The organism is Acetobacterium fimetarium, assembly GCF_014284475.1.
Classification (GTDB): Bacteria; Bacillota; Clostridia; order Eubacteriales; family Eubacteriaceae; genus Acetobacterium; species Acetobacterium fimetarium.
The window spans coordinates 57672-115342 of the sequence record NZ_WJBC01000001.1 but is presented as its reverse complement, the minus strand read 5'-3'; the positions used below and the strand labels follow the sequence as shown (position 1 = coordinate 115342).

At 46.1% G+C, this 57671-nt stretch carries 42 protein-coding genes and 3 pseudogenes (2 of these 45 cut by a window edge); 33 read left to right on the top strand and 12 right to left on the bottom strand.

The window, feature by feature from the left end:
* From GH808_RS00480 to GH808_RS15705, 3 genes and pseudogenes are all read right to left on the bottom strand, one after another.
* Positions 1–2706, bottom strand: partial view of a methyl-accepting chemotaxis protein gene (locus GH808_RS00480; protein ID WP_186840840.1) — the 5' portion only. Its footprint begins 45 nt before the window's first position; only the first 2706 of its 2751 coding nucleotides appear in the window; it begins with the start codon at positions 2704–2706; its stop codon lies off the left edge, out of view.
* Between the two features lie 276 nt (positions 2707–2982).
* Positions 2983–3915: pseudogene (locus GH808_RS15710) on the bottom strand (methyl-accepting chemotaxis protein); the annotation flags it as partial.
* A 243-nt stretch (positions 3916–4158) separates the two neighbouring features.
* Positions 4159–4584 (bottom strand): annotated as a pseudogene (locus GH808_RS15705) (hypothetical protein); the annotation flags it as partial.
* Positions 4585–4971: 387 nt separating this feature from the next.
* Here GH808_RS15705 and buk point away from each other — a divergent pair.
* Positions 4972–6042 (top strand): butyrate kinase, encoded by a 1071-nt coding sequence (buk, locus tag GH808_RS00470; RefSeq protein WP_186840838.1) that lies wholly within the window; start codon positions 4972–4974, stop codon positions 6040–6042.
* 162 nt (positions 6043–6204) lie between these two features.
* On the opposite strand, the gene GH808_RS00465 is transcribed toward buk, so the two are convergent.
* The gene (locus tag GH808_RS00465) at positions 6205–8088 is read right to left on the bottom strand and encodes a heavy metal translocating P-type ATPase (RefSeq protein WP_186840837.1); all 1884 of its coding nucleotides are present in this window, start codon (positions 8086–8088) and stop codon (positions 6205–6207) included.
* A gap of 186 nt (positions 8089–8274) precedes the next feature.
* Here GH808_RS00465 and GH808_RS00460 point away from each other — a divergent pair, with 186 nt between their 5' ends.
* The 8 genes from GH808_RS00460 (at position 8275) to GH808_RS00425 (ending at position 18379) form a co-directional block, all read left to right on the top strand.
* A complete protein-coding gene (locus GH808_RS00460) occupies positions 8275–9462 on the top strand; it encodes a DUF6710 family protein (RefSeq protein ID WP_186840836.1) in 1188 nt (395 codons plus the stop codon).
* Between the two features lie 46 nt (positions 9463–9508).
* Complete coding sequence (locus GH808_RS00455; protein ID WP_186840835.1) at positions 9509–11515, top strand: GAF domain-containing protein; 2007 nt, start codon at positions 9509–9511, stop codon at positions 11513–11515.
* A 187-nt stretch (positions 11516–11702) separates the two neighbouring features.
* A complete protein-coding gene (locus GH808_RS00450) occupies positions 11703–12674 on the top strand; it encodes a PAS domain S-box protein (RefSeq protein ID WP_186840834.1) in 972 nt (323 codons plus the stop codon).
* A gap of 116 nt (positions 12675–12790) precedes the next feature.
* A complete protein-coding gene (locus GH808_RS00445; RefSeq protein WP_186840833.1) occupies positions 12791–13837 on the top strand; it encodes an HD-GYP domain-containing protein in 1047 nt (348 codons plus the stop codon).
* Between the two features lie 203 nt (positions 13838–14040).
* Complete coding sequence (locus GH808_RS00440) at positions 14041–15090, top strand: ADP-ribosylglycohydrolase family protein (RefSeq protein ID WP_186840832.1); 1050 nt, start codon at positions 14041–14043, stop codon at positions 15088–15090.
* 73 nt (positions 15091–15163) lie between these two features.
* The gene (locus GH808_RS00435; RefSeq protein ID WP_186840831.1) at positions 15164–15556 is read left to right on the top strand and encodes a pyridoxamine 5'-phosphate oxidase family protein; all 393 of its coding nucleotides are present in this window, start codon (positions 15164–15166) and stop codon (positions 15554–15556) included.
* Between the two features lie 97 nt (positions 15557–15653).
* On the top strand, positions 15654–15878 hold the full coding sequence (locus GH808_RS00430) for a hypothetical protein (RefSeq protein WP_186840830.1): 225 nt from the start codon (positions 15654–15656) through the stop codon (positions 15876–15878).
* A gap of 1184 nt (positions 15879–17062) precedes the next feature.
* The gene (locus GH808_RS00425) at positions 17063–18379 is read left to right on the top strand and encodes an LPXTG cell wall anchor domain-containing protein (protein ID WP_186840829.1); all 1317 of its coding nucleotides are present in this window, start codon (positions 17063–17065) and stop codon (positions 18377–18379) included.
* A gap of 173 nt (positions 18380–18552) precedes the next feature.
* Here the strand turns inward: GH808_RS00425 and GH808_RS00420 are convergent, their stop codons facing one another.
* Entirely contained in the window at positions 18553–20310 is a 1758-nt protein-coding gene (locus tag GH808_RS00420; RefSeq protein WP_186840828.1) for a GGDEF domain-containing protein, read from the bottom strand.
* Positions 20311–20611: 301 nt separating this feature from the next.
* Between GH808_RS00420 and GH808_RS00415 the strand changes: the two genes are divergently transcribed.
* The 3 genes from GH808_RS00415 (at position 20612) to GH808_RS00405 (ending at position 23667) form a co-directional block, all read left to right on the top strand.
* Positions 20612–21061: an aminoacyl-tRNA deacylase gene (locus tag GH808_RS00415; protein ID WP_186840827.1), complete on the top strand. Its 450-nt coding sequence runs from the start codon at positions 20612–20614 to the stop codon at positions 21059–21061.
* 198 nt (positions 21062–21259) lie between these two features.
* The gene (locus GH808_RS00410; RefSeq protein ID WP_186840826.1) at positions 21260–23260 is read left to right on the top strand and encodes a diguanylate cyclase; all 2001 of its coding nucleotides are present in this window, start codon (positions 21260–21262) and stop codon (positions 23258–23260) included.
* Between the two features lie 209 nt (positions 23261–23469).
* Positions 23470–23667, top strand: a complete 198-nt coding sequence (locus GH808_RS00405; protein WP_186840825.1) for a cold-shock protein — start codon at positions 23470–23472, stop codon at positions 23665–23667.
* Between the two features lie 169 nt (positions 23668–23836).
* Here the strand turns inward: GH808_RS00405 and GH808_RS00400 are convergent, their stop codons facing one another.
* Positions 23837–24475: an oxygen-binding di-iron domain-containing protein gene (locus tag GH808_RS00400; protein WP_186840824.1), complete on the bottom strand. Its 639-nt coding sequence runs from the start codon at positions 24473–24475 to the stop codon at positions 23837–23839.
* A gap of 330 nt (positions 24476–24805) precedes the next feature.
* On the opposite strand from GH808_RS00400, the gene GH808_RS00395 reads away from it, so the two are divergent.
* A complete protein-coding gene (locus GH808_RS00395; protein ID WP_186840823.1) occupies positions 24806–25213 on the top strand; it encodes a GlcG/HbpS family heme-binding protein in 408 nt (135 codons plus the stop codon).
* Between the two features lie 77 nt (positions 25214–25290).
* On the opposite strand, the gene GH808_RS00390 is transcribed toward GH808_RS00395, so the two are convergent.
* Positions 25291–26580: an MFS transporter gene (locus GH808_RS00390; RefSeq protein ID WP_186840822.1), complete on the bottom strand. Its 1290-nt coding sequence runs from the start codon at positions 26578–26580 to the stop codon at positions 25291–25293.
* Positions 26581–26966: 386 nt separating this feature from the next.
* Between GH808_RS00390 and GH808_RS00385 the strand changes: the two genes are divergently transcribed.
* The 5 genes from GH808_RS00385 to GH808_RS00365 are packed head-to-tail and all read left to right on the top strand — an operon-like array spanning position 26967 to position 32023.
* Positions 26967–28814, top strand: a complete 1848-nt coding sequence (locus tag GH808_RS00385; protein WP_186840821.1) for an MATE family efflux transporter — start codon at positions 26967–26969, stop codon at positions 28812–28814.
* Between the two features lie 15 nt (positions 28815–28829).
* Positions 28830–30452: a SpoIIE family protein phosphatase gene (locus GH808_RS00380; protein ID WP_186840820.1), complete on the top strand. Its 1623-nt coding sequence runs from the start codon at positions 28830–28832 to the stop codon at positions 30450–30452.
* Positions 30453–30456: 4 nt separating this feature from the next.
* Positions 30457–31011 carry a hypothetical protein gene (locus GH808_RS00375; RefSeq protein WP_186840819.1) on the top strand — a complete coding sequence of 185 codons (555 nt, stop codon included), beginning with the start codon at positions 30457–30459 and terminating at the stop codon, positions 31009–31011.
* Positions 31008–31610 carry an N-acetyltransferase gene (locus GH808_RS00370; RefSeq protein ID WP_186840818.1) on the top strand — a complete coding sequence of 201 codons (603 nt, stop codon included), beginning with the start codon at positions 31008–31010 and terminating at the stop codon, positions 31608–31610. Before GH808_RS00375 ends, GH808_RS00370 begins: the two co-directional genes overlap by 4 nt.
* Positions 31607–32023 carry an ATP-binding protein gene (locus tag GH808_RS00365; RefSeq protein WP_186840817.1) on the top strand — a complete coding sequence of 139 codons (417 nt, stop codon included), beginning with the start codon at positions 31607–31609 and terminating at the stop codon, positions 32021–32023. Before GH808_RS00370 ends, GH808_RS00365 begins: the two co-directional genes overlap by 4 nt.
* A 51-nt stretch (positions 32024–32074) precedes the next feature.
* Here GH808_RS00365 and GH808_RS00360 read toward each other — a convergent pair whose 3' ends face one another.
* Together GH808_RS00360 and GH808_RS00355 are read right to left on the bottom strand one after the other, a co-directional pair.
* Positions 32075–32404 carry a CGGC domain-containing protein gene (locus GH808_RS00360; protein WP_186840816.1) on the bottom strand — a complete coding sequence of 110 codons (330 nt, stop codon included), beginning with the start codon at positions 32402–32404 and terminating at the stop codon, positions 32075–32077.
* A gap of 98 nt (positions 32405–32502) precedes the next feature.
* A pseudogene (locus GH808_RS00355) lies at positions 32503–32826 on the bottom strand (bacteriohemerythrin); the annotation flags it as partial.
* A 444-nt stretch (positions 32827–33270) separates the two neighbouring features.
* Between GH808_RS00355 and GH808_RS00350 the strand changes: the two are divergent.
* Positions 33271–34899, top strand: coding sequence for an MBL fold metallo-hydrolase RNA specificity domain-containing protein (locus GH808_RS00350; protein ID WP_186840815.1), 1629 nt, complete (start codon positions 33271–33273; stop codon positions 34897–34899).
* 116 nt (positions 34900–35015) lie between these two features.
* Here GH808_RS00350 and GH808_RS00345 read toward each other — a convergent pair whose 3' ends face one another.
* Entirely contained in the window at positions 35016–35966 is a 951-nt protein-coding gene (locus tag GH808_RS00345; RefSeq protein ID WP_186840814.1) for a DMT family transporter, read from the bottom strand.
* Positions 35967–36349: 383 nt separating this feature from the next.
* Between GH808_RS00345 and GH808_RS00340 the strand changes: the two genes are divergently transcribed.
* From GH808_RS00340 to GH808_RS00275, 14 genes are all read left to right on the top strand, one after another.
* On the top strand, positions 36350–37816 hold the full coding sequence (locus GH808_RS00340) for an ABC transporter substrate-binding protein (RefSeq protein ID WP_186840813.1): 1467 nt from the start codon (positions 36350–36352) through the stop codon (positions 37814–37816).
* A complete protein-coding gene (locus tag GH808_RS00335; RefSeq protein WP_186840812.1) occupies positions 37813–39315 on the top strand; it encodes a putative bifunctional diguanylate cyclase/phosphodiesterase in 1503 nt (500 codons plus the stop codon). Before GH808_RS00340 ends, GH808_RS00335 begins: the two co-directional genes overlap by 4 nt.
* 85 nt (positions 39316–39400) lie before the next feature.
* Positions 39401–40003: a hypothetical protein gene (locus GH808_RS00330; RefSeq protein WP_186840811.1), complete on the top strand. Its 603-nt coding sequence runs from the start codon at positions 39401–39403 to the stop codon at positions 40001–40003.
* Between the two features lie 117 nt (positions 40004–40120).
* A complete protein-coding gene (locus GH808_RS00325) occupies positions 40121–40660 on the top strand; it encodes a hypothetical protein (RefSeq protein WP_186840810.1) in 540 nt (179 codons plus the stop codon).
* 132 nt (positions 40661–40792) lie between these two features.
* Positions 40793–41584, top strand: a complete 792-nt coding sequence (gene budA / locus GH808_RS00320; RefSeq protein WP_186840809.1) for an acetolactate decarboxylase — start codon at positions 40793–40795, stop codon at positions 41582–41584.
* A gap of 98 nt (positions 41585–41682) precedes the next feature.
* Positions 41683–42246: a hypothetical protein gene (locus GH808_RS00315; protein ID WP_186840808.1), complete on the top strand. Its 564-nt coding sequence runs from the start codon at positions 41683–41685 to the stop codon at positions 42244–42246.
* Between the two features lie 41 nt (positions 42247–42287).
* Positions 42288–43316: a glycoside hydrolase family 16 protein gene (locus GH808_RS00310; protein ID WP_186840807.1), complete on the top strand. Its 1029-nt coding sequence runs from the start codon at positions 42288–42290 to the stop codon at positions 43314–43316.
* 114 nt (positions 43317–43430) lie between these two features.
* The gene (locus GH808_RS00305; RefSeq protein WP_186840806.1) at positions 43431–44330 is read left to right on the top strand and encodes a DMT family transporter; all 900 of its coding nucleotides are present in this window, start codon (positions 43431–43433) and stop codon (positions 44328–44330) included.
* Between the two features lie 596 nt (positions 44331–44926).
* Positions 44927–46954, top strand: coding sequence for an oxygen-binding di-iron domain-containing protein (locus GH808_RS00300; protein WP_186840805.1), 2028 nt, complete (start codon positions 44927–44929; stop codon positions 46952–46954).
* The gene (locus tag GH808_RS00295; protein ID WP_186840804.1) at positions 46944–49976 is read left to right on the top strand and encodes a glycosyltransferase; all 3033 of its coding nucleotides are present in this window, start codon (positions 46944–46946) and stop codon (positions 49974–49976) included. The genes GH808_RS00300 and GH808_RS00295 overlap by 11 nt, the downstream gene beginning before the upstream one ends.
* Positions 49973–53065: a hypothetical protein gene (locus GH808_RS00290; protein WP_186840803.1), complete on the top strand. Its 3093-nt coding sequence runs from the start codon at positions 49973–49975 to the stop codon at positions 53063–53065. The genes GH808_RS00295 and GH808_RS00290 overlap by 4 nt, the downstream gene beginning before the upstream one ends.
* A gap of 145 nt (positions 53066–53210) precedes the next feature.
* A complete protein-coding gene (locus GH808_RS00285; RefSeq protein ID WP_186840802.1) occupies positions 53211–53771 on the top strand; it encodes an RNA polymerase sigma factor in 561 nt (186 codons plus the stop codon).
* Positions 53772–53774: 3 nt separating this feature from the next.
* The gene (locus tag GH808_RS00280) at positions 53775–54161 is read left to right on the top strand and encodes a hypothetical protein (protein WP_186840801.1); all 387 of its coding nucleotides are present in this window, start codon (positions 53775–53777) and stop codon (positions 54159–54161) included.
* Between the two features lie 93 nt (positions 54162–54254).
* A complete protein-coding gene (locus GH808_RS00275; protein ID WP_186840800.1) occupies positions 54255–55562 on the top strand; it encodes a bactofilin family protein in 1308 nt (435 codons plus the stop codon).
* A gap of 117 nt (positions 55563–55679) precedes the next feature.
* Here the strand turns inward: GH808_RS00275 and GH808_RS00270 are convergent, their stop codons facing one another.
* Both GH808_RS00270 and GH808_RS00265 read right to left on the bottom strand, forming a co-directional pair.
* On the bottom strand, positions 55680–56798 hold the full coding sequence (locus tag GH808_RS00270) for a hypothetical protein (protein WP_186840799.1): 1119 nt from the start codon (positions 56796–56798) through the stop codon (positions 55680–55682).
* Positions 56799–56997: 199 nt separating this feature from the next.
* Positions 56998–57671, bottom strand: partial view of a methyl-accepting chemotaxis protein gene (locus GH808_RS00265; protein WP_186840798.1) — the final stretch only. The gene runs 1642 nt beyond the window's last position; 674 of the gene's 2316 nt are visible here — the last part of the coding sequence; the start codon falls outside the window, past its right edge — the gene reads right to left on this strand; its stop codon occupies positions 56998–57000.

The window sequence follows — 57671 nt, the reverse complement described above, 5'->3', positions numbered from 1 at the left end:
GATGACCGGCTCAGCTGGCCGTTTCGTCTGCGGTTTCGGCGGGGCAGCAGTTGGGCTCAGGACAGCTGCTCTGGTCTGTCCCTTGAGTCGGAAGGCACCGACCATCTGCTTGAGCATTTCGGCCTGCCCGGACAGTTCTTCGCTGGCGGCGGCGCTTTCTTCGGCAGTGGCGGAGTTGGTCTGGACGACCAGGGAAACCTGTTCAATCCCGGTTGTGATCTGGGCGATTTCCGAGGCCTGGTCGTTGGACGCCTGGGCGATTTTTCCGACCAGATCCGCAACCTTCTCGATTTCATTGAGAATTTCCTTCAGGCTGACCGCGGTTTCATCGGCGATCTTCGTGCCGGCTTCCACCTTGTCGATGGAGCCCTCGATCAGAACGGTTGTTTCCTTGGCAGCTTCGGCACTGCGGGCAGCCAGGGTTCTGACTTCCTCGGCGACTACGGCAAAGCCCTTGCCGTGCTGCCCGGCCCGGGCAGCTTCCACGGCGGCGTTCAGGGCCAGGATATTGGTCTGGAAGGCAATGTCGTCGATGACCTTGATGATCTTGGAGATGTTGTTGGACGAGTCGTTGATATCCGCCATCGAGGAGACCATTTTTTCCATCTGATCATTGCCTGTCAGGGCGTTGGTGCGGACTTCGATCGCCCGCGCATTGGCTTCATTGGCATTGGTGGCATTGCGCTTGGTTTCGGCGGCAACTTCCTCAATCGAGGCGGTGAGTTCCTGAATGGAGCTGGCCTGTTCGGTGGTTCCCTGGGACAGGGCCTGTCCGCCGTCGGATATCTGTCGGGAGCCGGCTTCCACCTGGACGGCAGCCTCATTGATTTCGGACATGGTTTCGCTTAAGCTGGTCGTGATCTCGTTGATGGCGAGCTTGATGTCGGTAAAATCGCCGAGGTAATGGGTGGTGATTTCCTGCGTCATATCGCCGTCGCCGATGTTTTTCAGGGTGGCGGTGATTTCGTCCACATAGCGTTTCAGGAAGGCGATCGTGCGGTTCATGTCTTCCTTGATTCTGCCGTTGTCGCCGCTGAAGTTGCCTTCCATGACGATGTTCAGGTTGCCCTGGGAAAGCTCGTTGAGGGTCTTTGAGGCGGCCTTGATGGGATCGATGACGGCATCGAGGGTCTGATTGAAACCTTCAATGACCAGGGCGTATTCACCCGGGAATTTTGCGGCATCACCGCGGTAGCTGAGGTCGCCTTCGACGGCGGTCTGGGCCATGGCTTTGGTTTCCGCAACCAGCTTGTCGATATTTTCAATCATGCTGATGAGGCTTGGTATCAGCTGGTCGTTGTCGCTGCGCTGGCCAATGCTTTTCAGAGCGGCCAGATCACCCATATCGCCGTTGGCCAGATTATTGCAGACATCCACAACATGAATCAGCCGTTTTTGGACGTCGTTGACCGAATTGGCAATTTCGGCGTAAATACCCCGGTAATTGCCGTCGACCGTCTGGGTGTAGTCGTTCAGGCTCATCGCTGCCAGCACCCGGCTGCCTTCTTTGAGGCCGCCCAGTCCGTCGATGCAGGAATTGATGTTGTTCTTGATCTCGTTGAAGTCCCCCTGATAGGTGGCGGTGATCTGCGGCGGGATTTCGCCGTTGCCGATGCGTTTGATATAATCCGCCGCCACATTGAGCGGATCAATCACGGCGTCCAGCGTATCGTTGACACCTTGAACCACATCCCGGAAGCCGCCTTCAAAGGCATCCGCATTACCGCGGGTGGACAGTCGGCCTTCCACCGCGGCGGCCGAAAGCAGATTGACCTCGTCGATCAGGCTGCGGATGGTTTCGATGGTGCGTTTCAGGGCCGGCGCGATTTCATCTTTGTCGTCCCGCAGCACGATTTGGGCGGATACGTCGCCCTGGGCGATCTGGTTGAGGGTACCGATACAGACCGTCTGGAGGCCGTCGGCAAAGCTGTCGAGCGCCAGCGCCATCGCGCCGATTTCGTTGTCGGTTTGGATGTTGAGCCGTTCGCTCAGGTGACCCTGATTCATCTCCTGAATCATATGGTTGACTTTGCCGATGGGTCCGGTAATGGTCTTCGAAATTTGATAGAGGACAAAAGCCAGCATCAGAAAAATCAGCAGCCCAATGCCGGCGATCAGCATGACGTTGTAGGTAATGGCATCGGCAACAGTATCCATAGAGTAGCCGATATCGATGGCCCCAATGCGCTCCCCGTTGATCGTGATCGGATAAAGCACATCGTAGACGATCTGATCTTTGGTTTCATAGTAGTATTCCGAGGCTGAAGAACTGCCATTCCGGATCGCTGCCATCGTGTCGGGATCGTCGGAATAGGATTTGCCAATATCTTCTTTGACTGTGTCGGCGATATCGAGGCCGGTTTTATCGATGACTGCGACATAGACAACGGTTTTGTCATCGGCCAGATTGTCAACCATGGCCTGATAACCAAATTTTTCTGAAAAACCCTGAAGCAACTCGGCTGGTACGCCGCTATTGCCGCTTTTTAAGGCATTGATCGCATTGGTGTTGTTCTCGAGCTGGGTCACAAAACGTTGGGATGTAACAAAGCCGTTGTTTTTCATATCAGTCAGCAGGCTTTCCCGGATCAGGTACGAGGACGTGATGCTGATGGCGACGATGCCGACGAAAACACAGAATAACGGGATAATCAGAAGTTTGTAACGAATACTGGACAGGTTAAAGAAGCGTTTGTTCTTTTTCATAAAAATCACCCTTTTTTCAAAATATTGTGTCTGGAACAAAATGGTATAAACATTGTTACGTTTAAAACGATGTCATCCTTTGAATTATACTATGCTGACCATGACGAGTCAAAAGAAATTTGACGGATTAGCGTAAAAATACAACACAAATACAACTTAGAGATAGCACAAATATAGTAAATTCTGAAAAACAGTAGAAATGTGTATGAAAAACGAACACAATTGACAGAAAAATAGAAAAAACTGGGTTTGAAATGAATCAAAATTTGTAAAATGCTAATATTTGTCAAATTCATCAAGTGCGATGCAGGGCTCAGCCTCAGCCTGGCTGATGGTGTGCTGACTTTCAAAAAGGGTTTCCATCGCCGATGGTACAGTTCGGGGTTCAACAGTGGCAATTGTGGCCGCTTTCGGGAGCGCGCTGAGATGGGGAGCATTTTTGAAGCCGGTGTTATCGCGGCTGAAGGCAAAGACATCCACCATCTGTTTGAGCATCTCTGCCTGACTGGTGAGTTCTTCACTGGCGGCGGCGCTTTCCTCAGCCGTGGCGGAGTTGGTCTGGACCACCTGGGCAACCTGTTCGATGCCGATGGTGATCTGGTCGATCTCCGTAGCCTGATTGTTGGAGGCCTGGTCGATGTGGCTGACCAGATCGGAGACCTGATCAATCTGGCTAAGAATCTCCCGCAGGCTTTGAGCCGTTTCATCGGCAATTTTCGTTCCGGCTTTGACTTTGCCGATACAGACTTCAATGAGTTCGGTGGTTTCCTTGACGGCTTCCGCACTCCGGCCAGCCAGGGTTCTGACTTCCTGGGCAACAACCGCAAAGCCCTTGCCGTACTGACCGGCCTGAGCAGCTTCCACCGCGGCATTCAGAGCCAGAATATTGGTCTGGAAGGCGATATCATCGATGACCTTGATGATTTTGGAAATATTGCTGGACGCTTCATTGATGGCCTCCATCGCAACCAGCATCTGTGACATCTGGTCGTTGCCGGCCTCGGCATGGCTGCGAACTTCCGTGGCCAGTGCATTGGCTTCATCGACATTTTCAGCATTGCGCCTGGTTTCTTCATCGACCTGTTCAATGGAAGCGGTGAGCTCCTGAATGGAGCCGGCCTGCTCAGTCGTTCCCTGGGCCAAAGCCTGACTGGCGATTGATATCTGGCTGGCTCCGGTTTCAACCTGTCCGGCAGCATTGTCAATCTCATTCATGACCCTTTGCAGATTATCCGCAAAGCTGTCCAGGGCGACCGCCATTTCGCCGATTTCGTTTTTGGGCTCCATCATCAGTCGCTCACTCAAATCCATCTGGTTCATTTCCTGAATCATATGGTTGACCCCGATGATGGGTCTGGTAATGGATTTTGAAATCCGGTAGAGCAGCATCGCCAGCAGCAGAAAGATCAGCAGACCGATGCCGGAAATCAGAAGAATATTATGGGTGATGGCAGCATTGACACTATCCATGGAATAGCCGATATCGATGGCGCCGATCAGCTCGCCGTTTATTTTAGCCGGATAGATGACATCGTATACGGTTGTTTTTTGAGGTTCGTAATAGTATTCTGAAGCCGAGGAAATGCCTTTGGTCACCGCGTCTTTCGTCGCCGGATCGTCAGAATAGTCTTTGCCGATGTCCGATTGGACGCTGTCCGCGATATCGACAGCTTTTTTATCCATCATGGCCACATAGACGACGCTTTGATCGTCAGACAAACCATCAACAGCCGTCTGATAACTGAATTTTTCTGTCAGCGTCTGGATTTGGTCGGAAGACATACCGGCATTGGCATCGGTCAGGGATTTGATCGTGTTGTTGTTTTTTTCCAGCTGCGTGACAAAACGCTGGGATGTGGTAAATCCGTTGTTCTTCATATCTGACAGCAGGCTTTCCCGGATTAAATAGGATGAAGTAAAACCGATGATGACAATCCCAAGAAAAACAAAGACCAGCGGAATAATCAGGATTTTGAATTGCGTCGACGACGTAGCGTTGCCATGTTTTCTGTTTTTCATAATTTTCTCCTTATCTTTTTGATATTATGCTATGATTTGAAATAATGAGTGGAAATGTTTCGGCTAAAGAATATGTCCGACAAAAAAAAGCACGGTGGCAGATTAACCACTGAATTGTATCTACCCCAATTGATTGAAAAGAAATTGACGAAAATGGGTAATATTTTGTTGTGATTGCGAAACCGACATCAAAGCAACTTCAGTTTGTCCTTTAAATCGTAATTTCTCAAAAGGAGGAGTGAAATAATGAATTATGCTATTTTGACCATCAACCCCGGATCGACATCCACCAAGATTGGCGTTTTCGAAAATGAAACCGCCTTGTTTTTGGCTTCGGTTGAACATCAGAACGGGGATCTGGCGGTGTTTGAAACCGTCAATCAGCAGTTTGCGTTCAGAAAGAACACGGTCATGCAGATTCTGGCGGCGCATGACTTCGATACCAAACGGCTGTCGGCGGTTGTCGGCCGGGGCGGCCTGCTGCCGCCGATTCAAAGCGGCGGCTATCGGGTCAACGAAGCCATGAAAAGCCTGATTCTGGGCGGGACACTCTCGGAGCATGCATCGAATCTGGGCGCCCTGCTGGCGGATGCCATTGCGGCGCCGCTGGGCATCCCGGCTTTTATCTACGACGGCGTTTCCGCGGATGAGCTGGAAGCGATCGCCCGGATCACCGGTTTTCCGGAAATCAGCAGAAAAAGCTTCTGCCATGTGCTCAACACGAAAGCGATGGGCAGAAAATACGCCCACGCAGTGGGGAAGCACTACGCCGACCTGAATCTGGTGATCGCCCATCTTGGCGGCGGTATCTCCATCAGCGCGCACCGCAAGGGGCGGATCATCGATGTGGTTTCCGACGACAGCGGCCCGTTTTCACCGGAGCGATCGGGGAGCATTCCGCTGTTTGCATTGGTTGATCTGATCTATGACCGGCAATACGAAAAAAAAGAACTGCTGAAAAAAATCCGCGGCAACGGCGGGCTTAAAGCGCACCTCGGCACCCGGGACTGCCGGGAGATTGAGCAGCATATTGTGGACGGGGATGTAAAGGCGGAAATGATCTATGCGGCCCAGGCCTATCAGATTGCCAAGGGAATCGGGGCGATGGCAACCGTTCTGAAAGGGTCGATCGACGCGATTATCCTGACCGGCGGGATGGCCTTTTCAAAGAAAATGACGGGCATGATTGAGCCGTATATCTGCTTTATCGCGCCGGTGCAATGCATGCCCGGGGAAATCGAAATGGAGGCACTGGCGCTCGGCGGACTGCGGCTGCTGCGGGGCGAAGAGAAACCGCATGTCTTTGAAGTCGGTTAGACACTCTATACACCGTACCGACCAATTGTAAATCAGTTGTTTGCTTGCAGCTCGGACACTCTGCGAGGTGTCCGTTCTGATGCAAACAACACGATGTTACAATTGTCGGTACTGCAGCGTTTTCTAAGCCTGACAGTGAACAAGGTACTGACCAATTGTAAATCAGTTATCCAGTTGCTGGCAGGCTGAAGCGGGGGTTTCTGAAGATGCTGGGGATGGTCGTTCGTGCCAGTTCAGCAGCAGGGCGGAATTGACGATGACAAACACCGATCCGGCGTTGTGCACGAGGGCGCCGATGACGGGGTTCAGGATGCCGATGATGGCCAGGGTGATGGCGAGAAAATTCAGCAGCATCGAGAAGGACAGGTTGAAGGTGATCACCCGCATCATCTGTTTTGACAGGGCAAACAGGTGCGGCAGGGCTTCGACGCTGTCGCTGACCAGCACGATGTCGGCGGCATCGATGGCGATGTCGCTGCCCACGCCGCCCATGGCGATGCCGACGGCAGCCAACTTCAGCGCCGGCGCATCATTGACGCCGTCCCCGATCATGCAGACGTCCGTGCCGGCGGCCTGCTGTTTTTTGATATAAGCCAGTTTGTCCTCGGGTCGGCAGTCGGCAACGATGTCGTCGATCCGGCTGAGGCTGGCGATATGGCCGGCCGCAGCGGCGTGGTCGCCGGTCAGCAGAACCGGCGTTGCCAATTTTTTCAACTGGCTGATCACCGCGGGCGTTGCGGTTCGGATGGTGTCGGCCAGGGCGATGAATCCGACCAGTTTTTTATCCGCCTGGACATAGATTATTGAAGCTCCCTCAGATAGGTAGGGACTGATTTTGTCTTGCTCGGCTGCGGTCAGTGTCGTGTTCAGGCTTTCCAGATTGCCGGCGCTGATGGTCTGAGCGGCCAGCTGACCGCTGACGCCGATGCCGGGTTCAATCATGAAATCCGTCACCGGCCGTTTTTCGCCAGGGTATGATGCCACGATGGCCTTTCCGAGCGGGTGTTCCGAATACTGCTCGACGGATGCGGTCACCCGGAGAATGGCATCCGCGGTCCAGCCGGCATCCAGTGCTTCAATCCCGATCACATCCGGCCGGCCGATGGTCAACGTGCCGGTTTTGTCGAACGCGATGCGGCTCACGCCGGACAGCCGTTCCAGGGCGCCGCCGTCCCGGACCAGAATGCCCTTTTTTGAGACGTTTCCGATGGCAGCCATGATCGCTGTGGGCGTGGCCAGGACCAGGGAGCAGGGACAGAAGACGACCAGGATCGTCACGGCGCGGATGATTTCACCGGTGACAAGCCAGGTGGCAGCGGCTGAAGCCAGGGCAATCACGACGATCCAGACAGCCCATCGGTCGGCCAGCGAGACGACTTGGGATTTTCCCGCATCGGCCGATTCCACCAGCCGGATCATCCGCTGCAGGGAGCTGTCTTCACCGACTCGGGCGGCCGTCATTTCGAAACTGCCGAACTGGTTCACGGTTCCGGAGGCGACTTCGTCGCCGGCTTTTTTGTCAACCGGCAGCGATTCGCCGGTCATGACGGCCTGATTGACCGAGGTATGTCCGGAAATGATCACGCCGTCAACAGGGATGGTTTCGCCGGGGTTGACCCGCAGGCGGTCGCCACAGGCAACCGCCTCGGTTGCTACCGTGGCTTCGGAACCGTCGTTTCGGATGATGCGTGCCGTCTGGGGTTTGAGCCGAACCAGCTTCTCGATGCCGGCTCGGGCTTTTTCAACCGTCCGTTCTTCAAGACTGGCGCCCAGCTGCATGATCAGGGCGACTTCGCCGGCGGCAAAAATCTCGCCGATGGCAACGGCGGCGAGCAGAGCCATCGCAACCAGCACATCCGCTGTAATATCATGGTCTCTGATCAGGCCGGTTACGGCACCGATGACGATCGGAACGCCGCAAAGCATGACCGCAATCCAGGCCGGCTCGACGAGCAGGTTTTTTATCAACAGACTCACAAGCAGGCCACTGCCGGACAGAATCAGAGCCAGTGTTTTCAAATCGGTTATTTGTTTTGCATTCATCATGATGCCTCCTTAATACCTATGGGGGTATGGGTATAGTATAAAACCGGATCGCTATTTTGTCAACATCGGGAACGCATTTCAATGATTTTCATAATATCAATGCTAAATTTATGTTTATCCTGTATAATATAAACAAGTGAGCAAAACGGAAAGGGTAGCAATGATCGGAAAATGACGGGGTAGAAAATGGGGAAAAGAACAGCGGTTACGGTATCAAAAGCGCGCAAACTGAAAGGCGTCCTGCATTACTGCGATTACAAAGGGTGCAAAAACAGAAGTGTCGCCCGGATTCATGACATCCGGGACAATCAGTATCATGTCTGCAGCCGCCACAAAAGAATCATGTCGGCCCGGTTCATGCGGGAAGCAGTGAATAAACTGATCCGGTTTTATAATGACAACAGCAGAAAACGAACCGACGCCATCTATGATGACGGCGGGCATCATTATGCCTATATCGACAATCTGCTGAATATCAGCGCCTGCCTCTACAAAAATGACTATGTAACGGCCTATGCCGAACTCCATGACTTGTCATTTGACAAATCCTATCTCCAGAGCCGGGTCTATTATCCCCTGATGAGCATGCTGTATCAAAAACTCAGCGTTCAATACCTTCATTTATTATCCCGAAGAAAACCGCTCCGGCCGGAAGCCGGAACAAACCGGGCGTCGGATGCCGGCTATGACGATCAGCCGGATGTCATGAGCAGGAAAGAGATGATCCACGAATACAACTATGTGATGCATCACGTCAGCTGTTTTTTAACGACCGAACCCGTAAAGAAAAAAGAGATTGTCAAAAATGCGCTGGCCAATATGGATACGGTCATCAGTCTGATCCGAGAGGATCTCAAATACGACTTGTACGCGGTTGCGATGACGGGGAATGCCACAGCCAGAATGGCACTGATTCCCAACCGTTACCGGGATCAGAACGGAATGACCCAGTCAGCGCAGGTTGACAGTGATAACGACGTCAATATTCATTTGAACGCCGCTGACAGCGTGTTCTATACCCAGACTGTCGCTCGTCCCGGAGGCAGTCCCGGTGCTCAGGTGGATTATTATCGTTACCTTGATCTGTTTCATATCAGAAACGCCAAGACGAAACAACGAACCGGCGGCAGTCCGGGCGCCAATATCATTCAGTCCCGGCACATCTATGATGCCACCCGGCTGTTTCCCCACGTCCGGACAAATGGAAGCGAATGGATCAATGTCCATACCGGCAAAATCATCGCAGATGTCATTGATTTCCGGGTGGCGATTCTGTATGCCCTGGCCCGGAACCGATATTTCATCGAGCGCTGCGCAAACAACCGCAGAAAAATGGAACTGGTGCTGCTCGATATTTTTGAACAGACCCTGTAAATAGATGTAGTGACTCGAAACTGAACTGTCGGGAAAGGAAATTATCATGAGTCTGAAAATGAACAATCTACTGGATGTTGAAAAATACCTGCTGCTGGAAATGGCCTATTTTCATCTGCCGCCAGCATCCAGAAACAGCATATCGCCGCAAACACCGATGAAGCTGGACGTTTACATCGACCTGATCGATCAGTGCAGTTACTCCGCCTATCCGGCATTCATCAGCCGCTCGAAACGGGGGCAAAAATACATCAAGGCAAGGCAGGCGGTTTTCAGGAGAATCTATGCCACCAGCGAAAACCTCGATGACGTCGTCATCACCGGCTATGTCAACGACAACTATGGCCTTTACGGGAATACCGCCGATCACCGTAAAACCAGCTTCGTCGGATTTGCCTTTGCGGACAGCGACGGTAATGCCACTGTTTCCTTCAGCGGCTGTGAATTCATGTACCCATCCAGCATGGTACTGGACTGGGCCGGCTGCATGGTGGCGTCGATCGGAAAAATAACCCGGCATCATCAGAAGGCGCTGGATTTTTACGACGCCCAGATGCAGGGGATTACTGGCGAACGCAACATCCTGGGGCATTCAAAGGGCGGAAATCTGGCCACCTATGTTTTCATCAACCGTCTTGATGAGGATGTCAATGCCTACTGCGTCAACGCCCAGCCCTACTGCTGGTACACCATGACCGAGGCCCAGAAGGAAGCGCTGAAAACAGACCGGTTCGAATACATCGTTCACGCTGACGATCCCACCCGGAGGGCCAGCTATGTTTCCTATATCAGCCGGACCGCTCCGATCAACCGCTATGCGACCCGCAGCATCATCAACATCCACGGCTTTGCCGAGGTGAATTTTGATGAATTCGGAAATCTGGAAGGTACCCGGGTCATTCGGGAAACCACCAACCGGCTGAAATCCCAGCTGTTTCGCGACTTCGCCGGGGAAAAACGCCTCGGCTACGACGAGTGCGTCCAGCGGTTCCAGGAGAAGATTGAAGCAAGCACCTCGGCACCGCGGCTATTCAGCACCACGCTCGATGAAGTCCTGATGGTGACACAGGCGCAGGAAGCGATTCTCTGGCTGAAAGATAGTGACCGGGAAGGGGCATACATCTACCCCGTGATCGTCAAGAGCCCGTCTGCCGACCGGTTCTATCAGCTGAAACTGCGAAACGGAAGCGGCCTGGCTTCCCAGTGCGTCTTTGAGGGACTGCCGCTATTTGTTAAAGATGCCAGCCGGACCGAAGTGCCGTTTGCGCAAGTCGGCCGCGCTGCCGGTGATGCGCTCAGCTCCGGTATTGTCGTACCGCTCGGCATTGACGAAACGGAAGTTTTCGGGGCGCTGGAACTGATCAACAAGCAAGACGGCTTTTTCACAGTGGCGGATTTTGCCCTGGTGAATGAGATGACGCTGACGATGCTGGAAGTATTCAGAAAGACGGGCAAAAGCCTCGACAGCTTTCAGGATTTTTCGCTGCTGCGGATCCGAAAAGGGAAGCAGAAACTGTTTTCTCTTGAGAAGCACACCTGCTATGAAAAGGTCCTGTCATCGCTGAATCAGCGAAACGCATTTCTTGCCATGATCACCGGCAATAAACTCGCAAGTGATGAGGTGCTGTTTTTCAACCGCCGAAAGTTTGAATCCGCAAAAAAAGATGAAATGAAAGAGCTGATTCGCCGGGAATATGCCTTCATGTTTCTCGATCCGAACCGCCGCACCGGGAAGCAACGCGTTCGTGACATTCTGAAGGCTTCCCTGCCTTCGGCCAAGAAAATCAGTGACAGAAACATCCGGGTGAAGCTGGCCGCCGGACGCATCGGACTGGGGGACAAACTGAAAACCCGGGTCAAGGATCTGTCGGATGCGGAATATGTCTTGCTCGAGTATGCCGCTGCCCGGCTGCAGCAACCGCTGCTGATTGTTGTCGATGCGGGCTTTGCCGGACTGAATCCCGCCGCCGTCGCGGTGGTCTGCCGTCAACTGAAACAGGACTGCCGGAACAAAACAGCAACCGTTATCGTACTCAGAAGAAACGAAGCATGAGCGGAAAAGCCTGATGCTGATGGAAAAATGTTTGTTTAATGGGGGGTAAAAACCCCCGTTTTTTTGTTTGACGGCATGATTTAGAGGGTATGATAAGATAAAAGTGAAAATACAGGTTTGTGTAAACTGGCAGTGAAGCGCAGCAGTTTCTTATAGTCCGAATGATCGACGAGGGAGGTAGGGGTAGATGGAACAAAAAAAAGCATTGCTGAAATCGCTTTATGAAATTGTTTTTGAACTGGATATGGATTATCGCTTTACCGAGGTGATTACCAAAAATGAAGCGCTGCTTTTTGTTCCCCGAGCCGAGCTGCTTGGAAAAACGGTTAGCGATATTTATGATCAGGAGCTGGCTGAGTGTTTTACTTCGGCCTTTCAGATGGCCGCTCAATCCGGCAAGAAACAGTTCGTCGAATACGCATCCCGGATTCCCGGGGACGAGCGCTTTTTCCTGGCCGAAGTCAATTACCTGATGGAGAACGTAAAATTCCCGCACTTTACCGTCGGCGTTTCGGATTATACCTATCAAAAACAGGCGGAGATCAAGCTGCAACAGGAAAAAGAAATTTATGAACGGATTTTTAGGCATGTGCCGATCGGGATTCTTCAATTTGACAATCAAGGAACGCTGGTGAACTGCAATGAACAGTTTGCCCAGATCATCGGGACAAAGAAAGAACGACTGATCGGCTACAATGCTTTCACGATTGCCGATCCGGAATTCAGAAACGCCGCTGAAAGAGCGATCGGCGGCGAAGCCGTTGAAATTGAAAAAGCGTATCATTCGATCCTGGGAAACAAGAAAACCTACCTGCGGGCGGTGTATGAGCCGCAGTATAATGAAAAAGGCCAGGTCAACGGCGGCATCGGCATCGTTGAGGACATCACCGTACGAAAAAAAATGGAAAGAAAGATTGAACTTGAAAAGGAGCAGTTCAAGACAACGCTGTTTTCAATCGGCGACGGTGTGATCGCCACCGACATTTACAACCGGATTACGCTGCTCAACAGAGCGGCAGAAAAAATCACGGGATGGTCACTTGAAGAGGCTTCAGGGCACTATTCAGAAGAGATCCTGAGAATGATCAATGAGGAAACAGGTGAATATTCCGAAAGCCCGGTTCTACGCGTGCTTGAAACCGGGGCCTGTGTAACCTGACCAATCATACCCTGCTGATCGCAAAATCCGGCCGGGAGATTCCCATCGAGGACAGTGCCTGCCCGATCAAAGATGACGCCGGCAAAACGATTGGCGTTGTTGTCGTATTCCGGGATATGACCGTCAGCCGGGCAAAGGAAGCGGAAATCGAATACCTGAGTTTCCACGATCATATGACCGGCCTTTACAACCGCCGCTTTTTCGAAGCCGAATTGGAGCGGTTGGACACAGTCAGAAATTTGCCGTTGGCGCTGATCGTCTCAGACGTCAACGGTTTGAAACTGACCAATGATGCTTTCGGGCATCAGGTCGGGGATAAACTGCTCAAAACGGTGGCCGACACCATGAAACGCGTCTGTCGGGATGAAGACATTATTTCACGCGTCGGCGGGGATGAATTCGTGATCCTGCTGCCGAAAACGGACAAAGCACGGGTGAAGCAGATCGTCAAACAGATTGCCGACAACCTGGCGGCACAAACAATTGAAACCGGCAGTGTTTCAATCTCCAGCGGATGGGAAATCAAAACGCGGCCGGATCAGGACATCAACGATGTTTTTAAAGCGGCTGAAAAGAAAATGTACCGGCATAAAGTGACCGAGCGTAATAGCACCAGAAACGAAGCCATCCTCTTTATCGTGAAGACGCTTTACGAGAAATTCCCGAGAGAGCAGGAGCATGCTGAAAATGTGGGCGACTTGAGCGGAATGACGGGCAAAACAATCGGACTGACCGACGAAGAAGTCAATGAACTGATCATGGCCGGCAATCTTCACGACATCGGCAAGATTGCCATCAGCTGTGATGTGCTCAACAAAGACGGTTATCTGAATGCGGATGACTGGTGTGAAATTGAACGGCATCCGGAAGTCAGCTACAGCATTCTGAGCACCATCAGCAATTACGCATCGCTGGCCACGATCATCCTGTCCCACCATGAACGCTATGACGGCACGGGCTATCCCAAAGGCCTCAAAGGGAGAGAAATACCCTACCAGTCCCGCATCATCGCGATCGCCGACGCCTACGATGCCATGACTCATGGACGCCCTTATAAAGAAGCCATCAGCAGGGATGAAGCCATTGCCGCCCTGCGGCAGGGCGCCAATGCCCAGTTTGATCCGGATCTGGTGGAAATGTTCATCAAAGGATTAATAGATTGATAGGCAATCACGAAAGTTATGTGAGCTTTGCGAGCAGTTTCGCACGAACCAATTTTTACACTGTACGGCGGACAGTTCGTTGAACTGTTCGCCTACACGTTACAAAATTGGTTGTGGAAACTACTTGCAAAGCAACAATTGTTCGGTGTTTAGAGTTTCGTAATTGTCTGATACAGATGCACAGTTGGATGGGAGGAAAAGTCATGATCAAAAGAGAACCGGATTTTTTCAGGGGTTGCCTTGTCGGCGGCGCCATCGGCGATGCCCTCGGTGCGCCGGTGGAGTTTCTGACGCGGGATGAAATCATCAGCCAATACGGGCCCGACGGCATCGGGGATCTGGTGGTTTCGCAATCCGGAAAAGCGCTGATCACCGATGACACCCAGTTGACGCTCTTTACCGCCGAGGGAATTCTGAGAGCGAAAACCAGAATGCTGACAAAGGGGCTGTGCCAGCCAACACTGGTTGTCTATCACGCCTACCAGCGCTGGCTGCTGACTCAGGGTTATCCGCGACTGCCGGAATACGAATGGATTTATGACGGATGGCTCCTTGAAATACCGGAACTTCATGCCCAACGGGCGCCGGGGGTTTCCTGTTTAACCGCGCTCAGAAGCGAAGAACGCGGCACCATTGAGGCACCGATCAACACCAGCAAAGGCTGCGGCGGTGTGATGCGTTCGGCACCGGTTGGTCTGTTTTATCGGCGAGACGATGCGTTTCGGCTGGCGGCGGAATTCGCGGCGCTGACCCATGGCCATCCGTCAGGATACCTCTCCGCCGGCGCTCTGGCGTATCTGATCGATGCCCTGATCGAGGGCGTCGATCTTGAAACCGCAGTCACAAAAACAATGATGATGCTGAAAGGCTTTGCCGGGCATGAGGAATGCCTGAAAAAACTGCAGCTGGCTGAACAGCTTTCAAAAATGGGGGCCTATGACCATGAGGCGATTGCGTTGTTGGGTCAGGGATGGGTTGGCGAAGAGGCCCTGGCCATCTCGGTCTACTGTGCCCTGAAATATCAGGATGATTTCAGAAAGGCCGTGCAGGCGGCGGTCAATCATGATGGGGACAGCGACAGCACGGGGGCCATCACCGGCAACATCATCGGTCTGTATCGGGGGCTTGCTGAAATTCCCGAGGACTGGATCGAAACGGTTGAACTCAAGGACGTGCTGATCCAGATGGCCGATGATCTGCTCACTGATGATGATGAACAAAGCGTTGATCTGAAACGCTATCCGGGGTATTAAATATCAAGATCGTTCTTGTTCCTGATTGCATACGTGGTATAATAAAACTATCAGTATAGAAGGAGGAAATGATATGCAGGAAGTTTATGATTATTTGAAAAAATGCGGAACCTATTTTTTGGCGACAGAAGAGGGGGATCAGCCAAGGGTTCGTCCTTTTGGCACGATTGATGTTTTTGAGGATAAACTCTATATCCAGACCGGAAAGGTTAAACCTGTTTCAAAGCAGATTAAAGCAAATCCAAACGTGGAAATTTGTGCATTTGCCGGCGAAAACTGGATTCGCATCCAGGCTGTTGCTGTTGAAGATGATCGGGTGGAACCGAAACAGCACATGCTCGATGCCTACCCAAGTCTGCAGGCGATGTACTCGGCAAATGATGACAACACCCAGGTTTTTTATTTACAGGATGCAGTCGCAACCATTTCATCATTTACCGGTGATCCTAAAGTAATTAAATTCTAAAGTCAAGATAAACCGCCATACCCCCGGCAATTGGAAGAAAAATCCCGATGCCGGGGGTGATTTATTAAGTGTTTAACCGTATTCAGGGAGGAATCGAATGGAGAAAGTTTTGAATGTATCAGCGAAGTATGCGGTGGAAATTGCCGGGATCAAAGCAGTCTTGAAAGAACTGGAAAGCGGCAGAATATACGGCTTCAACGGCAACTGCACCCCGGCAGATGGTTCGCTGGAAACAAATGTCGACGTGCTGACCGTTCAGCTGAAGGATTTACTGGATAAGATTGAATATGGAAAAGCTTCCCGTTGTGATAACGAACATTGATACGGGAAGACCGTTTCACTGCAAACAGAGGTATTATAAATAACGTGAGACTGTTGCCAAAGTACTGACGGAGTACCGACAATTGTTACATCGTGTTGTGTGCATCAAGGCGAACAGGCGACAGCCTGTACGAATTGCAAGCACACAACAGATTAACAATTGGTCGGTACGTTATTTGCCGACAACCTGGCATTTAAAAAATGTATATATTAATATACGAATTTAATACAAACGTTTACAATTTATCTATTTACTTCCGGGCCAAAGGTGATATAATGGCATTAATCAAAGATCAACTCAATCCTTTTCTGAATTGAATGATTTCGATCATTAAAAAGTAATTCATCATTTAAAACACCGATAGAATTAATGAAAGACCCGAGGTTGAAGTGAAATTTGACTGGAAATTGTAAGATTTAATTTTAAAGGATAGGGGAAGATTTGAATGAAAAAACAAATCACTCAGAAATTGAAAGAAGGGCGAAACCTCACAAAAGATTAAATGAAGAATGTTTGAAAATCATGAATCGCATCAGAAAGAAAATCTCTCACGGTTTGTTAAAACCACATCCGATTAAACAGTCGGAAACGAGAAATAGTCTCAGATCGAGGACGGTAATTGGACCATTCAACAGATAGTCTACAAAAGAGTTCGATGACCCCTGATTTTAAAAGTAAGATGACCCGAAAACTAATTGATGGTTACGCTGGAAAGTGAAAAAGAAGATTTTTGAAAATCAAATGAAGGAGTCCACACGGATGATGTCAGAGATTGAGAGCTAGGCCGGTTTTGCAAGTGAAATTGCGGAATCGGTCCTAGCTCTTTTTTGCGCCTTTTTATGGACATTCTTCAGTGGCTATGTTATCTTAATAGTGGATATATGTAGACGCGTAATCAGAAGAGCGCTAAAATAAATGTAAACGTTTTTTGCTTGTGTAAGAAACGAACGTGAGCTTCGCTGCTGATTTGCGCGAACCAATTGTTACACTGTACGGCGGACAATCTAACGACTGTTCGCCTACACGTTACACAATTGGTTGCGGAAACCGACATCAAAGCAATATTGTTCGCAATTAAAAGTTTTGTCATTGTTTAAAATTGTTTTACGAGAGAGGAGGAATAAGGTCCCGGTCAAAAGAGAGTGTATTATCTAGTAATAATTTAGAAATGGAGAAAATGAAAAATGAAAAAAATGTCAAAATGGATGTCTTTGTTGATGGTGCTGGCGATGATTTTTATGCTTGTGCCGGCCCCCGCTCTGGCTGCTGGCAGTGAAGAAACGGCCGCTACGGCGACGCGTGATAAAAACATTGTACTAGTAACAAATGAGGTCGTTACGGATCAGGCTATTGTTTCCGAACCGGCGGCAACTGACAAAACGGCGGATACAGCAGCGGTTCTACAACAAACGGCAACGGATAAAACGGCCGTTACAGCCGACACAATCGTTGAGACGCCAGTTGTTCCAGAACAGCCGGTCGCCGCCGCGAATAAAACAGCGGCAGTTGATACAGAAACGGTTAATACCCAGGCAGCTTCCTATTTATGCCTGACACAGAATGGAATGATCATTGATGTGTTGGCCGCTAATACTGGCGCTGACTATGCCTATGATGCTGCAGCAAACCAGCTGACTTTAAACAATTTCGTTGGCGAAGAACTCAATGCCGTATCCGTCGCGGATACGTTCAAACTTGTCCTGCTTGGCAATAATGTCCTGAAAACGAACGCCGGCTTTGCCGTCAATGTTGTCGGCGATATGAATCTGAGCGGCGCCGGTTCGCTGGCTGCTGCCGGTCAGTCGACAGACGTTTTAAAGGGTGGCGGTATCAGTGTCATCGGAAATCTGGTCATTGACAGTGGCACTTATGACATCACGGCAACAGGAAATGATGGCAGCAGAACCGCCGTCGGAATCGTGACAGGAGAAGATGATGGCGCGATCACACCGGGCAACCTCACGATCAACGGTGGTGATATCGATATTGCTTCAGTCAATACCGGTTTAGGCAGTGCCTATGGTCTTTTTGCTTTTGGAAATCAGACCATCAATGGGGGAAATATTAATGTTTCAACAGAGTGCATAAAAGATTACAGCACCGGGATTGGCGCATACAATGGTGATCTTGTCTTCAATGGTGGGGTTACGGCGGTGAATGCAATCTCTCATATCGGCGAAGCGGCCGCGTTATTCTCAAACCAGAATATTATCATCAACAACGGCATTCTCGATTTATGCACTGCTGGTGTTGTTGCTCAGGCACTTGACTGTGAAGGTGGTATCTACATCAACCCGTGTTACGGAAATGTGGATCTTACTGCTTCCTGCCTGTATCTTGATCCGCTTTGCAGCAAACAGTTTGCAAAACACCATGCTGCTTCGTCCAATCCGAAGACCGGCGTAGAAACAACTACAGCGGATGCGCTGATTGCCGGGATAGCGCTGCTATCGCTGATGGGACTGGCAATGATCGTGAGCAAACGCGAAGTCAAAGCGTAACGCTTTGTAAAAAGTGTTAAACTAACGAATCGTTAAGCTGAAAAGAGAAAAAAAAGCTCTGAGAATTGCATGAAGAAGTCCAAACGATTGAATGGGATCTAAGTTTGAAAGCCAGGCCGGTTTTGCAGTGGCATTGCAAAATCCGGGCCTGGCTTTTTTAGCTAAAAATCGGATTAGATCAGCAGGTAGTTGCTGCCCTGTTTTTTCTTGCATTTCTTCTTTATTTTTGCCGCGGTTTCAGCCAAATCAAAAACCGTTTTGTTATGGTCGTTGGCAACGCCGGCAATGGAGACGGAAATCAGCGGAAAGGTTTCTTCCACGTCGCTACGGTTTCTGGATGTGATGTATCCTTTTTCGGCATCCTCACGACTGTAAAAACGGCTGATATTGTCATTGAATGCGCTGATGATACTGAGGCACAGCTGCTCCGTTTTCTTTTTGGGAACGATGGCGACAAAATCGTCGCCGCCGATGTGCCCGATAAAGTCATCTTGCGGGATTTTGTTCTTCAGGATCTCGGCAAAGTCCTTTAAAACCTGATCGCCATTTTCAAACCCGTAGAGATCATTATAGGCTTTGAAATTGTCGAGATCGAAATAGAGGATCGTTTTTTTATCTTTGGCATTCAAGGATTTCTCGAGCGCCTGTTCAATCATCAGATTTCCGGGCAGCTCGGACAGGGGGTTAAGGTGTTTGGCATAGACAAATTCAATCTCAATGAGTTTCTCCATCAAGTCTTTAACTGTTACAATCCCATAGAATTTATCTTTTCGGGTAATCACAATAAAGTCATAAACTTTATCAAATTCGCGGCGCATGGCGTTTTTCCCGACCACATCGATGGTTTCTCGGCAGTCTGCGCGAAAGAAGGCCTGGTCCATGATGTTTCGCACCGGTTTGTTGGAATAGAGAATGTACCCGTATTGACCGCTGATTTTTTTGTAAAGGGAATTTCTCGTAATCACACCGATGGGCACGTTCTGATGGACAACACAAAAGCCCGAGACGGTTTCGTCCTTTTTAAACAGATCATCGACCTGTGCAACAAGGAGATCGGGGCTGATGGTTTTCACCGATTTGCAGATGGAATCGATTTTAACATCAAAGACGCTGTTGTCGAGCAGCTTTCTACGATTTGCGTGTTCTTTCTTAATTATCTCAATCACTTCCTTCGAGATTGGATTGATCATTGAATTGGGCCGTTGCAGATAAAAGCCCTGACCATAACGAACCCCGATTTCAATCAGCATCTGAAGTTCTTCTCTGGTTTCAATTCCCTCGGCAATCAATGCGGTATCCGTAAAGCAGGCAAATTCATGTAGGCTTCTGATGAGGGACTGTTTGGTCACATCCTTATCGATGTCCCGGACGAGTTTCATATCCAGTTTGATGAAGTTCGGATGAATATCGGAGATGAGATTAAGGCCGGAGTAGCCGGCTCCGGCATCATCAATGGCGATACGGTAGTCCTGTTCTTTGTAGTTGTCGATTGTTTTGATGAAATCTGAAACATTGCTGATTGCTTCATTTTCTGTGATTTCAAAGACAATTCGTTTAGGATCAATTGAAAATTTTTCTAGATATTCTTTAGTAAACCCTTTTCTGAATTTGATGTCTTCCATGATATTGGGGTTGACGTTGAGAAAAATCCTGAACTCCGTTTCCATTTCGGAGGCGGCTTCAAAGGCTTTTAAACGGCATAGAAACTCCAGCTCCCACAGTTTATCATGGTGCTGGGCACATTTGAAAAGCGTCTCCGGATTGTGCAGCGGCGAATTCAGCGGCCCGCGGCTGAGCGCCTCATATCCGTAAACGGTTCCGTCATGAAGCGATACAATCGGCTGAAATACCGTCTGGATTTTTTTCTGATCCAGAATTTCAAAAAACTCACTTTCGTGGCAGTTGTCCTTAATTACAATACAATGATTCAAGTAAAATCCTCCCGATTTCTGATGTCAATCAATTATAACCGTAAATGCTGATTAGGATTGTTAAGGCACTGTAAAATGCAGGTTAATTCTGCATTTGCACGCGAATCTGTTTTTGAGGATCATGATTAAAAAATTCAGAAATATCATCATATTACGATGATTTAGGGGCCAATTTACTTGTCGGAATATCAGAAAAAAGGGTATAATAAAAATGGTTTGTCCATTAATGGTTTAAACTGAAAAAACAATAACGACATAGAATATAATGGTTTGATGTTTGGATACGAAAAGAGGAGCCGAGATGTTTACATTAGAAGAGTTAGAAATATATCTTAAAAACAACAACGCTGATTTCGAAATCATTCACCATGAATATCCGATTTATTCAGTGAAGGATGCAGCCGGTTATTTTGACATCAGAAAGGCGACGCCGACCCTGATTGTGGAAACAGAGCAGGGGCTGATCGTCCTGATTGTCAGTTCCCAGCGGGGACGATTGAATTTTGATGAGTTGAAGAAGGAGTGCGGCTTTTCAGAAATGAAACTGGCGGATAAACGTGCCATCATGGCAAGCATCGGCTGTCCGGCGGGGGCGGTGCCCCTGGTTGGAAATGGGTTGCCATGCATTTTCGATGAGCGTCTGCTGATTTATGATTATATCTACGGCGGTACTGGGAACGCATGCCGGACCCTTAAAATCAGGCCTGCTGATGCATTGAGGCTGAATCAGGTTTTATGGTTTATCGAATAGCCCAGCAGCAGGGTTTGTGGCCGTCATTGAAGTGACTGACGCTCTATTTTGTGAGCATCAGCCACGATTTTACAGAAGCACAGTCGGCCTAAAATAAATAATGCGCAAACGCTGATGTTGTGTTAAAATGAGAAAATGAATAAAAGCGCCCTGACGCAGATCAAATGATTCGACTGAAATACAGACAGGAGCAGGGAAATGAAAAAATCACGAAAAATAATCTCAATTGTCATCGGCATCATTGCCTGCATACTGATGTTTCTGGCTTCCTACTACTATTTTATACGAGATTTTGAAGATACCGGCAACTCCCTGCAGACAAAAATCAACGATCAAATCAGACCAAGCCGGAATTTTCAGGATGCACTGACCATTTACGGTAATAATTATTTCAAACGCGACAGCAATGGCGATGAATCGGAGCTGTTAAGCCTGCTTGAGTCCAGTGCGGATATGGCTGGTTATAATCTGGATGCGATCGGGGGAAGCGCCCTTGAAAAATCAGCCGGCAACCTCACCGGACTGGGAAGCTTGCCGGCAAGCGGTGCGGCGAGGGAAAACCTGAATCTGGCCCTGAGCTACAATGATTTTTTTGCTTTCTTCTATGAACGGTTTCCGGATAGTGCATGGATTTATTATACCGGTGAAAATCAGTTTGTCAACATGTACCCGTGGGTTTCATCAAATGAATTTTCCTATACTGAAAACCTGAAAAATTTTGCTTTCTATTCACAGGCAAATCCCGCGAATGACCCGCTACGCCAAGCGATATGGACCCCGGTATATCTTGACCAGGCAGGAAAAGGCCCGATGGTGACATTATCCAGTCCGGTCTATGATCAGGATACCTTCATGGGCGTCATTTCGATCGATTTAACAACGGACTGGTTCAGCAAAATGCTCGATTGCAGCTACGAAGGTTATCTGATTGATGACGGCAATTACGTGATTTCAACAAATCAGAAGGCGGATTTTGTTGAAACGGTGCCCCAGCTGAGTGATCTGATGAAAATTTCGGACAGCGGGGTGACGGAGATCAAGCAGGCAGACAACAATGTCGCACGGATTGTGAAAGGCCATTTTATCTATAAAGCGGTTTTTGACGAAGCGCCATGGAGCCTGATTATTGTTGAACCGGTTTATCTGGTCATCGCAAAATCCCTGCTGGCCACATTGCCGGTGTTTTTAATCTGCGCGCTTCTGTTTGTTTCATACCGCGAAATTGAGAATCGCCGAAAAACGGAAATCGAGATCCGGAATATTTCACTGACCGATCCGCTGACGGGTTTGAACAACCGGCGTTTTCTGGATGCGATGATGGAAAAGGAAATGGAACGGGCGGATCGTTATCAGCTGCATCTTTCCATTATCATATCGGATCTGGATCATTTCAAACGCGTCAATGATACCTGGGGTCATCCCATCGGGGATGAGGTGCTGATTCGGACGGCGCAGACAATCAAAAGGAACCTGAGAAAAGCAGATTTGCTGGTCCGGTTGGGTGGTGAAGAATTCATGATCCTGCTGCCGGAAACAGACGTAAACGGCGCGTGTGAAGCAGCAGAGAAAATCCGCGTGGCTATTGAAGAAACGGTTCATCCGGTTGCGGGACAATGTACCGCAAGTTTTGGCGTTGCCGAGAGAAAAATGCTTGAATCGATGAACAGCCTGTATAAGCGGGTTGACGAAGCCTTATATCTGGCGAAAGAAGGCGGGCGCAATTGTGTTGTCAGCTACGAAGAAAAGAAGAAGCTGCCGCTTGCTTTCGTACGCGTTGAATGGAGCCATGCCTGGGAAAGCGGAGACGATGTCATCGACAACCAGCACCGCCAACTGTTGGAGATAGCCAACCGGATAAATTACATGTCATTGGGAGATGTGGACTACGACCAAGTCGAAGAACAGGTGAATAACCTGATCGAACATATTGTGGATCATTTTGACTATGAGGAGCAGCTTCAGAAACAGGTTGGTTTTCCAGATTGCAAATCTCATGCAAAAATCCATAAAGAGCTGGTAGTCAAGGCGCTGGAACTCAAACGAAGCTATCAGAAGGGGCGCCTCAAGTCGTCGGAGTTTTTCGCCTTCATGTTGGATGACGTCATCAACGGCCACATCATTAAAGACGATGTGAAATTTTTCCCGTACCTTCAAGATGATCGAAGCAGTCGTGAAGCTTTAGATGGCAATGAGGATTAATTTATTTAAGAAAGATAATTATTTTCAATATATGTTTGCATTATCTGCCGATATGTGCTAGTATTAGGAGTAGCTTAAATTGTAGTAAATGATTTTAACAGAAATATTTTTTAATGGGTACTAATATTAAATGTGTTATCCTGATTTTGAAATGTAGTTGTTATCCGTATTACAAGGGTTTAGGAAATAAAAATTAGGAGGTACACACGATGCGTGGTACAGTTAAATGGTTTAATTCGGAAAAAGGTTATGGTTTTATTACAGGAGAAGATGGTAAAGATGTGTTTGCACATTTTTCACAAATCCAGTCAAGCGGATTCAAATCTTTGAATGAAGGTCAGGAAGTTACTTTCGACGTAACTCAGGGACCAAAAGGACCTCAGGCTGAAAATATTGAAGTTATCTAGTAACTGATATTTAAAACTTATGCTTAACCGCATAAGTTTTTTTTATTTGTCAAAAAAAGGGGGCTCTGGCCGATAGCTTAAACGCTATTCGGCCAGAGCCCTTTTGTTGTTGTTTTTTACTGTGGTTTCGTTTACTTAAGCGGAGCGGTTTAATGGTTTGGTTAATCGGTTACTGCAAATTCACGCAGGGGCCATGGCCCACGGCAATAAACTCAGGACTGAAATGGAGTAACTCCGCTTTCATTCTTGACAGTCTTTCGGGACTGGCCACCCGCTCCAGACCAATCGATGATACTTCTTCCTGCCAGTTGCTGTCCATTTTTTGGCCATGGGCATCGCCGAAACGAAACATCAAATCGCTGCTGAAAAATATGCCGCTTCTATGCTCCATGAACAGGAGTCCGTCCTGCAGATGGATTTCTGACGGGTATCCGACACAGGTGAAGGCGAAATCGTTACCGATCAAGGTTTCACCGTTTTTTTTGGGAATCGCTTTTCCGGTATAACCAAAACCGCATAATTGTCGGGCCGTTATTTCAGAACAAACGGTAATGACATCTGGAAAGGATTTCAGATAAACGGAAAGACCGCCGCACTCATCGGATTCAAAATGGGAGACAAAAATAAATTTGAGCGTTCTGTCGCCCAGCAGTTCTTTGATTTTCGGGAGCACGGCTTTGGACTGCCTGACGGTACCGGTATGGATTAAAATCGGTTCTTCGGTCAGCAGTAAATATTGATGCAGTGATAACTGATAGGGTTGGATATAATCGGTAAACTGAAATAAATTATCATAAATCTTGGTCATTTTCTTTTCTCCAATCTCTTAATTTAAAGCTCAGAAATCGCAGCCGATTTCCCATGACAACACGGTCGACATATTGCATTTGCTATGTTAATGGCATTATACAACAAATAAGATGAAAATTAAACTTAAGTTTCAATCTTTTGATATGTTTTATCGGATTGCGCATTGTGATTCAATCAGAAGAAGGGATGCCAGGGGCAGATTTACGTTAACATGTTTCTAAAGCGGGAGCTCCCGGTTACTGCGTTATTAAAATCTGAATCCTATGTTTAAACAGAAATTTAACGGGTACTTATTAAAAGAATTTAATTAAAATTGGAGGAAGAAAAAATGACTAAAACCGGAAAATTGTTGGACATGGCGAAAAAAATGGCTGAAGCCGCTGCTAAAAAAGCAGTCGAAATCGATGTGCCGATGGTGATTGTCGTTGTCGATGCGGCCGGAAATATGGTGTTATACAATCGCATGGAAGACTCTTTGTTGGCCAGCATGGATATTGCGGCAAATAAAGCGTATACAGCGGTTGCTCTTAAAATGAGTACGGATGCGGCCGCTCCTCTGGCCAAAGAAGCAGGCCAGCTCTTTGGAATCGCTTCCTGTGATAAGGGCAGAATGGTTGTATTCGGTGGCGGATTCCCAATTTTCGAAGATGGAAAAATCATCGCCGGAATCGGAGTCAGCGGCGGAAGTGTTGATGAAGATATGAGCGTGGCTAAAGCCGGATTAAGTGTTCTGTAATTTTTTTAAAACGAAGAGAATCAAAATAAAAACACGCCTTCCGCGAAGTTTATCGGAAGGCGTGTTTTTATCGTTGTTTAATTTTTGCTTTCAGAAACGGCGGCGTTGCTCAGGAGCAGGGCTTCCTGTTCCGATTTACGAGCCAGCCGATTAAGCAGGATGCCGATTCCGAAGGCGCAAATGGCAAATACAATCAGCATCAGGAAGGTGCTGTTATAGGCGCCGCCCGACTGCTCCTGCAGCGCGCTTGAGATCATCGGACCAACCAAAGCAGCCGGGATCAGACTACAGGTTACCCAGCCAAAATTGGCGGGATAGTATTTAGGTCCCCAGACTCGCAGCGTCGTGGATGAGTTGATGGCAGGAACGCCACCGTAACTGAGGCCGACGAGCGGCAGGCCGATTAACAACAGCACCGGACTGCCGGTTACCGCGGTCAGATAAAGTGCGATTCCGGACAGGAGAAGGGTGATGGCGTTAACTGTGACGGTGAGATCACGACCATATTTATCATACATCGTTCCAAAAATGACGCGTCCGGCACCATTGAATATGGAGACAATCAGACCCATCACTGCCGGTACACCGAAAGCCGTTGCAATCAGGGCCGCGCTGTTGATAACCAGCAGGCCGCCGGCACTGATGCAGACGAGCCAGATGAAAAAGATCCAGAAGATGGGGGAAGCAAGCATCCTGGATGACGGGATGTTTTGAACAGTAGTTGATGGCTTTTTCGATTTTTTATTTGTCAGCGCGGCCATCCGATTCAATTCCGCCGATTCATCCGCATTCGGCGCTTTGATGACGATCGAGCTTAATCCCAGCAGGATGGCTGTCGCAATGGCGATCATCCGAAAGACCAGCGGCAGTCCGAATTGAGCCTGCAGCACACTGACCAGGCTGCCCAGCACGAGTCCGCCGAAACCGAAACCCATCAGTAGGATGCCGGATGCAAACCCGCTGCGATCGGGAAACCATTTCATCAGGACACTCATGATGCCGTTATAGCCGATGCCGACACCAAGGCCGCAACAGCCACCGTAAAAGATATACAGGGCAACCAGACTCTGTCCAGGATTGTCGGGGTTCAACATAAACGAAATGCTGAAAAAGCCGATGAATAATAATGCAGCCGATATCAGCAGAATCACGGTGCTGGAAAATTTTGCGGCCAGTTTACCGCCGAGAATGCTGCCGACGCAGAACATGATAATCGAGATGGTGAAAGTCAGGGAAATTTCAGTTGCCGACCAGGATGTGAACTGTTTGGTCAAGGGAGCTCTGAAAATCGACCAGGCGTAAAGAAGTCCGAGAAACAGAAGAACAAGCGCGCCCAGCACCAGATGCTGCCATCGTTTATTAAGCATAGAATTACCTCCAGATATATTATGATAAATATTCTTTAAAAATGAATATCTTTAAATATTCTATTCTAGGGGGGTAATAAAGTCAAGAAGGTTGTTGGTGATTGTATTTCGAAAATACATGTTACATCGTGATAAAAGTCCGACAACGAGTATATTTTATATGGTATAATATCCGTGTATATCTTTTTCAGGTTTGACAATTGTAATTTTGATTACTGATGGAGTCAAAATCTAGCCGGCCAATATCGTTTTATATAAACGAAGGCATCTGTGGTCAAAAAATGAAAACGATAGCATTTTTCGTGGCTTGAAAGGTAAAATGAAAATGGAAGAAAAAAGAACGTGGACAACGATTTTTCGCGACCGGCGGATGAATCCGGACACATATGGAAATAGTAAAAGTTTATGGCGTTGCGGGCAAAGTGATGTGCCAATTCGTAATGGGAAATCGCGGATTGATAGACAAGGGCATCACGCCGTCGCTTGTCAATGACGGTGAGGATTGCATGAACAATCAACATTTTGTCAGCAAGGCATTTCGTGTCTTTGCAGTCAACAGTATCCTCGCCGCGGCGGGAGTGGTAATGGGCACATTTGTGGACGCGATTATCCTGGGAAATGCGCTCGGCGAAACGGGACTGTCGATACTGGCCGTGGCGATGCCGGTGTACATGGTTTATAATCTGATCGGTTATGCTTTTGGCGTGGGCGGTTCCCTCAAGGTGTCGGAATGCATCGGCGCCGAGGATAAAGACGGGGCCTGTGCTTATTTTACCCAGGCCATGCTTTTCTCGGTGATTACTGGGGTACTGATCGCGGTGTTCGGGATGTTGTTTCTGCCGCAACTGATCGTGTTGTCAGGCGGTACGGGACTTGCCGATGCCAAAGACTACATCGGTCCGATTGTGATGACGGCCCCGGTATTTATTCTGGCGCCGGTGATTTCGCTGCTGATTCGAAGCGATGCCGATCCGGGTTTATCGACGATCGGCATCAGCGTGTCGGTGGTGGTCAATCTCGGGCTTGATCTGATCTTGATCTTCGACCTGGGCATGGGCGTCTTCGGCGCCGCCCTGGCGATGGTGCTTGGACAGCTGACGGCCGTCATGATTTATCTGCTGCACTTCTTAAAAAAACACAATCATCTGAAGCTGCACCGGGCGTCTTTCTCGCCGGCCGCTGCCTACCGGCTTTTTCGGGGCGGATTTGGCATTGCATCGACATTTGTCTATCAGGGTATCACGCTGATTGTGATCAACAATATTTTAAGTGCGGTGGCCGGCCTCAGCGGGCTGGCGGTCTACAATATTCTGTTTAACATCTCGTTGTTTGCCTATGCTGTGTTTGACGGTATTTCACTTTCACTGACGCCGCTGGTGGGGACTTTTATGGGCGAGAAGGATACCGAAGGCATCTACAACACGATGCGGTTATCGTTGCGGACTTCCCTGATCCTCGGGGTTCTCTGCACCCTGATTCTACTGCTGTTTGCCAAACCGATAGCATCGCTGTTCGGCATGCGGGAGAATTTACCGCTTGTGGTTCTGTCGATCCGGATCTTTGCGCTTTCGGTGATTCAGAGCTGTTTCAACTGTGTCATGGCCAGTTTTTACCAGACGATCAAGCGCCAGGTTTTTGCGGGAGCCATTTATTTCATGCGTGGGTTTCTGCTGCTGCTGTTCTTTTCAGCCTGGTTTATCCCGGCTTTCGGCGTTTCGGGAACGGCGATGGCTCTGGTTGCAGCGGAAAGCATCACAACGGCGATGTTACTGATCATTGCGGTCGTGATGAAGAAAAAGGGCGGCTATCGCAATCTGTTGCTTTTTACCGAACCGGTCATCAGTCAGGATGCGTTATTAGAAACGTCACTTTCTTCCGATATCACGGAGCTCCCGCGCTGTGTCGAGGAGATTGAAGCTTTCTGTGAAAGGCTTGAGATCGATGCAAAAGATGCGTATTTTATCAATCTGACGATTGAGGAACTGGCAGCCAATATCATCAATTTCGGATTCAACGACGGCAAACCGCACTATATCAATATAAAAATCGCGCTGTTCGATGAGGATATTTACATCCGGATGCGCGACGACAGCACCAGCTACAATCCATTTGAAGAATCAGATGAACCGGATGAAGCCCTGGATTACCTCGGCGTTTCCATCGTCCGTAAAAAAGCAAAAGCTTTCGCATACAACCGAACACTCGTTTTCAATAACCTACTCATAATTCTATAGAACAAGGTGGTCTTTATGAAAGAACCAAATCGTATTCGAAAAATAAGTCTTAGAACCAAATTCACATCGGCAAGTATGATTCTGGCACTGGTGCTTTGCGCCGCCATCATCCTGGTATCCTATTTCAGTTACCGCGATTCGATGTTCGCCCGATACGAGGACAACATCACGTCGCTGGTAAACACCGCGGCAGAACTGGTGCCGGTAGACAAGGTGAATCAGTATTATGAGACACTGGCGACCGACGCGGATTATGATCTGTTTGTCAGACAGCTTCAGGTCATTCAGGAAGAAAACCATCTCGAGTATCTGTATGCCTATGTGCCAACAAAAGAGGGGTTGCATGTGTTCGCCCAGGGAACCAAGCCGGGGGAAGAAGGCCATTTTGTGCTCGGCGATCTGTTGGGGACCGACTATTACCCGGTAGAAGATATTAAGTCGGCAAACGAGCTCTTCACAAATCCTGATGCAGCTAAAATCTATATCACGAATGACAGCGAATTCGGTTATCTGATCAGCGCATTCGACGTTATCCGCGACGCCAATGGAAATCCGTTGCTGGTGGTGGGTGCGGATATGTCCATGAAAGTCATCAACCAGACACTCAGCCAGTACATCATGCTGGTATCTGCCATCGCGCTGCTGATTTTTGGCTTTTTTATCGGAATCTATCTGTTTTTCCTGAACCGGTCGATTATCAGCCCGCTTCAGGTGATTGTCGACAACGCCTCGGATTTTGTCAATACCAATGTGGATGAAGATCTGGGGCAGCTCGTGGCGCTGGACATCGATGTAAAAACCGGTGATGAAATCGAAATTCTGGCTGAAGCATTCAATAAAATGACCAGTGACATCATCCGCTATATCAGCGAGCTGACAACGGTCACCTCCGAGCGGGAACGTATCGAAACCGAACTTCGCATTGCGACGCTGATCCAGGAAGGGATGTTGCCGCACAATTTCAATTTCCCGGACCGAAACGAATTTTCGATTTACGCATCGATGCGGGCGGCGAAAGATGTCGGCGGCGACTTTTACGATTTCTTCTTTGTGGATGACGACAACTTCTGCATTGTCATCGGTGATGTGTCGGGCAAAGGGGTTCCAGCCGCTTTGTTTATGGCTATGTCCAAGGCCACGGTAAAAGACCTGGTGCTGCGGCATCTGCCGGTTGACGAGGTCATGACCGAAGCCAATATCAGCCTGTGTAAAAACAACGAACAGGGCATGTTTGTCACTCTGTTTATTGCCGTTATCAATCTGAAAAGCGGCGCAATTCAGTGGTGCGATGCCGGTCATGATCCGGCAGTTATCTGGAAGAAGGACGGGTCGGTTGAAATGTTGACCGGGAAAAAAGGATTTGTTTGCGCCGGTATTGAAACGGCTAAATATTCGTTGAATGAATCAAAAATCGATAAAGGTGATATCATTTATCTCTATACCGACGGTATTACCGAGGCCAACAATCCGGCCGGAGAATTTTACTGCGAACACCGTTTGACTGCTCTGATCGCCGCAAATAAAGAGCATGATATCAAGTCACTCTGCGGAAGCATTTTAGAGGATGTGGACAAATTTGCCGGTATCGAACCACAGTTTGACGATATCACCATGCTTGGATTCAAGCTTGAGGAATAAGATCATGAACATCAGGATTAAATACGGTTGCAATATGACAGTGGCGGAATTCCAAGACATTCTTGACCTCGATATCAGGATTTTTGGGAATGAAATACTGACAAATGAAGGCATGGCGTTGAAACGGTTTCTGAAATTCAGGGATGGATTTATTGCCGCTTATGCTGAAGACCTGCTGATGGGATTTCTCGGCTTTTTCAATGTGACCACCGCAGTCTACGAACGGGGGGCTTTGAAACAGGAATATATTGATGACGATCTTAGCGATACGGAAATCAGGCCGCTGCAAAAGTGTGCGGGAAACCACATTCTGCTGTTTGACCATGTTGTCGGTGAGTCCTTTCGTCACCAGGGTGTTTCAAAGCAACTGGTGGAGTCAACTCGTGATTTTCTGAGCCGGAAGCATCAGGCGGGATATCCCATCGCGCGAATATTTTCATATGCAATTACCCCGAACGGAAATGCCATCCTGTCATCTTTGGGGGGCCGGGAGATCTGGACACGCGATGATATTACATTTTTCGAAATCGACAAAGAAATATTTTTGAGGCAGGTATGATGACAATAATAGACCAAAAACAGAACCGCGATGGGGTGAACCAGATCACCGATGTTTTGACGCAAGCGTTTAAAGAAGATCCGCTTTATCAGGCGATTTTTGAGAATGAACGGGAACTGCGGCGGTATTTGAAACTGATGATTGACTACTATAATAAAAACGGCGAAGTTCATACGGCCGTCGTTGATGAAAAAATTGTCGGGGTATCTATCTGGAACTTCAAGGGAATGCCATTTTTCAGCTTGCGCAGTGCCCTTACAAGCGGAATGTTTGGAGAAATACTCAAATTTTTAATGATCACGCAAATTAAAAGCCTGATAAAACTGGAAAACGAAGGACTGATCACGGAACGTTATCATTATAACCGCGAACATCATTATCTGTTTATGATCGGTTCCGTCATGAAAGGAGCCGGTCAGACACTGATGGAATATGCCATTGATAAATTCCGCGACTGTCCGATTTATCTTGAAAACAGCAATATCAAAAACAATCGAATCTTCTATGAGAGGCTTGGATTTCATCCCATTAAAACCATTGAAGTACTGGGCGTTTCAATGGATTTATTGACCAACAGTAAAGGAGAACAATTATTATGAAGAGATTGACCGTTAATGCGTCGACGGAAAACCTGCCAGGGGTGCTCGAATTTATTGATGCAGAACTTGAGACGGTAGGGGCCAGCATGAAAACGCAGTATCAGATTGATTTGGCGGTGGAAGAAATCTATGTAAACATAGCCAATTATGCCTATGCCCCTGACACGGGAAACGTGGTCATTCAGTTTGATGTTTGCGGCGACCCGCCATTGCTGGAAATTCAATTCATCGATGAGGGAAATCCGTTCAACCCGCTTGACAACCCGGAGCCGGATATCACCCTGACGGCTGACGATCGTGATATCGGCGGATTGGGTGTTCTGATGGTTAAAAAGAGCATGGATTCGGTGAATTATCGTTTTGAGGACAATAAAAACATCCTGACCATTCAGAAGTATCAGGATGTCAAATAAAGCGTTTGTTAATCATCTCAGCACTCTGGTAAGGGGTGCTTTTTTCTTAATTTATTTTTCAGTGCCGTGGGTATAATCGATCACGTCAAATCGTTTTGACAACTCGGCGATGAACGCGTCGTGATATTTGCAAACAGACTGCATGCAGGAAGAAAGATAGATGGTTGTGACACCCTTTTTCGCCATTTTATCAGCTTCCTTCATCACACCGGCAAGGGCTTTTTCGCCGCAGCCGTGGCAGTGAGTAAAACGGACCATTTTAACAGCTTCATCCGCATAGCGTTCGAAGCCGTCCCGTCTTTCTTTATAAGCTTTTTTACAGCCCTTCCCGCCACAGTTTTGTGCTGTTTTATAACAGTTGATGAGTCCTATTTTTTCCATCCTATTCTCCGTGTGTCGCGTTGCCGAATCAAACCATCATGAGATGAACGCGGATCGCTTGCCGGCAACTTGAAATGATTAACTTAGTATTCGGCTTTTTATTTTATTATTTTGGCGTAAGCACCAATTTTTTTATCCATGTTGAAAATATGTTTGGTCAGCCAGTCAATAATCATTTGGTTGGCGTTGATAATCAGAGAAATATTACCCCCGGAAGTCTGGTATTCCGTCTTCAGTTTAGCAAGATCCGCAATGAATTTCTTATGGGCAGTTTTTTGCACCTCGATCTCGGGATAGCGAATGTTTTGCATATACATTTCTTCATCGTGAAAATGCTGCTTTGTATAATCATCGAGAAAATCAAATAACTGAACCACAACTTCACTTGATTTTCCATTTTTACCGGCCTGAAACAGTTGGTCAGCTTTCTCAAATCATACTTTATGCTGAGAATCAATATTTTCCACGCCTACGGACAGGTTAGGAGTCCATACAATAGCCATTTTAAAATCCTCCTGGTGAATGAAATTTAATATATTAAGTATACTACGAATTGGAAATAAATCAAGAGTGATTCTAATATATAATTCATTTTAATGTAAAAGAAGGGTGAAACCAGAGGCCGGTTTAAATCAGGCATTTCTGCATTTGAATAAGCAAATACGATTAATGGACAGTGGCGAATAAAATTATTCAAACCAGAAGTTTAATGAAAAGAGCGAGCAATGAGCGTAAGTTGTCAATTGCGGGGTAAATAAAAAATAAAGATCGTTTAACGAAATTTGAAGAAATCACATGAGTTACTGCGGCGGTATCAGAAAGACAATTTTAATTGCCGATAACTATTTCTGAAAGAGGTGAATGAGATGAAGGTCAAATTTTTGGGAGCGGCCATATCCGTGACAGGTTCCTGTCACCTGATAACCACAGACAAGTATAAATTCCTGCTGGACTGCGGTCTGTTCCAGGGGAACGAGGCGCTGGAGGAATTGAATTATCTGGATTTTGATTTTATGCCATCGGAGATCGACTTTATGATTTTAAGTCATGCTCATGTTGATCACTGTGGCCGGATACCACTTCTGGTTAAAGGCGGGTTTAAAGGCAAAATCTACTGCACCGGTGCAACCGCCGAAATCGCGGATATCATGCTTCAGGACAGCGGAAATATCCACGAAATGGATGCAGCCTGGAAAAACAAGCGATCCCGCCGTTCCGGTCGGGCGCAGGTGAAGCCACTTTACACTCAGGATGAAGCTGCCGTCTGTGCCCGGTATTTCAGCCCGGTGAATTATGGTCAGATGATCGAAATCGGTCCCGGGATGACGGTGCGATTATGTGATGCCGGCCATATTCTGGGGGCCGCCATTGTCGAACTCTGGATTGAAGAAGGCGGAAAGAAAACAAAACTGGTTTATTCCGGAGATATCGGGGATAAAAATCAGCTGATGCTCAATGAGCCGACGCTGATTGAAGAAGCAGATTATCTGATCATGGAAACGACCTACGGTGATCGAGCTCATGAAACACATGCTGAAAGCTCAAGGCGTTTCATGGACATTATTTTCAAGACGATCAGCCGCGGCGGGACGATTGTCGTTCCTTCCTTTGCTCTGGGCAGAACCCAGGAACTGATCCGTGATCTGGAATTGTTTTATGAGAGTCATGAAAAGCACCGAAAAACACTGGATAGAATCATGGTTTATGTCGACAGTCCGCTTGCAACAAATGCGACGGAGATTTTCAGGAGAAATGCCCGGTATTTCAATGAGAAAACGCAAAATCAGATTGCCAAAGGCGATGAGATCCTCAATTTTAAAAATCTGAAGTTTACGCGAAGCGTCGATCAGTCCAAGCAACTGAATCATAACAAGTCCCCGAAAATCATCATTGCCTCAAGCGGAATGGCGGATGCGGGAAGAGTGCAGCATCATCTGAAGCATAACCTCTGGTTGTCAAAAAACAGCATTGTTTTTGTCGGATTCCAGGCGGAAGGGACACTCGGCCGAGCGATCATAAAAGGCGAGAAATTTGTGGGGCTGTTGCGGGAAAGAGTTCGCGTCAATGCCGAAATCTATTCTTTGGAGGGTTTTTCGGCACATGCCGACCGGGATTATCTGCTGGAATGGCTTTCCGGTTTTAAGGCGAAGCCGAAGAGCGTTTTCCTTGTTCACGGAGATGAAGTCGCCAAGGAGGCCTTTGCCACAACGGTAAAAAACATCCTCGGCTATGACTGCACGATCATCAGAGAGGTTTCCGAATACACGCTGGATGATGAGGACTTTGTCACCGTTGATGATGTCAGAAGCCGGATTGACACCAAAGAAGAGATCATCAGAATAAGCAACAGGATGGAAAACTTGCATGATGAATTGGATGCCATGCTGCACGATGGCAACCGCATCGCTGATGAAGCGCTGTCACAGGAGACAATCAGAGAACTTTCGAGTCATACAGAAGAGCTTGAGAAGATCCTTGAAAAAAATGAATTCTGAATCACCAAACGAAGAAATCAAAACAATAAAGCCAACATAGTTGTTATATATCCCATAACGATTCTGTTGGCTTTATCATTTCTGAAACGGATCAGCATGGAGAAAGGCCTGGTGTCTCAGAGGACTTCTTCACCGGTTTTGGAATCTGCATCACGGCTGCGTTTTCGCCAACTAAATTTACTTTCCGAGACAATTAGACCCGTCAGAGCCAGAACCGTTCCCGCAGCTGCCATTATGGTGACTTTTTCTTCGAGAACGATCATCGCGGTGATGACGGTAATCACCGGATTCAGATAGAGATAAACACTTGTTTTGACAGCCCCAAGGACTTTAACCGAAAAATTCCATGTGACAAAGCAGAATGCGGATGCGCCCAATCCAAGAAAGGCAATATTAAATAAATTGACCGGATCAGCAAAACGTGCGAATTCCCAGTCACAGGGAAAGAAAAATGTCAGTGGAATCATAAAGATTATAGCATAAAAGAAAGTGCGTCTGGTAGCCTGGATGGTATTGTATCCGTAAGAACTGATTTTTCTGCCGAGGATGGAATAAATCGCCCAGACCATAGCGGCCACGACGGCCAGAAGATCACCGAGTGGATTTAGTTCAAAAGTGGCGCTGCCATTAAAACTGACTAGAATAATTCCTGAGATTGCGATCAGAAAACCGACAAAGAATTGCGGCGTTAACGATTCGCCGTCGAGGAAGACTTGGGCCAGAATGGCTGTGAAAAAAGGTGCGATGCAAACAATCACCCCCACATTGGAAGCGAGAGAATACGATAAAGCCATATTCTCGAGAAACTGGTAAAGGGTCATCCCGCACAGTCCGGCGCATGCAAAAACAATTTCGTGCTTCTTATCAGTAACCTTTAAGCGGTGCGGATAAATGAGAAACAGGGCCAGGAAACCCAGAACAAAACGGGCAATTAGTATTTCAGTGGGAGTAAAGTCGTTCAGTAAAATTTTAGTGGAAACAAAAGTGGTTCCCCAGATTAGAATGGTCAGCAACGCCGTCAGGTGGGCGGCGCTGATATTTTCGGTGCTGTTGTTCTTTTTATGCAATTATTTTCTCCTCTTGCTAGCCTTCATCAATTTCAAATTTCAGTAATGATAAAATTGTACCATAAATCACAGCAAAATGTTCATGATATTGACAACGCATCAAGGTGATCTTTATTGGCCGATTTGACATGTTGCGATTGTAAATGGTGTTGTCTGATGATAAAATGAAAACAGTTGTTTGGGTTCGGACAAAAAGGGTAAATAAAACATAAAAAAAGCGCTTGATGGAATGTTTGCTGAGTGGCCGAAACCATAATCCAGGTATTTTATACGTCAACCAATGTGAAAATTGATTGGTGCAAACTTGCTGGGAAGCTCCTGGTCGTTGTGCAAGCGCCCGGGATGATCGTAACAGTGAATTTTGAATAAGAGGGGAGTCGGAGATGTCTTTTTATAAGAGCAGAAAAAATCGAATTGGTTATTATTTCTTCAATCTGATTGCTTTTATTTTTCTGATTATGCTAACGCCGACAACATCAGTCGACGCAGCAGATGGGCAGAAACATGTGCTGTTTATCAGCTCCTACAGCGAAAGCTATGAGACGATTCCTGATCAGATTAAAGGCATTCAATCGAGTCTGGATGACAATGTCGTTCTTGATATTGAATTCATGGATACAAAACGTCTCGATACAACAGAAAACAAAGAGCTTTTTTATCAGATCCTATCTTACAAATTGAAAAATGTACCCCAGTATGATGCCGTTATGGTCGGCGATGACAATGCCCTGAAATTTGCAGTGGATTACCAGACTGAGTTATTTCCCCGGACACCCATCGTCTTTTTGGCGATCAATGACCTGGAATTTGCCAGACAGGCAGCTTTAAATCCCGATATAACAGGGATACTTGAAAAGATGTCGTTAACCGATACGATTAAAATTGCCCAGGCATTTAGCCCTGCGGCAAAGAAAGTGGTGGCACTAGCGGACTCCACACTGACGGGGATTGGTGATCAGGAACAGTTTAAAACGGAACAGTCATCTTTTCCAGACCTGGAATTCAGCATTTTAAATGTATCCGATTATACCTTTGAAGAAATTGGCGGGATGCTGGAATCGCTGGATGATGACACCATTCCTGTTTTTCTGAATATGAACGTCGACAAAACAGGAGCCTATCTGGATTTGGACAGTGAATATGCTTTCATAAAAGAACATACGCAGATTCCAGTCTATACGGCAACGCTTGGCGGTGTTGGCAAGGGTATGCTCGGGGGGAAAGTGATTGATTTTGAAGCGTTTGGACGAATTTCCGGTCAAATGATCATGGATATTCTCAACGGCAAACCGGTTGAAGCCATCGACTTAGTTGAAGAGACACCCTATTTCTATTCGTTTGACTACAATTTAATTAAGAAATATAATATTGATGAACGATTGATTCCGGAAGGTGCGGTTTTGATCAATAAAGATGAAAATCCGCTGATGCAGTATCGCAGTGCGTTGATCGCCATTGGGATCATCGTTTTATGTCTGACACTAGTCACGTTTATTTTAATTGTAGACAATATAAAGCGCAGAACGATACAAAATCAGTTGAGAGAAACCAACAACAAATTGAAGATGACGTATGGAGAACTGGCGGCAACGGAAGGTGCGCTGCGAAGCCAGTATGAAATCGTCCGTGAGCATGCTCAAGAAGTGGGCATCCTGAACCAGAAATTTGAGATAGCGATTGAAAGCACGAACAGTGCGGTTTGGGAAATGGATTTGGCAACAAATGATTTGATGGTATCGGAGAATTTTTCGCGAATCGTCAATGCAAAAATCAAAAAAAGGAGAATGTCATTGAACTCCTGGACAAGATTGTTGCCAAAGAATATCGCGAAAAACTCGTTTTCGAATTGAATCGATATTTGCATGGCGAAACGACTGAAATCAACATTCAGGTCCCGATAGGAGAGGAAGAAAACGACAAAAAATGGATTTTAGTCCGCGGTAAAGGGATTCTGGACCCCGCCAGCGATACGAAGAAAATACATGGTATTCTCGTCGACACAACAAAATTGAAGGAACAGGATGAGTATATCAAGTATCTGGCAAAACACGATTTCCTGACCGGTCTGCCGAATCGCATGAGTTTTATCGATAAGTTGTCAGAAGAGCTGAAGGCGAAGCATCGAGGAGCAGTTTTCCTTTTTGATATTGATAATTTCAAACGGATCAATGACACGCTGGGGCACTCTTGCGGTGATGAGTTGCTGAAAGAAATAGCGGCGCGTCTAAGAATAATTACGGATGAAAACATGCTCATGGCGAGGCTTGGCGGCGATGAGTTTTTAGTGCTGATCATGAACACCACAAAACCGGCAGAAATAGAAACCTATATCAAACGAATCAATTCGGTTTTCGAGAATGTTTTTTTGTTGGAGGGTACTGTGAATTACATCAGCATCAGCATGGGCATCAGCTGCTATCCCACTGACAGCACCGACATCAATCAATTGTTGATGAATGCTGATACCGCGATGTATAGCATCAAGCATGACGGCAAGAACAATTATGTCTACTATCATGATGAGATGAAAAAAGAAATGAATCGGAAGATTATTGTTGAATCAATGCTGAGAGAGACGCTGCAGGAAGATGGCTTTGAATTATGCTATCAGCCTCCGGTTGATTTGAAAACCGGGATGATTGCCGGATTTGAAGCCCTTCTGAGAATGAAAAAATATCAAATTGGGGCGGACCGGTTCATTCCGATAGCGGAGGAAAACGGGTTGATTATTGAAATGGGAAGATGGGTCGTGGAAGAAACCGTCAGACAAATCGTGTCCTGGCGCGAACATGGATTAACCGAAAAAACGGTGGCGATCAATTTTTCAAGCAAGCAGCTGCGAGATGCCGGATACATTGAACACTTACAAAAACAGCTGAAGGACAATCACGTGGATTCGAAATCGATTGAGATTGAAATTACAGAAAGCATCCTGCTGGAGAACAATCAGAAGACAATGGAGTTTCTCAATCAATTAAAAAAGGCCGGGATTAGGATCGTCCTGGATGATTTTGGAACCGGATATTCCTCGCTTAATTATCTGACCTATATCCCGGTTGATAAAATCAAACTGGATAAATCAATTAATGATAAGTTCCTGAATGACGATAATATAGAAGTCATCGATAGTCTGATCATGCTCGCGCACAGTTTGAATTTGACGATCACAGCTGAAGGAATTGAAGATTGGGAGCAGTTCTTGATCCTGCGGCGTGGCGACTGCGACCAAATACAGGGTTATGTATTCAGCAGGGCCTTGAGTCCCACGGCGGCAGAAGAAATCTATGATTATGATATGATTAAATTCAATGAGGAAAGGGTGATGAAACGGATCAGCATGGAAAGCTGAAGTAACTGATCGTAATTACCGATTGGGGTAAAAATAAAGAGAAACGACTCAAGAATACTTGATTCTAAAAAAGGGGGAGAGTATAATGTCTGAAACAGCGATGATTCTGCACTTGATTGGTATTCTGTTATTGCTGCTCTGGAGCGTTATGCTGATAAGCCGAAGTAAAAGTGTTTCAGACCATGACTCAATCGATCACGACTCATTTAGAGAAAAATATGATGCTGATGAACAGCTGATTTTTGATTTTTATAATAAGGTTCAAATGGAGCAGGCCAGGAAAGACGTAGAAGATACCTTGGCCGTTACTTCAGAAGTTGACGAAGATGGGCTGCATACCTATATCAACCGGGATACCGGCTACGGCGTTTTTATTCATTACAATGTATATGGTAAGGTGACGCTTAAAGGAATTGCCACTCCCGATGGCGAAAGTGAATTGATTGCCTTAAGCAATGTAACCGTATCAAAAGATCAACTGGCCAACATAAAAAAGGGGATGACCTACGAATGGTTGCGATTTCTCCTCGGTGGGGAGGGAATTGAAGTAGTTTGTGCGGCCAATCCACTCGATCAGGAGAAGCCGCTCTGTGGTATGGCCTGGATCAATCCAGATGGGACAGCCATTACGGTGCAGCTTGATGGATTCAAAGGAACTGTTTATTCGGCAAAGTATCGGGAAAAATAGTCTGATCAATGAGGCTGGCTTAAATGATACGGACAGGTTTAACCTGGTGCGCTTTTTTTGTCTTGGTTTGGATCGTGGACATCAATGATTTTAGTGTAAAAAGAGGGGAAGAGTTATATGACAAAAACAAGATTGAGCAGATTTTTAGTGGCCATTTTTTTGCTGGGGGTTGTCATCGTGCTTTCTGGCTGCGATAAAGAAGTCTCGAAAGATGATGCCTTGAATTTCTATAATACCGTCCAGCTTCGTGAGACAAAAGACGAGGTGGAGGCGGCATTGAACGGCACGCCAAAGGAATCGAATGGCGAATACATTTACATTGATGCGGATACCGGATTTGGTGTATCGGTTTTTTATGATGCCGATAATTTGGTTTATACAAAAGCGGTATACAATACTGACAACACAAAAATATTTGCCTTGAGCAATGCTAAAGTAACCGAGGATCAGGTGGCAAGCATCACACCAGGAATGACTTATGAAGAAGTGAAAGCGCTGCTTGGAACAGATGGCTTGGAAACCATCACAAAAGTAAACCTGAGCGATGAGAATAATCCCACATCCATGATGATCTGGTTTAATGATGATAATACAGGGATTTATGTCACTTTTTACGGCTATCGAGGAACCGTTGAAAATGCAAAATATTGGAAGTGATTCGATACGAATAATGCAAAGGCTAATTGCTTGTCATCGTATGTTGTGTGCTTTTCAGGTTAGACCTGTTTTTGACAGACACGTTCCGGTTAAGTAATCGGCCTTTTATTTTTGTTAAAAAGGGGAGAAGTTATGAAAAATAAAATGAAACTGATGCTGTTGGCTGTTTTGTGTGCCGGTTTGCTGGCTGGATGTTCAAACTCAAATGGTGAAGCGTTGTCGATGGTGAAAAATGATACACTCTATCAGGTATCCACCATTAATTCGCTATTGGCAGGTAATTATGACGGATTCAAGACTTTTGGTGATCTAAAAAAATATGGGAATGTCGGTATTGGAACCTTCAATACGCTTGATGGTGAAATGGTCATGATTGACAATAAAGTGTATAAAATAAAATCCACCGGTGAAGTGCTTGAAGTGAATGATTCTGAAACCACCCCTTTTGCTGCAGTGACACATTTTGATGAAGATGCAACAGTGGATCTTGCCAATATTGCAAACCTAGAGGCCCTGGAAGCCGAGCTAGACAAACTCATCGAAAACAAAAATATGTTTTACGTGTTCAGAATCGATGGCACGTTCAAAACCATCAAGGCCCGCTCCGTTCCCAGTCAGCAAAAACCCTATCCAGTCATGACCGAGGTTGTCAAGGAACAGGTCGTTTTCAATTTCAGCGACGTTAAAGGAAGTATTGTCGGGTTATGGTGCCCAGAGTATGTTGGCGGTGTGAACGTTCCGGGATATCATTTCCATTTTATTTCTGAAGATCGAACCATGGGAGGGCATCTGCTTGATGCGAGTTTTGAAAAAGCTCAGGCATTTACAGACCCCACTGACGGCTTTGTCATGGCGTTATCCCCAAATGAACCCGAAGGGTCTGTCAAGGATTTAGACAGCGAACTTGATGCGGTTGAACAATAGCATTTTTACGTATGAACGGTGCTGCAGTCAGTTAACGGACTGTTTGATTTCATTGTGCTGATTTTTGCGATCGCGTCCATCAATGCAGGAGGCAGAAGATGAAACTCTACCATATAACCAGTGATAGAAGGGCCAAGTCCATCCTGAAGGAAGGATTCAGATTAAAAGGAAGAAATTACATTCAGGATAATGGAAACGGCATTTATTTAACGGAAAAGGCGTACGTGCCGTTTTGGATTGAAATTCTGAAATCAGACATCTATAAAAATGAAAAGTTATGTGTAATAGAGGTTGAGACAATAGAACCACTGCGCATGCTGAAACTGGATGCCAATGAAACAACACAAGAAGTTTCTGCAGATTATAAAAAAGTTCATGACTGGTATTTTGAAAATAAAAATGAGATCGACTTGCTGGTTTCCAGAAACAGAAGGCTCCATCTGCTCAATCGAACCTACGACGGGCAGAAAAAAAGCTATATCGAACAGAACAAATCGGGATATATCATCGAACGGTACTGCAAAGAACACGCGTATGACGGAGTGATCAGCAATAAATACCAGACTGTTCAGGATAAAACGACAAAGGAATATAACATTATCACTATTTATGATCCCGGAAAAATTAAGTCATTTGTCGTAAAAAACACCGCTGGGTTTTAAAAATAGTGAATGATCGAAAAAAAAGAAAGGATGTGCCGTCGATGAACAGAAAATACATCTTGCTGGCCGCAATTTCAGTAACAGCAGTTTGCGGAATCATTCTGGTTTTGTTCCTGGCAAATCCAATCACGAAAGTGAATAACAAAAACGAGGAGCGGTTTAAAATTGATGCGTCCTATCCTTCCGGAGCGTATTTTCCATTGGATAACGCGGTGAGCAGTATTGATATCAAAAACAATACCAAAGACACCAAAGAAATCTGGACCGACCTGAAGGTGCTGAACCGACTTGATCAAGTCGTTTATTCCGAGATTAAAAAATCGACGGCAGCCGGAGCAAGTGAAATAACACAGGACATCGGCTGGACTATTCCCCAGGATGTCGAGACCGGGAGTTACCGCATTGAAATCACCGTCTGGGATCAATCGCCGGAGAATAAGGGGGCGACGGTTTTGTCAAAGATACAATCAACGGAAAAATTCATGTGTTACCGCACCCAGGAAGAGTTTAAAAAAATGGATACAACGATCTGGGCGGTTTCGAACAAGACTCTGGGCCGAACCGAGTTAAAAAGCAAAAATGTTACCGTAGATAACGGAAAACTGAAAATAACCATGCCGGCTCGGAAACTGGAAGGCGGGGAAATCGCCACCACGGCCAGCCAGGGATACGGTGCTTATGAGATACGGATGAAACTGCCGAATGTGCCTTCTTCCATCAGCGGATTTTTTCTGTATGAAGCGCCGGATTATGAGTATGAGATTGATGTTGAAGTTCATAACCAGCCGGACGGCAAGCTGCTGCTTACGACCTATGCAGATGGAGAGGCACAAAACACATACGAGGGCGATCTCAGTTTCGATCCAACCGCAGGATTTCACAATTACCGGATTGAGTATTACGAAGAACGGGTTGATTTTTATATCGACGACATCTTTATAACCGGGTGGGCTGATGGGATCCCAAAGGAAAAAATGAAACTGATGATCAATTCATGGTATCCGATCTGGCTCGATGGGACATCCGCAAAGGAGGAGCAGTCCCTGGTGGTTGACTGGGTTCGTTATTAAAAACAATTCTGCCTCTCGATTTCAGGGGCTTGTCAACGATATAACCAGGTTTTGCCATTGAATTAAGATACCATTTGAGATAGGATATCTGTATTCCAATCAAGAGGTGTCATCATGATCGATAATCTATCTCAGAAACAGAAGGCCGTACTATTTATGCTGATATCAGCTTTCGGTTTCGCTTTAATGAATGTATTTGTCAAGCTTTCCGGCGATCTGCCCACCGTACAGAAGTCCTTTTTCAGAAATTTCATTGCCTTTTTAATTGCTTTTTTTATTCTGCTGCGCAGTGGAGGAGGCAACATTTCATCGGTATCAAAGAGCGGATGGTTCTGGCTTTTCATGCGGGCATCACTCGGAACGGTTGGAATTCTGTCTAATTTTTATTCGCTTGACCATTTGCTGGTGGCGGATGCATCAGTACTCAATAAACTCTCGCCATTTTTTGTAATTATACTTTCAGCTGTTTTTCTTGGCGAACGCGTGAACAGACAACAGGTTGCTGCAATAGCGGTTGCGTTTCTGGGAGTGCTGCTGATTGCAAAAACCAGCTTCGCCACCGGCATCAGTCTGCCTGTGATGATTGCCATACTCGGCGGATTCACTGCTGGAGCTGCCTATACCTGTGTCCGTTATCTGGGCACCATGGGTGTTAACGGTTCGCTCATTGTCTGCTTTTTCTCGGGCTTTTCCTGTCTCGTTTTAGCACCGAAAATGATCAGCGGCTTTGTGCCCATGCAGATATGGCAACTGGTGATTCTCATTCTCACCGGTGTATCAGCGGCAGTCGGCCAGTACGGCATTACCTTTGCCTACAAGTATGCTCCGGGAAACCAGATCTCAATTTACGATTACTCAAACATCATTTTTACGGCTGTTCTTGGAACCTGTTTTCTTGGTGAAATACCGGACTTTCTCAGTATTGTTGGAGCGGTTGTGATGTTTGGCGCATTCTACATTAATTTCAGATTCAATAAGAAGGCTGATAAAATAAAAGCCGTTTGCCATGAATGATCTTTGCGCCAGAGTGAAGAAAAACGACACCATGCCGATCAATATAAAAAAAACAACACATCCCGGGTAGATGTGTTGTTTTTTTTATATTAGGAATGAAAAGAAAAAGAGGTGAGAGATTTATCTCACACTTATATCTTAGAGCGTTAAGCTTTAATAAAACTTGAAATTAAGGGAATTTAAGCATTTGATTGATAAGGAACCGAGTACGGATACTATCCAATTGGTTCATCCGGTCAGGTGGAAGACGATGAGGCGTTTAGAAGCCTTGGGGATGTCTCAAATTTTGTATTTCCCCAAAGTGCAGTTTAAGCAGTGATACCTGTATTGGTCTCAAGATAAATCAAACTGATAGAAGCCCTTCAGATGGAGTATATTCATCTGGAGGGCTTCTGATTTTTTTACATGCTTGCAGCAAGCATGGAAATATCAGATAAAAACAATTGCCATTTTGAATGAAAAGGTTTAAAATCGAAGTAGATAAGTCGTTTTCATTCGTTTCTGAAATACTGAAAGCAAGACATAATTTTACATCCTCAACCTGACTGAAAACTGACAGTCTCATGGTTGTTGAGGCGGGAAGCCAGGAGGATAACATGAGTGCACCGAGAACTGTAGAAATAGCAAAAGACATATATTGGGTCGGAGGTAGCTCCCAGGAGGGTGGATTGAACTGCAATCCCTATCTTTTGGTGGATGGGGATGAGGCGGTTCTCATCGATCCGGGTTCGGTCCTTGATTTTGAGGATGTTTATGAAAATGTGCGTAGCATCGTGCCGCTGGAAAAAATAAAATATGTCATCCTTCATCATCAGGATCCCGATTTCTGCGCCAGTGTGCCGCTCTTCGAAAAGGCCGGAGGCAAGTTTCTGATTGTAACCCATTGGCGAACGCAGTTGCTGGTCAAATTCTACGGAATCACCTCTGATTACTACATCATCAATGAAAATGAGTACCAGCTGAACCTCAAATCGGGAAGAACGCTTGGTTTTGTGATGACCCCATATCTTCATTTCCCCGGCGCTTTTACAACGTATGATTATGAATCGAAGGTTTTGTTTTCCAGCGATTTGTTCGGTGCATATTCGTTTGTGTGGAATCTCTATGCAAAAGATGATTACATCGAGAAGATGAAAACATTTCATGAACACTATATGCCTTCAAACAGCATCCTGCGTCCGGTGATGGAAGTTTTTTTAGGAATGGATATTGACATGATTGCGCCACAGCACGGATCAATCATCAATGAGAACACATCCGTTTATATCAAGGCATTAAGAGATCTGGAATGCGGGAAATTTCTCAACCCGATTAAACAAGACCTGGCAAAATCCGGGGGCTACATGACCATGTGCACGATGGTGCTGAAACGATATGCCAGCATATTTGATTTTGAGGAAGTCGTCGATGCGATTGGCGATTTGGAAATTACCCTGGATGAAAAGCTGAACATTACCGATTATAATTACACCGGTGATGAATTGTGGAATTTAATATTTGAAAAGGTGCTGATCAGAAAAGGCCTACAGTGGCTGATGATCATTGAGCCACTGGTTGAGATGATATCACTGGAATATGAGATCTCCATGCCCCAAGTATTCAAAAGTAACATCAAAAGAGTTGAGCAGGCCTCTGCAACGCTCAATGAACAGAACCAGCTGTTAAAAGAAAGCATTGAACGACTTGAAGCGAGTCTGAAGGAATCGGAGCATCGGCTGACGCGTGATCCAGTTACCGGTTTGTTTAACTTTGAATTTTTCAAAAATTATCTTAACAGTGAAATCAATGGCATCATACAGGACCGATCGATACAGAATCCGGCCCTGATTGTAGTCAGTCTGGACAATCTCGAAAAAATAGAAAACTACTATGGAACCGATGAAGTAGATGAAGTTTTAAAAAACGCATTGTATATTCTGGAAGGCTTAAAAGGAAAAAACGACATGCTCTTCAGACTTCAGGGCTTTGCATTTATCTGTTACATACCGCAGTCCCGGAAAGATGATACCCTGGAATTGGCCGAGAAAATCAGAAATGCCATTGCGGCTTCTGAGAAATTCATTGAAAAAATCACGGCATCCATCGGCGTGACCTGGTTTGACGATATCCGGGACAACGATGAATTCAGCGTCAATCCGGATGAGGCTTTGTACAATATTGCACTCAGGCGGGTGCGGATTGCCAGAAGCAAAGGACAGAATATGGTGTGCGGGCACTCAGCGCTGGATGATTACCGGGAGGAAATCGGCAAAATACTGCTGGTTGATTCGGATCAGACCATCATTGATGTATTAACAACATCCCTTGAGAACATCAACTATCAAGTCATTTCAGCTGGAGACGGAGAGGAAGCCCTGAAAATTGTGAAGGAGTCGCATTTGCTGCTGATTATATCGGGAATCATGCTGCCCAAAATGGATGGGTTCCTTTTTCGGGAAAAGCTGCTTTCCGACTCCAACACAAAAAACATCCCATTTATTTATCTATCTTATTTAAAAAACGATGCATCCGTTCTTCGTGCATCCAGCCTGGGGGTGGAACACTATTTCAAGAAGCCGTTCATGCTTTCGGAGATAATCGGCGTGATTCAGAATAAAGTTAAAGGAAATCGCCATGATGATTGAAACTTTCGAAATATGGATCATGATCGGATTTGTCCTCGTCGCCATTGATTTTGTTGTCATATTCCGGCTTTTCATGGGCAGAATTGAAAGCAAAAAAAACATTAAGAACGCAAAATGGCAGGAAACCCGACTGCTCGCTGCTGCAATCGGAAAGAAGACGGGAATCAACGAAAACATCAGGATTTCGGATTATTTCAAAATCAGTGAATTGTTGCAGGGAGACCCGCAGACAAAAGAAAATCTGAAAAAGACAATTGATGTAACCGGATTCGAAAAGAAATATCTGAAAAAGCTGAAATCACCCTTTGAAACGACTAAAATAGAAGCCGTGTCATACCTGAGTGTCCTCGGCACGGAAAAAGCGCGGATTGCCTTGGAAGAAACGCTGAAATCGGAAAAAACCAGCACGGTCAGACTTTATATTGCAAATGGTCTGGCTGACATCGGCGAGTCGGAATCTATTCCAGTCATCACGGATTCACTCTTAAACGCCAGCAGATTTTATCGGGATAAGGTCAATATGCTGATCGCTGATTTCGGAGCAGATTTTCATCACTATCTGCCGGCAATCCTACACCGAAGTGAAATCGAAATAAAGGAACTGATCGTGGATTTTGCATCAGTCTACTTTTCAGAAATTCTGAAAAGCTATCTCATCAATCTAGTCGATACAAGAGCGACAGAGACAAAAAGATTGAGGCGTCATTATGGGCACGGCGAAAACAGAACCTGTATCGCCTGTATTCATTGGCACGCTTCAGGTGATGGTAAAAACAGCATGCTGTGTCCATACCAGGGGGAAGTCAAGCCAACTGACAGCTGCCGGCGTCACCGCGTGCTGCCGGTCAGTGTTAACAGCGGGGAAGCCTATCACAGCCTGGTCATCAAAGCCTGCAATATTTTAACTGAATTATATCCCCGAGAAATGGCTTGTGAGAAATATCTCAATTCCGAAGACCGTGAAATAAAGAACATTGCTGTCGGTGCGCTCTCCAATTTTCAATCACAGGAAAAAATGGATAAACTGCTCTTTTATATCCGACAGGAAGATACCGCAAGAGGCGCTGTCAATGCCATTTCCCGGATGACTGAAAAGAATCCGGTTTATTTCAACCAGGTTATCAGGGCTTTTCTTGAGGAAGAAGATATCCAGGTAAAGAAGGAACTCGTAAAAATCCTATCGCTTAAAATTGAATATTTTATCATGAAACTTACAAAAAAGAACAATCAGGACGCTGTGATAATTGTCAAAGAAATACTGAGGCTTGGTAGAACCAGTGAAGTGATTGACTTCCTGAATAAGAACAATGACATCAATGTTGAAAATGAGCTCATTGCGATTGTTAAAGAAGTACTGATGGGATCCGAGAGCTTGAAAGGTGAATTTTCCATGTATCTGGAAGAACGACTGGTTTCCAAATGCGGCTTGACGCAACCTGAAGAAGCAGCACCTTCAGAGAAAAATAAGACCGATAAAAAGTTAACCCGGGGCCTGCTTTTGATCTTGATGGGAAGCTTTCTTCTGGTACCGGCTGTTTACTGCTTTCGCCATTGGAATACACTGTTGATCATGGCTTTTCAGGAACAGCTTAAATTGTTTGTGATGGATTTCAATTATTACATCGCTTTTTATGCTATTGCGATTAATCTTGTATATCTGGTTTTGTTGGTGTTTTCCTATATCAGTGTAAGAAGACAGGAGCGTTTATGGAATGTCAAAGACATAGCATTTCTTTTCAAGAAAAAAATGCTGCCTTCAATATCTATCATCGCACCAGCGTACAATGAAGAAAAAACAATTATTGAGAGCGTCAATTCACTGCTGAATCTCAAATATCCGGATCATGAACTGATTATTGTAAATGATGGCTCGAAGGACCATACGCTGAATACGCTGATTCGTTATTACGACTTAAAACGGGTCGATTATATCTATGAGAGTAGACTCAATGCCAAAAAGGTCAGAGGTGTTTATTTGAATCGTTCCCGACCCAAACTGATTGTGGTGGACAAAGTTAACGGCGGAAAAGCGGATTCTCTGAATGTGGGGATCAATATTGCCAACAAGGAGTATGTCTGCGGAATCGACGCGGATTCCCTTCTTGAAGATGAGGCACTCCTCAAGCTGGCGTCCCTGACCCTTGACGAGGAAACGGAAACTCCGGCTCTGGGCGGAAATATCCTCCCGATTAATGGTTGCACAGTTGAACACGGACAAATCGAAACCAAAGGTCTGGCAAGCAGCAAACTTGCCAGGTTTCAGACGATTGAGTATATTCGATCGTTTATGTCCGGAAGGCTGGGATGGTCCTATTTTAACTGCCTCCTGATCATTTCCGGGGCGTTTGGTCTTTTCAGGAAGGAACGGGTCATCAACGTCGGCGGATATCTCACCAGCTCCGGTAAATATAAAACCGATACGGTGGGAGAGGATATGGAACTGGTGGTCCGGATCGGACGGCAGATGAAGGAGTCCAACCGGCGTTTCAAGATTCTCTATGCCTACAACGCCAATTGCTGGACGGAAGTGCCGGAAGATATGAAAACCCTTAAGAAGCAGCGGTACCGATGGCATCGGGGACTGATCGAAATACTGACCTTCCATCGGAAAATGCTCTTCAATCCCAGCTACGGAAAAATCGGGACCGTTGCCATGCCCTATTTCTTTATTTTTGAAATGATGGGTCCGCTTTTCGAGTTCCAGGGATACGCGATGGTCGTTTTGTCAATTCTTTTAGGAATACTAAATTACAAAATAGCGATCATTCTATTTGTTTCTGTCGTGCTGATGGGTTTGCTTGTTTCGGTTTCCTCGCTGCTGATTTCAGAAAAAAACGGCCGCTATTTCTCCACCAGAGAACTGATCACCCTGATTGTCTATTCAGTACTTGAGAATTTTGGTGTCAGGCAGTATTTCAGTCTCTGGCGTTTTGGGGGTTATCTGAATATGTTCAGAAAGCCGGCCGGCTGGCAGAAAGCGGAGCGGAAAGGGTTTAACGCAAAACAGGAGGCAACCACATGAAAGTGAGATCCATGATTCTATGGAGTGTGTTCATCCTCAGCATCCTGTTTTGTGTTTTTGTTCTTCCGTTTGTCCTCTGGAACAGGATGGATTCAAGCCCGCTTAATGTCTGGATCCTTGACAAAACGGTTCCAGACAAAGTAGCTACAGAAAATAAAGGACTGTTGTGGGTGTTAAACAGTGAAAAGGTCATTTCTGAAGAAAACGGACAATCCCGCGAGATAACAGAAATCCCGGCTACGGACGAAAAACCGGATCTTATTTATCTGGCGGGTTCCGCCGGGGTTCAAAAAGATGATGACAGCTCAACTGACAATTCGGACAGCTTGAATGGCAGATTCGATGGAAACGAAATTGCATCGCTGAAAAACCACCTTGGGGGTGGCAACACGATCATTGGAGAATATGGAGTTGCTGATTCATCCAACAAAAAAGGCCTTGCTGATCTGTTTGGAATTTCCTGGACGGGATGGAGTTGCAGACATTTTACAGATCTGACGAAATCCATTGAAGTGTCGGATGCGATTATTTTAAATTATGAAAAAAACACGGGAGAAGACTGGAAGTTCGAAGGCGGTGGCTATGTCCTGGTGTCAGAGAATGATGCCGTCATCGTCTTGATGGATCAAAAAGACATCGAAAAAAACGGACTGACCCTTTCTTTTAATGCGGAGTACCAGGATGAATTCGGTGTGACGGCATGTTTTCCATATGATGAATGGTTTGAACTGGTGAAGGCGGACCCGTCAACAGAAATGCTGGCAAGCTTTAATTTTGATGTAACGAATTCGGGAAAAGCGAAACTGGCAGAATTGGGTCTGACGACAAGCTATTCGGCAATCACACGCTCGAAAAACTCTCAGTATTCAGCCTATTATTTCGCAGGTGAGTTTTCAAGAATGAATTTTTCTGGAAATCTGTACAATTATTACGGATTTTCTGCGTTCAAACGCAGTTTATCCGGTTTAAATGACAATGACCAGTCGAAATTCTATTGGGGATGCTATGTACCGGTGATTCAGAAATCAATCACAGTCATGAGGACGCCGGTTAACAAACCGGAAGCGGTTGCAGACAGTACCGGAATTAGAGTTTCGGCCAGAACATCCGGGACTTCGTTTCAGGTGCAGCAAAACGGGGAATGGGTGAACTTCTTCTCCAAGGGTGTAAATATCGGTTCAACAATTCCCGGAAAATGGTTTACGGAATTCACCTGCAGAGAAGAAACCTATCTCAAGTGGTTCGATCAGATTGGAGAAATGAAGGCAAACAGCATCAGAGTCTACACGCTCATGCCGCCGCAGTTCTATTCAGCGCTGGTCTACTACAATCAAAAACATCCGGATTCAATTCTGTGGCTGTATCAGGAAATATGGCCGGAGGAAAACCCCGAGGGTGATGACTATCTGAAAGAAGCGTACAATGCCGCTTATCAAAGTGAAATAAGAAACGACATCGATGCCATGCATGGGCAGATCACCATACCGGAAAGATCGGGAAGAGCCTACGGATCGTATACCGCTGATGTCTCTCCCTACATCGCAGGATATCTTGTGGGAAGAGAGCTTGAACCGGAAGAGGTGATTAGCACCAACGAGAATCACGCGGGTTTTACCTTTAACGGCAACTACCTCTATACGGAAGCTGAAGCAAGTCCCACAGAAGCATGGCTTGCCATGAGCTGCGATTACGTTCTGCAGTACGAAGAGGATCAATATCAGTGGCAGCATCCGGTCGGGATCGTCAGCTGGCCGACGCTTGATCCTGCCGAACACGATTCGGAATGGAATGAGGCCGGGGATAAGTCGCTTCAGTACAATGACAAAGTATCCGTTGATATCAATAACATTTCGACAAAAGAAAAACTCGTGTCCGGCTTTTTCGGGGCCTATCACATTTATCCCAATTACCCGGACTTTATGAATAATGAAGCCTCCTATGCTGCGTATACCGATGAAGAGGGAAGTTTCCGCTATGGGGGCTATCTCCGAGAATTCATAGCAGGACAGCAGAAATATCCGATGCTTGTTGCTGAATTTGGTCTGGCTACTGGAATGGGTAATGCGCACGAGAATCCCGATGGTTATAACCATGGTGGAGTGACAGAAACTGCTCAGGGTGAGGGAATCGTCCGGATGATGAAGGCGATGGAAAAAGAAGGGTACGCCGGAGGTCTGATTTTTGAATGGGCGGACGAGTGGGCGAAAAAGACGTGGATTACCGAACCTTACATCCTTCCGTTTGAACGAAATCCACTCTGGCATAATGCTGTTGATCCGGAACAGAATTACGGCATCGAGGCCATGGAATCCGATCAGCCCAAATCCAAACTGCACGAGATTGAGGGAAATGGTGATATTGAGAAAATGACTGTTTCAGCGGACGAAACCTATCTCAATCTGGTAATCAAACTGAAAAACAACATCAATTTTGACAAGGAAAAATTGCTTATCGGATTGGATACCTATGACCGTGCCAGAGGGAATTTGAAATTTGCCGAGGACATTTCTGTGAATGCGGCCACCGGATTGGAATACGTCATTCAAATAAACGGGAGATCCGATGCCCAGCTTCTTGTACAAACCGGCTATAATCTGACAAACGGAAGATATGCCTCTGATGCATCTTCAGGCGGCAGCTTTGAGAAAATGTCGGTTCTGACTAACAAGGAAGCCATCACGGCAGACGGCACCAAAACAGATGCCATTTATCAGGATTTGAGCAGTCTCAATTACGGTACTCTGGAAAACAATTCATATAACCATTGGAACATCGAGGAAAATACAATATCAATCCGGATTCCGTGGACTCGAATCAATGTCTCCGATCCATCGGCGATGCGGGTTATCGATGACACCCGTGTCATTCAGTCACCTACAACTGATGAGTTACAGACGGTTATTACTGACGGGATTCTGGCAAGTGGGGTACTGGTAAATAAGGAAAGCAATGAACCGGTTGCATCCATCGGGCTTTCCAACACTGAGGCCTTCACTTGGGAAACCTGGAATGTTCCGTCCTACAAGGAGCGACTGAAAGACAGCTATACGATTATCCGTGATTATTTCAGGGACCTGGATAATGAATGAGCGGATGCTTTTCGCGGGATGGTACAAAAGAAAATGAAGCATTTTAGAAGCTGAATTAAAAAAATAAAATATTTTCTTTTCACGGGAAGAAAAACAGATCTTCTGCCGTTATATAAGTGTGCAGAAAAAAAGGAGGTACAGCGGATTGAAAAAACAATTTGAAGGGGAATCGGATGACACACTGATTGAGAAGTATCTTGCCAGTGGCCATTCCGATTATTTCGAACCATTAGTCGAAAGATATGAAAAATATGCTTACATTTATGCATATTCCCTTCTTAACAACCAATTCGATGCGCAGGATGTGGTAGCAGAAAGCTTTTTAAAAGCTTTCACGAAAATCAGACAGTACCGGTTGGGGAGCAATTTTAAAAACTGGTTTTTGAGAATTGTCCATAATGGGTGTTTTGATCTTCTTCGCAAGAACAAAACGATGATCTCTCTTGACGATCTGGAAAACAGCGAATCCTTATACAATGACGAAGCTCTGAGCTACGACAATATTGATTCACTGGATTTTGGAGAGACAAGAAAATATCTGGAACGACTGCCCCATGAGCTCAGGGGAGTGGTTATTCTTCGATATTACTATGATTGGGAGTATAAAACCATTTGTGAATTTTTGAAAATCCCCATGGGGACATTGTCCTCGCGATTGAATCGGGCTTGTAGCAAGCTGAAAAATTATATGAAAGAGGAGGAGTAAGACATGGAAGATTTAGATAAGATGATGGAATGTCTGGGATTCAAGGAAGAAACCGTCAAAGGTTTTGTTTCAAGCATCCCATTTGAAAGCCGAAAATCATGTATCATGAAACAAATCAATAAAAAAAATGAACCTGTCACTTCCGCCGATGGATTTTATCCGCTGATTTTTGTTTTGGCTATCGCTTTTGCAGTTCTGGTTATACGATGCGCCATCGTTCCGCAAGGGGACAGCACCGTTCTGGTTTCATTTTTAACCAGTGTTGTAATCAATTATTCGGATCAGCTGTTAGTTTTTTTCAGAACCATGTCGATGGCTTTTTCTGTACTCATATGCACAGGCATTTACTTTCTGATTGTTCATTTCAAAAACGAGCAACGGTTTATGTAAGGGACTGATTGCAAAAATGGCAACTGCGGAATTTACAAAGTGAAATCAGATGTGCTTTCGCAGTTGTCAATTAAAACAGTAAAAGGAGAAGGAATGATGTTAAAAAAAATAGGTTTGTCAGTTTTAATGATGGTGATGATTTTACTCACCAGTTTTTCGGCAGCTTTTGCCGCTTCGGAAAATTATGAAGGGTATTTTGACGAGTCGGGAAATATCAATATCACCGATCAAACCGTATCGAATCGGGATACGCTGTTTGCCGGATCCAATATCGTAGCCAAATCGGTATTTAATTCCACAACATTTTTTGCTGGAAATTCCATCAATCTTGATGGGGAATACAACGGCGATGTTTTTGTAGCCGGAAACACGATCACGATTAATGGAAAAATAAACGGTAATCTCTACGTGGCAGGGAACCTGATCACCATTAACGGAACCGTAAATGGGGATGTTTTTGCAGCCTGTAATGCTCTTACCACGGCCACCACGGCAAATGTAAGCCGGGATTTTCTCGTGGGATCTGCCAATGCTTATTTTGAAGGGACGATCGGGAGAAACCTGCGTTGCGATTCCGGTAATGTAACCATCAATGGAATGGTTAACGGCTATGTGGAATCAAATGTAGATCAATTGATAATCAGTGATAATGCCAAGATCACGGGACCGATTGATAACCGCAGTGCCAATCAAGCTCAGGTGTCAGCGAATGCCCAGGCACCCGCTGTTAACTGGGAACAGGTCAAGGAACAGACGGTAGAAGAAGAACAGGGACCGAGTGTCGGCTCCGTACTCTTATCCATCATTACAAAACTGGCCTTTATTCTGGTGATCTGGCTGCTGATTACCTTCCTGACCAAGGAATTCAACGAGAATACCAGTATCATGGCTAAAAAGCACATCCTGGCCTCGCTGGGAATAGGTGCAGCGTTTCTCTTTATTTCACCGCTGCTGGTCGGATTGTCTTTTATAATTTATGCACCATTCGGAATTGCCGTAACGCTGCTGATTATTGCTGCCTGCATCCTGGCAATGCCGATAGCAGCGGTCGTATTTTCTAAACTTCTGGTTCGTTTCTTTGATGATAAAATGAAACCATTGCTGAGCTCTTTTGTTTCAATTCTAATCATCGCCGCTGCCGCGATTATCATTGGATATATCCCGTTTATAGGAGCGCTTGTCGGTTTCTTCCTGATGGTCTTTGGCCTGGGTTTTCTTGGCTACAATATCCTATTCACCAACCGAAAACTGAAAGAAGAAAAAGAAGCAATGACGGAATTTGTATTTGCCGATGATCAGGAAAAAACGGCTGCACAGGATGTTGTCAATGAAGAAGTGTTAGCGATTGAAGATCAGAAGGTTGAGATGATTACAGACGATACAGATCAAGAAATAAAATAAATAGCAGAACAGGAACAAGTTGAGATTGAGGAGTCCGTGCATGAAGGTGCACCGACTCCTTTTTTTTCAAAAAAAATCAGGAGACCATGGTCTTCCTGATAAAATAAAAACAGCTGATTAGCGTTCCACGAAGTCGATGATGATTCGGGTGAGATCGTCTCGAAGTTTGTCGGGATTTTCATCGGTCAAATCGTCAGTTCCGGAATAAACAAGCACAAAGGACTTGGCATTGGGACCCACGCCGATATTTATTTTCGGAGCATCTTCAAAGTGTTCCGGGATGTTGTCATTTCTCAAAGCGATATACATTTTTTCCTTATCGGCAAAGAGCTTCACCAGGGTTCTTCCGTCGTCAGATTTGACGCTGTAGGAACCATTGAAGATGATGATTTTGCCGGTGGTGAGTTTATCCGATAATGAGAGGATGAATTCTTCCAGATTTAATTTTAAAGTCGGATTCCATTGATCCATGACGATGGTTTTGATTGATGGATCATTGCGTGTGGTTCCGATTTCGGCTGGTAAGTGGAGAAAGTTCCGCTTAGCAACATGATAATAGCCTTTTGTTTTGTCAACAATACTTTTATCCTCAAGCATCGCATAAGAGATGAGCCCGAAAGATTTTCTTTCAGTGTGCCAGCTTGTGACACCGATGGCGGGCAGAAATTTCTTGTTTTTAAAGGGAATCACATCCATCGGATCATTGGTTAATGCGACGAACAGAAAATCGGGATTGTATCCGAAATGCTCAATGCAGAGCTTGATCATACTGGGCTTTTTCAAGGTTCGTGCGACATCATGATAGAGTTTTGAAGCCGCATTGGTGACTTCAACAACACTGTCTTCCTTCATGCTGTTGTAGGCTTTTGCAAAGCGGTACATCAGGGCAAGTTTGATATTGAGTTTATTGGCCACGCCTTTATAGGAGTTGGGCAGCAGGCTCACGTTTAGCTTTTCGGAAGCATCATTATACGAACAGATTCGCGCTTCAACAAAAATGACATGGCGTTGAAGAAATTTTTCTTCGGCAATGATGATCAGACTGGGATTGCCGAACTGGGATAATGATGGTTCAAATATAAAATCGACCTTGACCGTGTCGGCAATCCATGTGGGTTCATAATTGTCTGAAAATTTAATCGTTTTTAAAAATTTTTTCTGTTTTTCTATATCGGTTCCCATATCCAGGATAATGCTGTTCACAAGACCTCGTTCACCGTAAAAAGTCATTGACATAAAGAAACCTCCATCAGGTAATATTTTTAGTATAACATGTTGGGAAAATAATAAAAAGTACTTTGATTAAAAAATAACAAGTGAAAAAACAATGAATTGAAAAGCAGCAGCGCTTAAATATAAAAATCCTGTCGGTTTCGTATGGCTGAGTGAATCCGACGGGATTTTATGATTAAATAATTGTCGTTTAAAATGAAATTTAGTACTTGTCGGCGGCAGCCAGATCATCCAGGACGATTATCGGCGCAGACGAAGGACGGGGTATCGCTTTCTTCGGTTGTTGCGCCGCCTCATGCTCCCGCATTCCCAGGCCGATATCTGCTTGGGCTTTTAATTTGAAGGTGCGAACCATTTCTTTGAGCATTTGCGCCTGACTGGTCAGTTCTTCACTGGCCGCAGCACTTTGTTCGGCCGTGGCTGAGTTGGTTTGAACCACTTGGGAAACCTGTTCGATACCCTTGGTGATTTGTGAAATTTCTGAAGCCTGATCGTTGGATGCCTGGGCAATCCTGCCGACCAGGTCGGCTACTTTTTCAATGTTGTTTAATATATCCCGCAGGCTCGCTGCTGTTTCATCGGCAATCTTTGTACCGGATTCAACTTTTTCAATCGAGCCTTCAATCAGGCCCGTCGTTTCTTTGGCAGCTTCGGCACTTCTTGCCGCCAGCGTTCGGACCTCTTCAGCAACGACGGCAAAACCCTTCCCGTGCTGCCCGGCCCTGGCGGCTTCGACAGCGGCATTCAAGGCCAGAATATTGGTCTGGAAGGCAATGTCGTCAATGACTTTGATGATTTTGGAAATATTGCTGGATGATTCATTGATTTCAACCATGGCAGTGACCATGTTTTCCATCTGGTGATTGCCGTCTTCGG

Coding starts and splice junctions, on each gene's coding strand:
- buk (WP_186840838.1), top strand. CDS start 4,972: ATGAATTATGCTATTTTGACCATCAACCCCGGATCGACATCCACCAAG.
- GH808_RS00465 (WP_186840837.1), bottom strand. CDS start 8,088: ATGATGAATGCAAAACAAATAACCGATTTGAAAACACTGGCTCTGATT.
- GH808_RS00460 (WP_186840836.1), top strand. CDS start 8,275: ATGGGGAAAAGAACAGCGGTTACGGTATCAAAAGCGCGCAAACTGAAA.
- GH808_RS00455 (WP_186840835.1), top strand. CDS start 9,509: ATGAGTCTGAAAATGAACAATCTACTGGATGTTGAAAAATACCTGCTG.
- GH808_RS00450 (WP_186840834.1), top strand. CDS start 11,703: ATGGAACAAAAAAAAGCATTGCTGAAATCGCTTTATGAAATTGTTTTT.
- GH808_RS00445 (WP_186840833.1), top strand. CDS start 12,791: ATGACCGTCAGCCGGGCAAAGGAAGCGGAAATCGAATACCTGAGTTTC.
- GH808_RS00440 (WP_186840832.1), top strand. CDS start 14,041: ATGATCAAAAGAGAACCGGATTTTTTCAGGGGTTGCCTTGTCGGCGGC.
- GH808_RS00435 (WP_186840831.1), top strand. CDS start 15,164: ATGCAGGAAGTTTATGATTATTTGAAAAAATGCGGAACCTATTTTTTG.
- GH808_RS00430 (WP_186840830.1), top strand. CDS start 15,654: ATGGAGAAAGTTTTGAATGTATCAGCGAAGTATGCGGTGGAAATTGCC.
- GH808_RS00425 (WP_186840829.1), top strand. CDS start 17,063: ATGAAAAAAATGTCAAAATGGATGTCTTTGTTGATGGTGCTGGCGATG.
- GH808_RS00415 (WP_186840827.1), top strand. CDS start 20,612: ATGTTTACATTAGAAGAGTTAGAAATATATCTTAAAAACAACAACGCT.
- GH808_RS00410 (WP_186840826.1), top strand. CDS start 21,260: ATGAAAAAATCACGAAAAATAATCTCAATTGTCATCGGCATCATTGCC.
- GH808_RS00405 (WP_186840825.1), top strand. CDS start 23,470: ATGCGTGGTACAGTTAAATGGTTTAATTCGGAAAAAGGTTATGGTTTT.
- GH808_RS00400 (WP_186840824.1), bottom strand. CDS start 24,475: ATGACCAAGATTTATGATAATTTATTTCAGTTTACCGATTATATCCAA.
- GH808_RS00395 (WP_186840823.1), top strand. CDS start 24,806: ATGACTAAAACCGGAAAATTGTTGGACATGGCGAAAAAAATGGCTGAA.
- GH808_RS00390 (WP_186840822.1), bottom strand. CDS start 26,580: ATGCTTAATAAACGATGGCAGCATCTGGTGCTGGGCGCGCTTGTTCTT.
- GH808_RS00385 (WP_186840821.1), top strand. CDS start 26,967: ATGGAAATAGTAAAAGTTTATGGCGTTGCGGGCAAAGTGATGTGCCAA.
- GH808_RS00380 (WP_186840820.1), top strand. CDS start 28,830: ATGAAAGAACCAAATCGTATTCGAAAAATAAGTCTTAGAACCAAATTC.
- GH808_RS00375 (WP_186840819.1), top strand. CDS start 30,457: ATGAACATCAGGATTAAATACGGTTGCAATATGACAGTGGCGGAATTC.
- GH808_RS00370 (WP_186840818.1), top strand. CDS start 31,008: ATGATGACAATAATAGACCAAAAACAGAACCGCGATGGGGTGAACCAG.
- GH808_RS00365 (WP_186840817.1), top strand. CDS start 31,607: ATGAAGAGATTGACCGTTAATGCGTCGACGGAAAACCTGCCAGGGGTG.
- GH808_RS00360 (WP_186840816.1), bottom strand. CDS start 32,404: ATGGAAAAAATAGGACTCATCAACTGTTATAAAACAGCACAAAACTGT.
- GH808_RS00350 (WP_186840815.1), top strand. CDS start 33,271: ATGAAGGTCAAATTTTTGGGAGCGGCCATATCCGTGACAGGTTCCTGT.
- GH808_RS00340 (WP_186840813.1), top strand. CDS start 36,350: ATGTCTTTTTATAAGAGCAGAAAAAATCGAATTGGTTATTATTTCTTC.
- GH808_RS00330 (WP_186840811.1), top strand. CDS start 39,401: ATGTCTGAAACAGCGATGATTCTGCACTTGATTGGTATTCTGTTATTG.
- GH808_RS00325 (WP_186840810.1), top strand. CDS start 40,121: ATGACAAAAACAAGATTGAGCAGATTTTTAGTGGCCATTTTTTTGCTG.
- budA (WP_186840809.1), top strand. CDS start 40,793: ATGAAAAATAAAATGAAACTGATGCTGTTGGCTGTTTTGTGTGCCGGT.
- GH808_RS00315 (WP_186840808.1), top strand. CDS start 41,683: ATGAAACTCTACCATATAACCAGTGATAGAAGGGCCAAGTCCATCCTG.
- GH808_RS00310 (WP_186840807.1), top strand. CDS start 42,288: ATGAACAGAAAATACATCTTGCTGGCCGCAATTTCAGTAACAGCAGTT.
- GH808_RS00305 (WP_186840806.1), top strand. CDS start 43,431: ATGATCGATAATCTATCTCAGAAACAGAAGGCCGTACTATTTATGCTG.
- GH808_RS00300 (WP_186840805.1), top strand. CDS start 44,927: ATGAGTGCACCGAGAACTGTAGAAATAGCAAAAGACATATATTGGGTC.
- GH808_RS00295 (WP_186840804.1), top strand. CDS start 46,944: ATGATGATTGAAACTTTCGAAATATGGATCATGATCGGATTTGTCCTC.
- GH808_RS00290 (WP_186840803.1), top strand. CDS start 49,973: ATGAAAGTGAGATCCATGATTCTATGGAGTGTGTTCATCCTCAGCATC.
- GH808_RS00280 (WP_186840801.1), top strand. CDS start 53,775: ATGGAAGATTTAGATAAGATGATGGAATGTCTGGGATTCAAGGAAGAA.
- GH808_RS00275 (WP_186840800.1), top strand. CDS start 54,255: ATGATGTTAAAAAAAATAGGTTTGTCAGTTTTAATGATGGTGATGATT.
- GH808_RS00270 (WP_186840799.1), bottom strand. CDS start 56,798: ATGTCAATGACTTTTTACGGTGAACGAGGTCTTGTGAACAGCATTATC.